Genomic DNA, 54,685 nt, shown 5'->3' on the forward strand with positions numbered 1-54,685 from the left:
TCAGCCTCGATGACATCAACACAGGCTTCGACCTCATGCACAAAGGCGAATCCATCAGATCCGTCGTCGTGTATTGACGTGGTACCATGACGTGGCCGGATTCCGACTCTGGGGTCCGGCGGTTTTCTCGAAGGGAGATTTCAGATGAGGACGAAAGCTCTTATTTCCGGGCTGGCCATTCTTGCAGGAACAATGGCCCAGGCCGAAGGCTGGACGGTCACCGATCTGGGGTCCGTCGATGAACGCGCCGAGTGCATGCGCCTGGCTGAAGCCACGATTGACGCCTATCGCGCCACCTATGGCGGGGACGGGTTCACCGGGCGCAGCGAATGGACCATTGGCGGCTATGATCTGCGCGGTGAGGTGGTGGATGCCCTGATCATCTGTCCGATCGAAGCGGGCCTCGTCGCGCCTTTCCTTATCGTGTTCAACACGGATTCCGACAATGATGCCCGCGAAACCGTGGCCGACCGGTTGAACGAGATCTGGGACCAGCAGGTTGCCGGAACCTACGCGCCTCCGACACCGGGCAAGTAGGCAAAGCGCCATTCCTGTTCAGACAAGGAGGATCTGTGATGGAACCCGAAGGTCTGGGATTTCTATCCGGGATTGTCACGGCCCTCGGCGGTCTGGCTGAAGGCACGGAAGGTAGCCTGCCGCCGCCGCCGATCATTCCCCAGCCTGGTGGTGCGGCGATTGAGCTGCGCTTATCCGGTGTGGAATATGCCATTGCTCCGGAAAGCATTCTCGCGGTCCTGTCAGGTCCGAATGAAATCACCGGTGTGCCACAGGTGGAACTGATTCTCGATGATCAGGCTGCCACCTTGTTCGGGCAGATCACCACCACCCACTTGGGTCAGGAAATGGACCTGATCGTTTGCAGCCGGATCTTGGTATCACCCGTGATCCGGGAGCCGATTACCGGCGGACGGATTATGATATCAGGCAATTTCACCCCGGATGAAACCGATCAGATCGCCCATCAGATCGCGGGCGGTGTCCCGTGCGACCCGCCATCTCAGTCCAAGTGATCAAGAGTCAGCTTGCAGATTGCGGGTCCTGCCCTCGACATCGCTCGCCTGGGGCGTCATCCTGAACGTATTGGGCCATCGCGGCCCGGACATAAAGGACCGCTCCGTGACCCAAACAAGAACCCCCTTGCTCGCCGTTCTGGTCGATGCGGACAATACCTCGCCCAAACACGCCAAGGCGATATTTGACGAAATTGCCCGGTTCGGAGAGGCCAGCGTGCGCCGCATCTATGGTGATTTCTCGTCTCAGCAAATGGCAGGCTGGAACCGGGTGCAGGCGGAACACGGGCTGGTGCCGTTCCATCAGCCGGCCAATACCGTAGGCAAGAACGCCAGCGACATTGCCCTGGTAATCGATGCGATGGACCTGCTGCACACAGCGCGGTTCGACGGGTTCGTGCTGGTCAGTTCCGACAGCGATTTTACACGGCTTGCCAGCCGTATCCGCGAACAGGGGCTGGAGGTTTACGGCATCGGTCAAAAGAAGACCCCCGACGCGTTTCGGCAAGCCTGCAAAAGATTCATCTTCATCGAGAATATCGAGGGGGAAACCGCCAAGCCAGCAGATGGAAAAACCAAACCGGTCGCCAAGCTGACCGAGGTCCGCGACCTGATTTATCGCGCAATGGATTCAATCGATCAGGACAGCGACTGGTTCAACCTCGGCACGCTCGGCCAACAGATTCAGGCAGCCAACCCCGATTTCGACACGCGAAGCTATGGCAAGAAGAAACTGTCGGATATCGTGGCGGATGTTAAAACGCTGGAAACCCGCAGGGCCGAAAACAACCAGCTGTTTGTGCGCCGTGTGGACTGATTAGCCGCGTCGATAGCGTGCAAGGAAGGTCGCGACGCTTTCCCGCGCAATGCGATCCATCTGCTCGGGTGAGCTATCGGTTTCAACATTGAGAATTTTGCGCAACAGCATGTCGGCCCGACACAGTTGAAGAAACTGGTCAGCGGCCATGTGCGGATCGTCGATTTCCAGCTCCTGCGCTACCTTTTCGCTCCCTAGATAGGCGGCAATCTGGTCCAGAACCTGCTTGGGGCCGCTGTCATAGAAGGCGCGCCCCAGCTCGGGGAAGCGGGTCGATTCGGCGACGCAGACCCGGAACACCTGGATCGAAAAGTCTGACATGAGGAAGTTCAGGAAAGACAGCGCAATGGAATAGAGCGCCTCGGGCACCGGGCGTTGCAGTATCTCGATCCCCATCGCCTGTTCCGACTGCATCTGGCATTGGGATGTCAGAACGGCCAAGAATAGAGCCTGTTTGTCAGGAAAATAGCTGTAAAGCGTTGCCTTTGACACGCCCGCATCGCGCGCGATCTGGTCGACGCTGGCGCCCTCGAATCCTTCGCGCAGAAACACCTCTCTCGCCCCGTCGATGACTTGATCGAATTTACGACCCTTCTTTAGCGGTGCGTTGATGTTCATGCTGCCTCCTGCTGACAAACACAGAATAAACGGATCAGTTTAGTTCATCAAGCAATGCGGGTGCTGGACAGGCTCAGAATGTTCCCCTAGCGATGCGTATATGATCGAGATTTTTCTCAAGACACTGCCATTCTTTGCGCTGATCGCACTCGGCTTTCAATCCGGGCGAACCGGCTTTTTCACGGCCGAGGCGACGGCCTATCTGACCAAGTTCGTGTTCTATTTCGCGCTTTCAGCGATGCTGTTCCGCTTTGCTGCCAACCTGTCCTTGTCAGAAATCTTCGACTGGTGGTTCGTGGCCGCGTATCTGTGGGGCTGTGGCGTGGTCTATCTGCTGGCTACAGCGGTGGCATTCTTTCGGGGCGTTGGCTTGCAAGAAGCCGCGGTCGAGGCGCAATGTTCGGTCATCGGGAATACCGGCTTTCTGGGCGTGCCAATGCTGGTTGTCCTTCTGGGCGAGGCTGCTGCCGGCCCGGTGCTGATGGTTCTGGCCATTGATCTCATCGTGTTTTCCAGCCTGATCACTATCCTGATCACCGGGTCGCGCGACGGGCGCATGTCATTTGCCGTTCTGGGAACAGTTGGCAAAGGGTTAGTGCGCAATCCAATGATCGTGTCCATCGCGCTCGGGCTGATTTGGTCAGCTGCTAACCTGCCCATTCCAGATGTTGTGAACGAGTTTCTGGGCATCCTCGGGGCTGCCGCGACCCCCGGCGCGCTTTTCGCCATCGGGGCTTCCCTGGCCGGTAAATCGGCGGAACGCATGTCGGTCGCTGCTTGGCTTAGCTTCTGCAAACTGGTGTTGCACCCCGGTGCCGTTGCCATCGCGGCGCTTTGGCTGTTTCCGGTGGCAGCGTTTGACGCGGCGGTCATGATTTCAGCTTCGGCTCTGCCGGTTGCTGGAAACGTCTATATCCTTGCGCAACATTACGGTGTTGCCCCGCAGCGGGTGTCGGCGGCGATCCTCTTCTCGACGGCCATTTCCATCGTAACGGTTTCGCTCGTCATCGCATGGGTCACCCCCCTGCTCTAGCGCTTGCCGCATGGCCCTGCCCGCGTTACGCCTTGGCAAAAGCAATTGCGGAGACTGACCCATGGAAACGATTTCGGAAAACAGGTGCTTTGGTGGCACCCAGGGCGTTTATCGCCACGCCTCCAGCGCTACGGGCACGGATATGACCTTTGGTCTGTTCCTGCCAGCAGAGGCAGAGGACGGCCCGGTTCCGGTTCTGTGGTATCTGTCCGGTCTGACATGCACCCATGAAAATGCGATGGTAAAAGCCGGGGCACAGCTTTGGGCCGCCGAGCAGGGCATCGCTCTGATCTTCCCCGACACCAGCCCGCGCGGTGAGGGAGTTCCGAACGATGACGCCTATGATCTGGGCCAGGGCGCAGGGTTCTATGTGAACGCAACGCAAGATCCGTGGGCAGAACATTTCCAGATGTGGGACTACGTGACCGAGGAATTGCCCGCACTCGTCTTCGATCGGTTTGCGCTGGATATCGACCGACAGGGAATCACCGGCCACTCCATGGGCGGCCATGGCGCGTTGACCATCGCCATGAGCTTTCCCGACCGTTTCGCCAGCGTTTCGGCTTTTTCCCCCATCTGTAACCCGATGGAAAGCGATTGGGGCCGCAAACAGCTTGGGGCCTATCTGGGTGACAACACCGCCCTGTGGGAAGCGCATGACGCCACCATGCTGATGCGCGCCAAGGGCTTCCCCGGCCCGATCCTGATCGACACGGGCACCGCGGATCAGTTCGGCGATCTTCTGAAGACCGAAGCGTTGGCCGAAGCTATGACCGCCCGCCGCCAGCCCGGAACGATCCGTATGCAGCCGGGCTATGACCATTCCTATTTCTTCGTCTCGACTTTCATCGAAGATCACATCAGCTTCCACGCCGAAGCGCTTTACGGCGTCAGTGCATGAGTGTTGAGGCGGTTGTTTTCGATATCGGAAACGTCCTGATCGAATGGGCACCGGAACGGCTCTATGACAGGCTTTTCGGTGAGGATCGGCGGCGAGAGCTTTTCGCCGCCGTCGATCTGGAGGGCATGAATCTCGGTGTCGACAAGGGCGATCCATTCCGGCAGTCTGTCTATGCGTTGGCGGATGAAAATCCCTTGTACAGAGACGAAATACGGCTCTGGCATGACCGATGGCTGGACATGGCCAGCCCCGCCATCCCCCATAGTGTGCATCTGCTTCGCAAGCTGCGCGCCAAGGGCATCCCCGTCTTTGCTCTGTCCAACTTCGGTCGGGAAACATTCGATGCCGCCTGTGCGGAGTATCAGTCCCTGACCAAGTTCGACCGGTCCTATATCTCGGCCCACCATGGGCTGATCAAACCGGACCCTGCATTTTACGCCGTGTTAGAGACTGATTCCGGTCTTTCCGGTGCGTCGCTTCTGTTTACCGACGACCGTACAGAGAATATCGACGCCGCCCATGCACGCGGCTGGCACACTCATCTGTTCGAAGGGCCGGAAGGATGGGCAAGGACGCTCGTCGCTCATGGCCTGCTGACCGAAGAGGAGACCCACCCATGAGCATTGACATCATCGGACCTGAGGCAGAGGCCCATCTAACATGGCATGGCCTGATGGATGCCCTGCGCGCCGGGCACCTGCTGCCCAAGGCCGAGATCGGGGATACGCTGCTCTATCGCGGGGAAGATACGCTTCTGTCCCGCGCCGCTTGGATCGACGGAGTGGGGTCGGCGGTAAAGACTGCCAATATCTTTCCGGGCAATCCCGGCAACGGCAAGCCGCTGATCCTTGGGGCCGTGAATGTCTATTCCGACCTCGATGGCTCCCTGCTCGCCCTGGTGGATTTCGAACTGGTCACTAAATGGAAAACGGCAGGCGGCAGCTTGCTTGGCGCTGCGCAGCTTGCCCGCAAGGATAGTGAGACGATCCTGATCGTAGGCGCCGGTGCAGTGGGTCATTCCCTGCGCGAAGCCTATGGCGCGCTCTTCCCCGATGCCCGTTTCCTGATTTGGAACCGGACCATCGCAAAGGCCGAGGCCTTCGCAGCCGCGTTTCCGGGAACCGAGGTCGCCCCTGATCTGGAAACTGCTGTGCGGGCGGCCGATATCGTCACGTCCGCCACAATGGTGACCGAGCCTGTCCTGAACGGCGACTGGTTCCAGCCCGGCCAGCATATCGACATCATCGGTGCCTATCGCCCGGATATGCGCGAAGTGAACGATGCAGCGATCCTGCGCAGTTCGATCCATGTGGACAGCCGCGATACGACCATTGGGCATATTGGCGAGATACAGGACCCGATTGACCGGGGGCTGATCACGGAGGAAGATATTCTCTCGGATTTCTACGATCTGGAGGCTGGCAAAATGACCCGTCGCAGCGACGGTGAGATCACGCTCTTCAAGAATGGTGGCGGCGCGCATCTTGATCTGATGACCAGTCGTTACATCCTCGACGCATGGCAATCCCGCTGATCGCAGGCGCAGCGGCGCTGGCCCTTGGTGGAAGCTATCTGGGCGCGAGGCTGAACCGGCGTCGGATCGAGGATCTGCGCAGCAACATGCCCGGGCGGCTGGTTTCCCTGTCTCAGGGACACACCCACGCGGAATGGCATGGGCCTCAGGATGGCCCGGTTCTGGTCTGCGTGCATGGCCTGTCCACGCCGTCCTTCGTGTGGGGGCCTTTGCTGCCGCACCTGACCGATCAGGGCTATCGTGTGCTGACCTATGACCTTTACGGGCGCGGCTATTCCGACCGCCCGCCCGGCCGGCAAGATGCGGGTTTCTTCCTGCGGCAGCTAAAGGATCTGCTGGATCAGGAGCGAGTCAGCAACCCATTCACCCTGATGGGATATTCCATGGGAGGCGCGATTTCAGGCGCGTTTGCGCAGGCTTACCCGGATCGTGTCTCTCGCCTGATCCTGCTGGCCCCGGCTGGGCTTGGGCTCCACCTCGGCCGGTTTTCGGAAATCGTGGCCAAAAGTCCCATCATCGGTGATTGGATGATGGAGGTTTTGGGCGCGCAAAGCCTGCGCGGCGGCTATGGCGAGGGTGACGGTGTCGACCCGGTGGCCGATGCGATCACCAATCGGGCGTTGGATGAGCTGGCCGTCGAGGGCACCCTGCGCGCCATCCTGTCCGCGCAGCGCGGTATCCTGTCGGATGATCAATCTTCACTGCATACCGAGATTTCTGCCTCGGATATCCCGGTTCTGGCAGTTTGGGGCGCACAGGATACGGTGATCCCGATCACATGTCGCAAGCGCCTGGAGACACTGAACCCCTCTGCGCGGCAGATCACCCTGACGGATGCTGATCACCGCCTGACCTATACCCATGCTGCGCAAGTGGCCGAGGCCATCGGCCCCGCCTAAGCCGCGGCAGCACGGTCGTTCAGTGGCTTTTCGTTGATCGGCAGGTGGACAATTGCCGACAACGCTCCGACGCCAACGCCGATCCACCACACCGCGCTGTAATCGCCGTAGATGTCATACATCCAGCCGCCCAGAAGTACGCCAAGGAAGCCACCCAACTGGTGGCTGAAGAAGACGATGCCATAAAGCGTTCCCATGTACCGCAGCCCGTAGAGATAGGCGATAAGACCACTGGTCAGCGGCACTGTCGCCAACCACAGTGACCCCATGGCGACTGAGAATACGACAACGGTTAAGGGCGTGATCGGCAGCAGGATGAACATCGCCGCAGCGATGGTACGGCCAAGATAGATCAGCGCCAGCAGGTATTTCTTGGGGAACCGATTGCCAAGCCAACCGGCCAGGATGGTTCCGCCGACATTCGCGATCCCAATCAGGGAAATCGCGATTGCCCCAAGGGTAGATGTCGAAGTGATCCCGATATTATGCAGCATCGAGCCTGGCACGATTGGCCCGCACATCTCGGTCACCAACGCGGGGAAATGCGCGGTCACGAAGCCAAGTTGATACCCGCAGGAAAAGAAGCCGACGAAGATCAGCGTGAACGAAGGATCACGGAACGCCTTTGTCAGGATCTGACCCATGCTTTCCTCGATCTCGGCCTTGCTGGCCATCGGAGGGGATTTCAGCAGGGGCAGAACCAGAAGCGACAGCATGATCACCACGGCGAAAATAACGAAGACCGATTGCCAGCTGGTGAAGCCCATCATGTATTCGGCAAATGGGGCCCCCAGGATCTGCCCTCCCGACCCCGCAGCAGAGACTATTCCAAGGGAAATCGACCTGTTTTCATCTGACGCGGCGCGCCCCACGATGGCCAGAACGACGCCCAGTCCGGTGCCCGCCACCCCGAACCCGACAAGGATTTCCAGCAGCTGGTGCTGAATGGGCAGCGTTGCGCCAGCAGACAGAACCAGCCCAAGCGCGTACATCAATGCGCCCAGGATCAGTGCCTTTCGATCCCCAAACCTTTCCGCAATGGCGCCAAAGATCGGCTGCCCAATGCCCCAAGCCAGGTTCTGAATCGCGATGGCCAGGCTGAAATCAGCGCGCGGCCAGCCGAACTCCTCGGCTATCGGAATCTGAAACACTCCGAAGCTGCCCCGAATGGCAAATGACAGAAGGATAATCACGCAACTGCCGATCAGGACAGGCGTGAAGACGGGTGATTTCTGGGGCATGACAGGGGTCCATGTTCGCGCTGTCGGACAGTCAGTCAGCAATGCTGCCCTGTCAAATCAGATTTCATGATCCGTTACGTCAGTTTTTGTGTGGATCACCGGCGCAGCTTCGCGCTACCAACCGGATATGTCTCAGCATCTGCAAGCCATTTACGATACGCGCGTAGCCGAGGGCCTGTTGCGCCCTGACCCCGCACAGCGAGAAGTTCTTCTACTGCTGGAGGAGCTGCGTGAGAAGCTGGAAGACCGGCCTGCCAAACCCTCTGGCATCCTTGGCCGGTTCTTCAAGCCTGCCGTGCCAGAGGGGACGCGCGGATTGTATCTCTGGGGCGGGGTTGGGCGGGGTAAGTCGATGTTGATGGACCTGTTTCATGCTTATGCCGGGATTCCCCGGAAACGCCGGGTGCATTTTCACGCCTTCATGCAAGAGATTCAGTCCGGCCTGCACGAAGCCCGTAAATCCGGGGCTGAAGACGCCCTGAAACCGGTGGCAGATGCGGTAATCCGTGACGTAGACCTGCTGTGCTTCGACGAAATGCAGATCACGGACATCGCCGACGCGATGATCGTCGGGCGTTTGTTCCAGATGTTGTTCGATGCTGGGGTCGTTGTTGTCACTACGTCGAACCGTCCACCGGAGGATCTGTACAAACATGGTCTCAACCGCCAGCTTTTCCTCCCCTTCATCGCCATTCTGAACGACAAGCTTGAGGTGCATGAGATTGCCAGCCTCACGGATTACCGCCAGCATCGACTGGAGGGGGAGCAGACCTTTTTTGTCCCGGCCAACGCAGAGTCGCGCCGGGCAATTGACGAGATCTGGCGCGATCTGACCGGCGGGAAAAGCGAGGAGCTGGTGCTGGAGGTCAAAGGCCGCGAAGTGCATTTGCCCCGGTACTGGGCTGGCATGGCACGGTGTGATTTCTGGGATCTTTGCGGGCAGCCGCTTGGCCCTGCAGATTACCTTGCACTTGCTGGCGCTGTGAAGCTGTTGGTTCTGGAAAACGTGCCGCGTCTGGACAGCTCCAAGTTCAATGAAGCCAAGCGGTTCGTGACTTTGATTGATGCACTCTATGAAGCGCGGACACGGGTGATCATTTCGGCCGAGGAAGAGCCGGAAAGGCTCTATCTCGAAGGATCTGGCAGTTTCGAGTTTGAGCGCACCGCGTCCAGGCTGCGCGAGATGCAAAGCGCGGATTGGGCTGCGGAATAGGGTTAAAACCCCTTTGTTAGAGCCTGATCACTGCCCATCCAGCGGTGTAGCCTGTTCACGGAGCACCCTCGCATGACCCTCAACCATCCTTAGGGCAATTTCCCGTCGGTCCTCATCAAACCGAGTGCTTAGCCCGGACACGGCAAGCGCACCAAGAAGCTGACCTTCAGGTGACAAAACCGGGCTCGCAACGGAAGAGATATTGGGGTTCCGACCGCACGCCAGGTTGACCGATCCCTCTGCCGTGAAGACAATATTGTTCGGAACCGGCTCACCAGCACAGCGCCGCAATACCATCGCAACTGATCCCCGATCCATTGGTAGCCGCATACCTTCCTCAAGATGATAACGGATCAGGTTGGGCGAGTTCTCGCGATAAAGGCACACCCGTTCCTCGCCCGCCCGCACATAGAAAGAGGCGGTTTCTCCTGTCTTTTCCACCAGGTCGCGCAAGACGGGCCTGATCGTGTCGCCATTCTGATAGTCCTGCCGAAATAGCAGTCCCAAACGCCACACAGACGCGCCAATGCCATATCGCCCGTCCGCATCGCGGGTCAGGAAGCCATAGAGCTGCATCGAATTGGCCTGCCGCAGGACCGTGCTTTTGTGAAGCCCGGTTTCCTCGGCCAGTTCCGCCAGGCTCATCCTGCGCCGCTGACTGGAAAAGGCGGACAGGATGGACATCGCCTTTTCTACCGATTCGATGCGTGTGTTGGTCATTCCCGCCCCTTATTCGGCTCGTTGGCCTAGGCTTGCCACGCAATTCAGGGCTGTCCAGCCGAAATCGGCCGGCAAAGATGCAAATGACTCGCAACTGCATTGACTTCTTGCAAATCATTCTCATTATTATTCTGAACTTCATAAAAAGGTGCAGCAATGCTGACCCGCGTAACCGCGACCCTCGCAGTTTTCCTGACCTCCGCCACGATGGCAGTGGCGCAACTCACCGTGGTTGCCACGACCGGCATGATCGCAGATACAGCCCGACAGATCGGCGGAGACCATGTTGACGTGCGCGCCCTGATGGGCCCCGGGGTGGACCCGCACGCCTATCGCCAGACCCGTAGTGACATCGTTGCGATGACCCGCGCCGATCTGGTGCTGTGGCACGGGCTCTATCTGGAAGCCCAGATGGAGGAGTTTTTTGAGGATCTGTCCCGCCGCCGGACCGTGGTAGCCGTGGCCGAAGATTTGCCGCGCACCCTGCTGCTGGCCCACGAAGACTACGACAACCGGTTCGACCCTCATGTGTGGATGGTTCCCGATCTTTGGCAGCACGTGGCCCAGAATGTATTGTCCACACTGATCGAAGCAGACCCTGAGAACGCAGAGATCTATTCCGCCAATGCAGAGACGTTTTTTGCCGAGTTAGAGACTCTTTCGACCTACTCGACCGAGGTTCTTGCCACTGTTCCGCAAGATCAGCGCGTGTTGCTGACCGCTCATGATGCCTTCAACTACTTCGGTGCGGGCTACGGGTTCGAGGTTCTGGGTATCCAGGGTATTTCGACCGAAAGCGAAGCGGGTCTTGCCAGGATCGCTGAACTTGTTGACCTGCTGGTTGATCGGAATGTGCAGGCGGTGTTCGTCGAAAGCTCGGTCTCTGATCGCAACATTCGGGCCCTGATCGAAGGGGCCGCTGCCCGCGGCCACGAGGTTCTTATCGGCGGAGAGCTGTTCTCGGATGCCATGGGTGAGTTCGGCAGCTACGAAGGCACCTATCTGGGCATGATCGACCACAACGTCACCACGATCGCCCGGTCTCTCGGGGGCACGGCCCCGGAACGCGGGATGACCGGGCAGCTTTCAGCGGGGATGTGATGACCAAGATCGCACTCGCCAGCAGCAACGGTTCCACGGCACCGACCGACGCCCCGGCCATGGCGCCAATGGCCATTCGCGGGATGACAGTCTCCTACGGGCAAAAGCCGGTGGTGTTTTCGGTCGACGCGACCTTTCCCGAAGGGTCCATGACCGCGATCATTGGACCGAACGGGGCGGGGAAATCGACCCTATTAAAGGCCACTTTGGGCATTCTGCGGCCTTTGTCGGGTGTGGTCACGATCTTTGGTCAACCCTTGAACAGCCAACGCCACCGCATCGCTTATGTTCCGCAACGCGCCAGTGTCGACTGGGACTTTCCGACAACTGTCCTGGATGTTGTTCTGATGGGCCTTTCGCGTGAACTGGGGTTGCTGCGCCTGGTTCGGCCGCGCCATCGTGATCGCGCGCTGCACTGCCTGACCCGCGTTGGGATGGCAGAATTCGCAGATCGGCAGATCGGTCAGCTTTCGGGCGGACAGCAACAGCGCGTGTTCCTAGCCCGTGCTTTGGCGCAGGGGGCAGACCTGTATCTTTTGGACGAGCCGTTTGCGGGCGTGGATGCGGCGACGGAGAAGGCGATCATCGCAGTCCTCAAAACGCTGAAAGCAGAGGCCAAGACGGTCGTTTCCGTTCATCACGACCTGTCCACAGTGACGGGCTATTTCGACCGAGTTTTGATCTTGAACACCAACAAGATTGCCGAAGGTTCGGTCGAGGACGCCTTTACCCAGACCAATCTGCAATCCGCCTATGGCGGTCGCTTGGCTACGGCCCAGGTCGCGGGCATTCCGGTCGCGGGGTAGAACATGCTGTGGCAGGCTCTGACGCTTCAGCTTGGCTACAACGCCACGCTTGTTGCCATTGGCGCAACTCTTCTGGGTTTCGCTGCTGGGGTGACGGGCACCTTCCTGTTCCTGCGTCGCCGGTCGCTTGTCTCCGACGCCATAAGTCACGCAACCCTGCCCGGTGTTGGGCTGGCCTTCATCGTGATGGTAGCACTCGGTGGGGATGGTCGGAACCTTGCGGGGCTGTTGGCAGGATCAGCCGTGACCGCCGCCTTGGGATTGCTGGCGGTTCAGTGGCTTACACGCCGCACGAGGCTTGCTGAAGACAGTGCCATCGGGGCGGTTCTATCGGTGTTCTTTGGGTTGGGAGTGGTCCTGCTGACGGTGATCCAGACGATGGAATCCGGTCGTCAGGCGGGGCTGGACGGGCTGTTGCTTGGATCTACCGCCGGAATGCTGCGGTCTGATGCCATGCTGATTGCTGCCGGTGGCGCGCTGACACTGATCCTGACGCTGATCTTGCGGCGGCCCATGATCATGGTGGCTTTCGATCAGGACTACGCCGCCGCGCGCGGGTTGAACATCCGGCAGGTCGATCTGGCCACGATGGGGCTGGTCATGGCGGTGACGGTCGTTGGGCTGAAAGTTGTTGGTCTGATCCTGATCGTAGCCCTATTGATCATCCCGCCGGTGACCGCGAGGTTCTGGACAGATCGAACGGAACGGGTCTGGCTATTGTCCGGGATCATAGGTGGAGTTTCGGGCTTTGTCGGCGCTGCGATATCGGCCTCGGCCCCGGCCTTGCCTACCGGCCCGATCATCGTGCTGACCGGATTTGCCGTCTTCGCGTTGTCATTGTTCCTTGCCCCCAACCGGGGTGTGCTGGCCGCGATACTGCGCCATGTCGCGTTTCAGCGCCGCGTGCATGTGCGGCAGGGGCTGTTGGCATTGGCTCAGGGGCAACCAATTTATGAACGATATACGATCCGGCTGCTGCACCGTGCGGGCCTGTCGCGGGCTGATGGGGTGGCAACGGATGCGGGACGTGCGCGGGCCTCAAAGGCGCTTCTCGATGAAAAACGGTGGGAGATCCTGCGCGCCATGCCCGATCAAGAGGCGGCAGCCGCGCTCTATGATGGGATTCGCCCGATTGATACCGTCGTGACACAAGACCAACTGGCCGAAATAGACACGCATCTGGCCGCCCCGCAGGAGGTTCCGGCATGAGCGGATCAGAGTTCGTCCCCCTCAGCCTGACACCGATCCTGATCGGTACCTTTGCCGCAATTGCCTGTGCGCTGCCCGGCAACTTCCTTGTTCTCAGACGGCAGGCGCTGATTGGGGATGCGATATCCCATGTGGTGCTGCCGGGAATCGTGGTGGCCTTTCTGATCACCGGTACCGTTGCGACCTGGCCCATGATGATCGGAGCCGCTGCTGCGGCACTTCTGGCCGTGCTGCTGATCGAGTCCATACGGCGCCTCGGTGGGATCGAGCCCGGCGCGGCCATGGGCGTGGTCTTTACAACCATGTTTGCCGGGGGTGTGTTGTTGTTGGAGCGGTCCGATACGTCCAGCGTGCATCTGGATGTGGAACACGCGTTGATGGGAAATCTGGAAAGCCTGATCTGGCTGGATGCCTATGGCTGGGAATCGCTGCTTGATCCCGTGGCTCTGGCCGGGTTGCCGCCAGAGCTGATCCGCATTTCTCTGACGCTGATCGCTGTGGTCTTCTTTGTTTGGCTTTTCTGGCGGCCATTGAAGATTTCCACGTTCGATGAAGGCTTTGCGCGTGTCATGGGGATGCCCACGAACGTGATCGGGATGGCGCTTGTCGGGGTTTCGGCGCTGGCGGCGGTGGCAGCGTTTGATGCGGTTGGGTCGATCATCGTGATCGCTATGTTCATTTGCCCACCTGCCGCTGCCCGGCTGATGACCAATCGCTTGGGTGCGCAGGTGGGGTGGAGCGTGGTTTTCGCCACATTGTCAGCCGTGCTTGGCTATGTGTTGGCAGGTTATGGCCCGCTTTGGCTGGGTGCGCAGGATTCTGTCAGCGCGGCGGGAATGATCGCCACGGTATCGGGGGTGATCCTTGTCGTGGCCGCGCTGTTAGGGCCCGAGCGGGGTGGTGCGCTGGCCTGAGGCTCAGATCTGGGATGGGCGCTGTGCCGGGCGATCGACGCGATGCCCGACAATCATGGCCCTGGGAAACGGGCCGTTGCCTATGGGACCATCGGTGAAGAACGCCGTAGCAAACTGGTTGAGATCGTCTGGGTCCGTATCCTCGGGAACCCCGCAAAAGACACGAAACCCCCTTTTACAGAGACTATACACAACACCGCAGCCTTGCCCGCAATCGCCATGCAACCTGCCATGGCCGGACATCTCGAAGTCGTCTGACAAAGCCCGATCCCCGGCGCTCAGTGCTGCAGAAAACTGCCGCGCGAGCGTTAGTCCGACGGCGCAGGGCTGGCCAGTTTTCGGGCAGGTGGTGCAGCTATAGGTATAGCCGTTTTCGGTCATGATCATCGCGCCCTCCGCGCTGGGGATCAGACGGGTCGGGAGGGCCGAAAACCCCCACGAAGGACACCCCGCCTTCAGGTTTCTACGATGATGGCAGGTCTCCTGACTCGCGGGTCATTGCGGTCCCCGGCCTTCCCGGCTCGTCCTTGAACCAGTGGCGCGGATGGGGGCGCTTTCCGCTTACAGTTGCGGGGGCAGTTGCGGCATTGGGGAGACCCCGCACCGCATTCCCTTTTCATCCCTTTGGCTCTGGGCCGCAGGGAACCATCGGGGTCACATTGCGCAGGATGGCGCGCGCGGTCAATGGGGGGAAAGCATGGGGTGCCGCGCGTGCGCCATGCGTACTCCCCCTGAACACCCCCTGCTCAGACAAAAGCTGGTTTCGCCGACTGCGTCGTCGACCCGTGAGCGGCCCTTCTCAACCCCCGGCTTGCGCCGGAGGCCTCAAAGAGCCGCGTTGCCACGGGATATCGGTGAAGGCGGTTTGCTGTAACAGCTGTCTGATCCACTTGAGGGGGCGGGATGCTTCCGGCGGGAGTATTGGAGCCAAGAAGAAGGGGTAGTCAGCCGTTCGTCTGAAGGATCACGCCCGCGAGGTAGAGGGAGCCGCAGATGAGCACGCGGGTGCCGGGAGACTCTGCAAGGATCGCCGAGAGGGCGGATTGCACGTCTTCGGCGGTTGCCGCGCGCAGCCCGGCGGCGCGGGCCTTGGCGACGGTGTCTTCGGCAGAGAGCGTCGCGGCCTGACCGGGGATGGATACCGCATGAAGGCCGCCCGCCACCCCGGCCAGCGGGCGCATGAAGCCGCCGACATCCTTGGTGTTCAGCATTCCGCAAATGAGATGCGTGGGTTTCGCCGGCAGGCGTGAAAGCGATTCGACGATGGCCAGCGCGGCGGCGGGGTTGTGGCCGCCATCGAGCCAGAGCTCGGACCCGGCGGCATTTGCCATATCCACAAGTGGGCCGGTCTTCAGGCGCTGCATCCGGGCGGGCCATTCGGCCCGGGTCACGGCGGCTTCGCAAATGGCTTCATCGAAGCCAAGGTGGCGAAGGGTTGCGAGGACCGCGCCAGCGTTCATCACCTGATGGGCCCCGACAAGATTGGGCAGAGGCAAATCGAGAAGCCCGGTTTCGTCCTGGAACACCAGCCGCCCACGTTCTTCCCACACATGCCAGTGCTGGCCATGGACCAACAGCGGTGCGCCATGGCGAGCGGCGCGGGCTTCGATCACTTCCAGCGCCTCATCCGGCTGCGGGCCGACGACGCAGGGTACGCCGCGTTTTATGATCCCGGCCTTTTCACCTGCGATCTCGGCAATCGTCTCACCAAGGTATTGCTGATGGTCAAGATCGACCGGCGTAATGATCGTCAGTCGGGGTTGGTCCACCACGTTCGTGGCATCGAGCCGCCCGCCAAGACCGGTTTCCAGCAAGGTCCAGTCAGCGTGCACCCGGGTGAAGGCCAGCAGCGCGGCGGCGGTCGTGATTTCGAAATAGGTGATAGAATCGGGGCCGTTGGCGGCGAGGCATTCGTCGAGAATGTCGCTGAGAAGGTCTTCGTCGATCAGATCCCCCGCCAGCCGGATACGCTCGTGAAACCGCGCAAGATGCGGCGAGGTATAGACATGGGCGGCTTGACCGGCGGCCTCGATCCCTGCGCGCAGCATGGCGAGGGTGGACCCTTTGCCATTGGTGCCTGCGACATGGATGACAGGGGGCAACTTCGCCTCGGGATGGCCGAGCGCGGCCAGAAGCCGGTGCATTCGGTCCAGCGTCAGGTCGATGATTTTCGGGTGCAGCGACATCATCCGGTCAAGGAGGATGTCGGAACGGGCCTCAGCCATTCTTGTCGGCAGCCTCTTGAGTCGGTGCTGCGGGCACCTGTGCGTCGCTTTCGGCCTGCGCTTCGGGTTCCGGTGCGGGAAGGTCGCCCTTCACGGCCGGGGGCTGGCCGGTCAACATGCGCAGGATGGTCACAAGCTCATCCTTCATGTTCTTGCGATGAGTCACGCGGTCCAGCATACCGTGATCCAGCAGGTATTCGGACCGCTGGAAGCCTTCGGGCAGCGTTTCGCGGATGGTCTGTTCAATGACGCGGGGACCGGCGAAGCAGATAAGCGCATTGGGCTCAGCGATCTGAACATCACCGAGCATGGCATAGGAGGCCGTGACCCCACCGGTGGTCGGATGGGTCAGCACGACGATGTAAGGCAGGCCGGCCTCTTTAAGCATCTGCACGGCGACGGTGGTACGCGGCATCTGGATAAGGCTTAGGATGCCTTCCTGCATGCGGGCGCCACCTGCGGCGGAAAAGAGGACCAGCGGCAGTTGCCGTTCCACAGCGCGTTCGGCGGCGGCGATGATCGCGTTGCCCACATACATGCCCATTGACCCGCCCATGAAGGTGAAGTCCTGCCCGGCGGCGACGATGCGGGTGCGGCCCACTTCGCCTTCTGCGACCAGCATCGCCTCGAACTCTCCGGTGCCCTTCTGGGCAGCCTTCATGCGGTCGGGGTATTTCTTCTGATCGCGGAAATGCAGCGGGTCGGGGACCGGGACGGGTATTTGCACCTCTGAGAACACGCCGCCGTCAAACAGCGCTTCGAACCGGGCGCGCGGGGTGATCGGCATATGGTGATCGCAGCCGGTGCAGACGTTCAGGTTATCAGACAGCTCCCGGTGGAACAGCATCGTCCCGCATTCGGCGCACTTGGTCCAAAGGTTCTCGGGCACCTCGCGGCGGGAAAAGAGCGAGTTGATCCGGGGGCGGACGTAATTGGTGATCCAGTTCATGAGCTGTCCGTTTCTGCGACCGTCTGCGACCAGATATGACGCGCGGACGGGAAATGCAATTGCAGCGTGGCCTAAAGGCCCGTCTTTGCAAGCGCAAAGCGGATGGCGGCCCAGATGACGACCGTGGTGGCCATGTCGCGCAGCAGCAAGGGCACAAGCGTCTCTGTGTCGGCAGGGCCGAAAGGCGTGACGTAAAGCGCAAGGCCCGACAGCGTGCCGCTGAGTGATACGATCAGTATCGCGGCAACGTTGTTGGCAAAGTGAAATCCCCAGGCCGCGCCGATATTGCCGGTGCGTGCCGTCAGGTCGGCAGCGCAAAGACCAAAGAGGCCAGTCGCCGCCACAACCAGCCAAGCCAGGATTGGGCCGTTGGACAGGTCCAGATGCGCGAGACCGAAGAGGATCGAGGGCAGTCCCATCCAGACCAGCGGCGTGTTGAACCGGGCGGCCAGCTGTTGTTGCAGGTATCCGCGAAAAAACAGCTCCTCGGCGCCGGTCTGACCGAGAATGACCAAAAGCGAGAGGGGAAGGAAGTTCAGCCAGAGGGGCAGGTCCAACCCGGGAACGGGATCATAGCCGAAGGGAAAGACGGCAGAGGCCGCCAGCACGGCCAGACAGACCAGCGTGGCAATCGTGAAATGCCGCCGCATCCGCCGCCAGGGACCGAACAATGTCCAGGCGCTGCGGCGGTGGATCAGCGGGGTCACGGCCATGACACCGAAGGCCAGCCCCCAAAGTGTAGCGATGACCAAGAGGGTCGAGGTCGGTGTATCGGCCCGAGCCATTCGGTCGATCCATGCCTGTCCGCCCTCGACGCCCGCGGTCAGGAACACGGTTCCAAAGAGAGCAATCATCCAAAGAACGCAGATCGCGCAGGCCAGAACGAAGCCAAGCAAAAGCCAGCCAAGCCCCGGCCGCAAACGGGCGGGTGCCACATAGGCTGCGTGTGCTTTGTAGATCATTGCTCGGACTGCCTGCCATTTTTTGCTGGATACTAGCCTGAGAGCCAACCAGCGGCAATCGCGCTTGTGTGAGAGAGTCGCGCGCACTATTCCTGATGGAAAGCGCTTTGGTAAGGGGAAGATAAGCATGGCCACGGGTCCGAACGACAAGTCTCATCTGCCAAGCCGGCACACAACCATCGGCCCTGCACGCGCGCCGCACCGGTCGTTTCTCTATGCCATGGGGCTAAGCGAGGAAGAGGTGAACCAGCCCTTCGTCGGCGTGGCCACCTGCTGGAACGAAGCCGCGCCGTGCAATATCGCGCTGTCGCGGCAGGCACAGGCGGTGAAGATGGGTGTGAAACACGCAGGCGGCACCCCGCGTGAGTTTACCACCATCACCGTGACCGATGGCATCGCCATGGGGCATGAAGGGATGCGTGCCTCACTCGCCAGCCGGGATGCGATCACCGACACGGTGGAACTGACGATGCGCGGCCATTGCTATGACGCGCTTGTCGGGCTTGCGGGCTGTGACAAATCCCTGCCGGGAATGATGATGGCAATGGTTCGGCTAAACGTGCCGTCCGTGTTCATCTATGGCGGGTCGATCCTGCCGGGCCGCTACAAGGGCAAGGACGTCACTATTCAGGATGTGTTCGAGGCTGTTGGCCGCCATCAGGCAGGCGCGAATTCGGACGAGGAGTTGCGGGCGCTAGAGAAGATCGCCTGCCCCTCATCCGGGGCCTGCGGCGGGCAGTTCACAGCCAACACGATGGCTTGCGTGTCAGAGGCGATCGGGCTCGCTTTGATGAATTCCTCGGGTGCACCCGCGCCTTACGAAAGCCGTGATGCCTATGGTACGGCATCGGGCGATGCGGTGATGAACTTGCTGGAAAAGAACATCCGCGCGCGGGATATCGTAACGCTGAAATCTTTGCAGAACGCGGCGCGGGTCGTGGCTTGCACCGGCGGCAGCACCAATGCGGGGCTGCACCTGCCCGCGATTGCGCATGAGGCTGGAATTGATTTCAACCTGCAAGATGTGTGCGAAATTTTCCACGACACGCCCTATTTCGTGAACCTGAAACCGGGCGGCGAGTATGTGGCCAAAGACCTCTATGAGGTTGGCGGCGTGCCGGTGGTGATGAAGGAGTTGCGCAAGGCGGGTCTGCTGCACGAGGATTGCATGACCGCCAGCGGACGCAGCATCGGTGAGGAACTGGACCTGATCGAGCGTGAGGCTGACGGCAAGGTCATCCACCCGATTGAGACGCCGCTGACGGAAACCGGTGGTGTGGTCGGGCTGCAAGGCAACCTCGCCCCCGATGGGGCAATCGTCAAAGTCGCGGGGATGAGCGCCGAGGAACAGGTGTTCACCGGGCCCGCGCGGGTCTTTGAATGCGAGGAAGATGCGTTCGAAGCGGTCAAGGCGCGTACCTACAAGGAAGGCGACGTGATCGTCATTCGCAACGAAGGCCCCGCTGGCGGGCCGGGAATGCGGGAAATGCTGGCCACAACCGCCGCGCTGTCGGGCCAGGGCATGGGCAAAGCCGTAGCGCTGATCACCGACGGGCGGTTCTCCGGTGCAACACGCGGATTTTGCGTTGGCCATGTGGGGCCGGAAGCGGCGCATGGTGGGCCGATTGCGCTGTTGGAAGACGGCGACATGATCACCATCAACGCAGTGACCGGTGAGTTGTCGGTTGCCCTGACGGACGAACAGCTGGCCGCGCGCAAAGCGGCTTGGGCAGGCCCGCGCGAAACGATCTATGCCTCTGGTGCGCTGTGGAAATACGCCCGCCTGGTGGGGTCGGCCAAATATGGTGCGGTTACTCATCCCGGCGGAAAAGAGGAACGGCATGTCTACATGGACCTCTAGGGCGCTTATCCTGACATTGGTACTGGTCACGGCCTGCGGGCGGATGGGTGTTGGGCCGTCCGGCACGCCCCCGGTGCGCGCCGTTTCAGTGACATCCGATTTGGTGACGATAGCGGGGCCGGATGGTTTCTGCGTCGATCCGGACTCGACCCGCGATAGCGGCGATACCGCTTTTGTGCTCTTGGGCAATTGTGCAGTGATTTCCGACCGCCGCAGCGCCGGGCAGCCGTCGGTTCAAGCGATCCTGACCGCGTCCCTGTCCGAAGCGGATGCCAGCCAGACCCTGCGCGGTGCGATCCCCGATCTTGGTCCCTTTTTTAACTCGGAAGAAGGCCGCCAACTGCTCAGCCGCGCAGGTGAGGCAGATACGGTAGAGGTGCTGGACAGCTTCCATCAGGGCGATGTGTTCTTCCTGCGTGCCCGCGACAGCAGCGCCAGCGAAATCCAGAACGTCTCGGCTGATTACTGGCGGTCTTATCTGGATGTGGGCGACCGGATCGCAACCCTGACTGTACTGGGCCGCGATGACAGCCCGATCCCGTCCGATACGGGATTACAGACTTTGCGGGAATTCACCCAGGCCGTTCAGATCGCCAACGCGACGGGCGCGGTTCCGGCCGCTCCGCTTGCTGTGCCGGCCGCGCCTGCCCCGGCGGTGGTTAATCCCCGCCCCGCTCAGCCGCGTGGAACGCTCTGGAATGTTGGACTGTTTCGGAGAATAATGGGTGATTAACCGACCAGGGGCTATACCCTTGGCATTGCGTGGAACGAGTGGGAGCGGCAGACAGCTGACATGAGCGGTTTTCTGGAAAAGCGAATGCTGAGAAAGTCGGCCGAGAAATGGGTCGCCCTGGCGGATCGCACCGATTCCATGCCCGCGGAAGAGCTGGAACATCTGCAACGCACCGCCCGGCGCCTGCGCCGTAAGCTGGATCTGTTTGTCGCCGCTTCTGAGGCGAGCCTGATCCCCGATGGGCAATCCGAGATTCTGCGACCAAATCAATTTGACTGGGCCTGGCGGCCGGATCCCTGGACCGCCCCCCGCGCGCCCCGGGGCGTGGTCGAGGTGCCGTCGCCCCACAAGCTGACGGATCATGTGACCCTGTTTCATGATTGCGCCCGGTCCGAAATTGTCCTGCGCCAGACCCGCAACACCGACCCGTCGGTGTGTTGTGCCTTTGGGCTGCTGCTGGATGTCTATCGCTTCGACGGTTCGTTTCTGTCGCTGGTCCTGTCCCTGCCCGATGGTGCGACGAAGAACATTAGCCGCAACCACTATTTCAGCCTGCGCGCCCGCGTGGTCAGCGAACATCCGATCGAGATTTATGCCCGCCTGAATGTTCAGCACGGGCCAAATACCGAACAGATGGTGCGGCAACTGGATCTGAGCGGTGACGTGGGGCTGGCAGAGTTCGACCTGGCCTATTCCAACATCAACGAAAAGCGGGTCGAAAAAGCCTGGATCGACCTGATTTTCGACAACCCGGCGATGAATCAGGTTCACCTTACCGACCTGACGCTGACCCGCGCGCCGCGCGCCGATTTGTGAAGGAACCTCGCGAATGTCCGAATCGAGCCTGGTCAAGACACGCCTGAAAGCGGGCCGCTACGAGGGGCTGCTGAACTCCTCCTCCTCCGCGCCGGTGGTGGAGGCTGTCCACCATGACCGCGTCATCGGCCTGCCCGAGATCGTCCCGATGGAAGGGCATCCGGGGCATTTCCTGCTCGGCTTCGACATCCCGGCAGAGGTTCTGTGCGACGGGGTTCAAACCATCCAGCTGCGCAGCTCTGAGGATGGCGAAGTGCTGGATCGCATCACCATCCTGACCGGCGAACCGCTGGAAGACGACATTCGCGCCGAGGTGGAATTCCTCCGCGAAGAGCTCGACCTTCTGAAACGCAGCTTCCGCCGCCATTGCGTGGAAACCGGGGCGGATTGATTCAAGTGTCCTGCGACGCCCGGCGTCACGATTGAGCACTGCTTGAAAGACACGTGTCCGACAGCGTGCGGAAGTTGCCCCGGATCAGGTCCGCATCGGTGACGTGTGACTTGAAGGCTGGCTGGCATTGACACGCCGTTGATGCGGTCAGCCTGCGCTACCGCCAGATCTACCCCAAAGTGATCTTGTTCGAACCATCGGCCCCTGTGGATTGGGGGATCGACCCCATTGCGTGAAAGGCGTGCTGAGGGCAATTTCGGGTCATTGGAAACGAAAAACACTTCATCGGACACGCCGCTCCGAACGGGCGGCACCCAACCAAAGGAAAAGACTTATGACGACCGTATCCAACCCCTCCCGCCGCACCCACCCCGGTGCGGCGGACTATTTTGCTGTGCCCGCACCCGTGCCATCCCCTTTCGAACCCGGATGCCGCACCTGCCCAAGTGACGCGGCGTAGAGGGTGACAGTCTTCCCGCCTTGGGTCATCTTTGCGCATCGGAGGACTCTATCATGACCCATGCGCTTTACCCTCATCTTCTGGCCCCACTGGACCTTGGCTTTACCACGCTAAAGAACCGAGTTCTGATGGGATCAATGCATACCGGGCTGGAGGAAACAAAGGACTGGCCGCGGGTGGCAGAGTTCTATGCGGAACGGGCCCGTGGTGGCGCTGCGCTGATCGTGACAGGGGGCATGGCGCCCAACAAGGAAGGTGGGGTTTTCCCCGGCGCTGCGGGGTTGTTCACCGAACAGGACATTGCCAATCACCGAGTGGTGACGGATGCGGTTCATGCAGCAGATGGCAAGATCGCCATGCAGATCCTCCATGCTGGCCGGTATGCCTATTCGCCCGATTGTGTCTCCGCCTCTCCTATCAAATCCCCGATCTCCCCCTTCCCGCCAAAGGAGCTGGATGAAGAGGGGATCGAAAAGCAGATAAGCGATATCGTCACCGCCGCTGTGCGGGCACGCGAGGCCGGGTATGATGGCGTCGAGGTGATGGGGTCAGAGGGGTATTTCCTCAACCAGTTCATCGTCAAGCACACCAACAAGCGCACCGACCGGTGGGGCGGGTCGTATGAGAACCGCATTCGTCTGCCGATTGAGGTCGTGCGGCGCGTGCGCGAGGCCGTGGGTGCGGATTTCATTATCATCTACCGCCTGTCGATGATTGACCTGGTGCCCGATGGGTCAACCTTCGACGAGGTGATCCAGCTGGCGCAGAAAATCGAGGCGGCCGGTGCGACCATCATCAACACCGGAATCGGCTGGCACGAGGCGCGAATTCCGACGATTGCCACCAGCGTTCCGCGCAAGGCTTTCGCCTGGGTGACGAAGAAACTGATGGGCAAGGTTGGAATTCCGGTCATCACCTCGAACCGGATCAATATGCCCGATGTGGGTGAAGAGGTGTTGGCGGAAGGGTGCGCCGACATGGTGTCGATGGCGCGCCCCTTCCTTGCAGACGCGCATTTCGTGGTTAAGGCGGCTGAGGGACGTGCCAATGAAATTGCGCCCTGCATCGCTTGTAACCAAGCCTGTCTGGACCACACATTCAGCGGCAAGCTGACCTCTTGCCTCGTGAACCCGCGCGCCTGTCATGAGACAGAGCTGCGCTATGATCCGACCGATGCCCCCAAGAAAGTGGCGATTGTGGGTGCGGGTGCGGCTGGTGTGATGACGGCGGTGATCGCCGCCGGGCGCGGGCATTCCGTGACGCTGTTCGAAAAGGCCGACAAGGTGGGCGGGCAGTTGAACATGGCCAAGCAGATCCCCGGAAAAGAGGAATTCTTTGGGCTGGTGGATTGGTTCGAAACGATGCTGGACACTTCGGGCGTGGATCTGCGGTTGGGAGTTGAGGCAGGGCCGGATCAGCTGAACGGGTTTGACGAGGTGGTGATCTGCACCGGCATCGTGCCGCGCGATCCGGGCATTCCTGGTCAGGACGGGCCGAACGTGCTGTCCTATATAGATGTGCTGGCGCGAAAGGCCCCGGTTGGCGAAAAGGTGGCCATTATCGGCGCAGGCGGCATCGGCTTCGACGTGGCGGAATACCTGGTGCATGAGGGCGAGAGCCCGACTGAGGATCTGGAGCTGTGGAAGCGCGAATGGGGGGTGGGTGACCCTGCCACCGACCGCGGCGGCCTGGCCCCTGTTGGGCCCCGTCCCGAAGCGCCGGCACGCAAGGTCACGCTCTTGCAGCGCAAGAACGAACGGTTGGGCAAGCGGTTGGGGAAGACCACCGGCTGGATCCATCGTGCAGCGTTGAAGATGAAGGCAGTCGAGATGGTGGGCGGCGTGAACTACGAACGCATCGACGCGGACGGCTTGCATGTAAGTTTTGGCGAGGCGCGGGAAAACCCGACGCTGATCGAGGCGGATACCATTGTGCTGTGTGCCGGGCAGCTTTCGGAGCGCACACTTGCAGACCGGTTGGAGGCCGCGGGCATGTCCGTTCATGTGATTGGCGGCGCCGATGTGGCGGCAGAGCTTGATGCTAAGCGGGCCATCAACCAGGGTGCACGGTTGGCCGCAAGCCTGTGATCTTGGGTGTTTCGACGACTTCGTCGCCGACCTGCGGGGGGATCCTCCCCCCGCACCCCCCTGGAGTATTTTTACCAAGAAGAAGGAGAAAAGGCTGACGTCATCCCTTCCCAATACCGGGATGGATTGTGTCATGTTTTGTTTCTTCGCCCTTAACGATCCCCGGTAATACCCGGCTTTGGCCCGTAGTGCTCCGCAATCGCGCCGTATTTGGAAACGATACCAGTATGCGAAACGAAAAGAGCACAGGTGACCCAATGGACCGTCTTACGGAAATGGAAGCCTTCGCCACAGTCGTGGACCAGGGAGGGTTCACGGATGCGGCCAAGAAAATGGGGATCTCGAAATCTGCTGTATCCAAGCATGTTTCGAGCCTTGAAACCCGCCTTGGGGCGCGGCTGCTGAACCGGACAACCCGGCGCGTCAGCCCGACCGAGATCGGACTGGCCTATTACGACCGCGCCCGGCGTGTGTTGAACGACGCAGGCGAGGCGGATGCGCTGGTGACGGCGATGCAATCGGCGCCTTCGGGGATGCTCCGAGTGTCTGTTGCGACAGATTTCGGGGTCAACCACCTGTCGCCCATTCTTGGCGACTTCCTGCATTCCTTCCCCGACATCACCGTCAACATGGTGCTGAACAACCGCTATGTGGAGCTGATCTCCGAAGGGTTTGATATGGCCATTCGGGTGGGTGAACTGGAAGACAGTTCCCTGCGCGCCCGAAAGCTGACCGAGACCACGAAGCGGATGATCGCGAGCCCGGACTATTTCAAGAAATTCGGACGCCCCGAGCGGATCGACGATCTGAATGACCACAAGCTGCTGCATTACTCCAACCAGGCTGCGGGCAACGTGTGGAAGATCACTGCGCCCTCTGGTGAAGTGCGCCAGGTCAGAACGGCGGGATCCCTGACGGTGAATGACGGCCAATCCCTGCTGAATGCAGCGATCGGCGGACTTGGCATCGCCTACCTGCCCAGCTTCCTCTACGCCGAGCCCATGCGGCAAGGCCTGCTGGTCGATGCGATCCCGGATCTGCCCGAAGAAACCCAAGGCATCTACGCTATCTATCCGCCGGGCCGCTACACACAGCCCAAGGTGCGCGCCTTTATCGACTTCCTTGTCGATCAGTTCCGCGACAAGGGCCCTGGCGACTGGTGATTATCTGAGAATTTACGGTTCATGCCGACCCCGCCAACCCCGGCGGGGCAACTCAGCGGGTTGAAGTCACGACGACTTCGACCCGCCTATTTTGTTGGCGGCCCGCGTCGCTGGCATTGTTGGCGCGCGGGGCCAGATATCCGACGCCCTCAGCTCTCAATTGCGCAGAATCGACCCCAAGCGACTGGACGAGGAAGGTACGCACAGCCTCGGCGCGAGATCGTGACAGGGCGATATTGCCTTCGAGCGAGCCCTCTGCATCGGTATGGCCCACGAGAACCACGCGGGTATCGGGGTTGTCGATCAGGAAGGCGGCCAAATCCATCAGCGAAGGATATTCCCCTTCGGCGAGCGTCGAGGAGCCGGTGGCAAAGCTGAGATCCGTCAGAGTGGCGGTTCCCTGAACCGTCAGGCTTTCGCGCAGGTCCATGATCTCATCGCCATCGGGCGACCGGGTAGAGACACCGACCGAGACCGGCGTCATGTCGGCGGGGCTGATGCGGACCATGTGAATATAGCCACGAGTCCCGCCACGAGAGGTCAAGAGGCCCACAAATTCAGAGCCACTTTCGCCTGCCATTTCAGCGACAAGGTAGGAATAATCACCCAGGTCCACGTGCATCGCCGGTTCCGGCGTCACATCCATGGCGAAGCGGAAGTCAAACCCGCCGCACAGCGTGGCATCGCAGGCGAAGACGGGTGAATAGCCTTGGCTTTCCAGCTGCATCCGCAGCGCGGCCATCAGTTGCGCGCTGTTGCCACTGTAATCCACGACCTGCCAGACGGACCGGGCCAGCGCACCCTCGACAGTCATCATCTCGGCCCCGGTCCCCAGCCAGGGGCTGACCGGCAGGCTGTAGTAGGTGGCGCTCTCGGTTTCCTCGTGTGACAGCTCGGACACGCCCGGCAGCTCCAGCTCCAATGCGTGGGCGGGCAGGGCAGCAGCAAGTGCCAAAAGGGATATGAGAGCGCCCCTGATCACCGGTTCATGCCATGGTATTCATCATTCGGGCGCATATCGACGGCAGAGGCCATGCGGTTGGTCATGTTGAAGAAGCTGGCGACCGATGCGATGTCGAAAATATCGCGATCGGAAAAGCCCACGTCGCGCAGCGCCTCGCGGTCGTCTTCTCCGATCTCATAGCTGGCTTCTGTCATCAGGACCGCGAAATCCAACATGGCGCGTTGGCGCGGGTCCAGATCCGCAACGCGGTAGTTCATGACCAGCATCTCGCCCAGCTTCGGATCGCCCGAAAGCGCCCGCACCGCCTGCCCATGGGCGGTCAGGCAATAGAAACAGCGATTCACGGCGGACACCACGACCGCGATCATCTCGCGCTCCAGCTTGGTCAGGTTGCTCTGGCCCAGCATCAGATCGTTATACATCGCGGTGAAGGCATTCAGCTTGTCCACATCGAACGCATAGGCCGCGAGTACATTGGGGATCATCCCCAGCTTCTCGTCGCAGATGTCAAAGTACTTCTGCGTTGCCTCTGGCAGCGGGTCCAGAGGCGGCAGGTTCAGCGCGGTTGCCTTCGGGTTGGGTTTCGCCACGGATCAGCCTTTCTTGATACGGTAATGATAAGCACCGGCAGAGGTCATTCCCAGTCCAGCGTAGAGAGTTTGGGCGGGTTTGTTGGCCTTGACAACCAAAACGGCAAGATCCCGCGCATGATGCCGCTTGGCCCAGTTGGCTGCGCCCTGCATCATGGTTTTCCCAATCCCCATGCGGCGCGCGTCTTTCGAGACTTCCAGGGCGTGCAGCATGGCGGTGCCATTATGGATGGCGACGAAGGCGGTCGCGACGGGGTGATCGTTGTGACGGCCCAAAAGCGCTGTCTTGGGGCCTTGCACACGGTCCATGACGGCAAGCCGCGCGGGGCCAATGCCACCTTCGGCCCAAATCTCGGTCTGCACGGCCAGAGGGGGCCAGCATGGGATTGCGGCAAGGCGATGAAGATCGGCGGTGAGTGTCCCAACCGGGGCGACAAGGAAATCGACCGGGTCGATGACATCATAGCCCATATCGGCCAAAACAGTGTCTAACTTAGCGTCTTCGGGTCTGATCTGAAACAACAGGTCTTGTCCCAGATCGCGGCACGCCTGTTCGGCTTGGGAAATGTCAGCAGGTGACCATTCCCCTTTGGCGGTCACTGAAGACACGCGCTTGCCCGCGCCTTGCCCATCACGCACCAGCCAGGGGCCGATGCGGGTGTAGGATGCCGCGGGCCAGGTGGCCTCGCACGTGTCAAAAAGAGCAGTGTTAGAGACTGTCATGTGGATTCCGGGAAGAGACGCACAAGCGCCGAAATGACCTTGTCGATATGCGGTCCATTAGTGCCGCGCACAACGATGTTCGATCCATAGACCCCGTTTTGAATATAGGGGTACGACCCGATCGAGACTTCGGGATTCTGCTCTGCCAGCGTCGTCAGCGGTCCGGCGATCTCTCCTTCGCCACGTTCAATGCGGATGTTCTGCGATAGCAACGGCGCGCCGCCGGTTAGCGTCGGCAGGATCGAGGCGACCATGGCTTGAAAGACCGACGGCACCCCCGCCATCACATGGACATTTTGCAGGGTGAAGCCGGGCGCGGTGGACACCGGGTTCTCGATCAGGGTCGCGCCATCGGGAATGCGGGCCATGCGCAGGCGCGCCTCGTTCAGATCTTGCCCGGACCGGTCGTAATGAGCCTGCAACAGCGCTCGGGCATCGTCGCGGATGCTGATCGGCGTATCGAAGGCGGCGGCGACCGCCTCGGCGGTGATATCGTCATGGGTGGGCCCGATGCCGCCAGAGGTAAAGACATGGTCATAGGTGGCAGACAACGCGCGAATGGCGGCAATGATACCATCGTGCGTATCGGCCACAACGCGCACCTCTGTCAGGTCGATTCCGTGGTTGCTTAGCTGCTGCGCCAGATGGTGCATGTTCGAATCGCGGGTGCGGCCCGAGAGGATCTCGTCGCCGATCACCAGCATCGCGGCGGTTGGGTTGGGCATATGCGTGTTCCTTGCCTCGTGTTGCGCTCAGGTATAGGGCCGGGTCATGCGCTTTCAAACCCCTCTCATCCCCGCCCGGCTGATCCGCCGCTACAAACGCTTCCTGGCCGATTGTCGGTTGGCAGATGGGCAAGAGATTACCGCCCATTGCGCCAATCCCGGCAGCATGATGGGGCTGGCGGAACCGGGCAGCCTTGTGTGGCTGGAACCCAATGACGACCCCAAGAAGAAGCTGAAATTCGGCTGGCGCCTGGTCGATCATGAAAATGGCCATTTCACCGGGGTTGATACCAGCCTGCCCAACCGAATGCTGCGCGGGGCGTTGGAAGCGGGAGAGGTTGCGGGGCTGGAGGGATATGAAACCGTTCGGGCGGAAGTGAAATACGGTGAAGCCAGCCGGATTGACTTCCTGCTGCAAGGCGCGGGCCGCCCCGATACCTATGTTGAGGTCAAGTCGGTGACGCTGTCCCGTCAACCCGGTCTGGCGGAGTTCCCCGACAGCAAGACCGCACGCGGCGCGAAACATCTGGCGGAGCTTTCTGCGATGGTCGCGCAAGGGCATCGTGCCGTGATGCTCTACCTGATCCAGCGCACCGATTGCGATGTGTTCACATTGGCAAGCGATATCGACCCCGCCTATGCAGCGGCTTATGCCGGGGCGCGCAATGCGGGGGTGGAAACGCTCTGCTTCGATTGCCGGATCACGCCCGATGGTGTGTGGCTAGGAGCAATAAGAGACATAAGAATCCCCTGAATAGAGACTGATTGTCCTGATTCCCATCACGACAGGCAGTCCGCTACATGATCAAAGACAAGGCGAATTCGGCGGCTTGTGCGAAGCTCCCGATGGGTGACCAGCCAGGTCGGGATGGTGAACGGGTCAATCTCGGATAAAACAGGCTCTAACTCAGGGAATTTTGCCATTACTCTGTCGGGCAGCATCACCAATCCCAGCCCGCTTCGTGCCATCTCTGCCGCCACGATCTGAGAGGTGGTGCCAAGCCGGAAATTCGCCTTGGTCAGCGTCAGCCCAGTGGGCAAGAGATAGCCCAACATACGATCCACCTCGACGAAGCTGATGATCTGATGATTGGCCAAGTTTTCGACAGTTGGCACGCCATAAGCCTCTTGGTAGGGGCGAGAGGCATAGAACCGCATCGTTTCGTCGCGTAGCCTACGAGAGATCAGATTCGGTTGATCGGGCCGGGAATGTCGGATTGCGATGTCAGCCTCCCGACGAGCGAGATCCCGTAGATCATTGTCGGATACGATGTCGATCTCCAGCAGCGGCGCCACCGGCGCGAGCTTCGCCAAGATAGGGGGCAGGACGAAGGCTGAGATAAGCTCTGACCCTGTGATCCGAACAAGCCCCTCGATAGTCTGCGACTGACCGGACGCCGACAGCGAAACCATGTTTGCTCCGCTCGCCATCGTTTGGACGTGCTCCAATAGCTCAAATCCCGCCTCGGTAAGCATGACCGACCGACCCGTTCGTTCAAAAAGCGTGACGGCAAGAACCTCCTCCAGGCTGGCGATCTGGCGACTGACGGTTGGTTGCGTTTGTCCAAGGGCGCGGGCGGCAGCGGAAAGGGACCCCTCCTCGACAACAGTCAGGAAGGTCCGGGCGTGGTTCCAGTCGAATGAAGGTGATCGTCGAGTCATATATTTTCGTATACCAAGACTGCATATTTTGGCAATTCATAGTCTAATTTTGTATGTGTTAGGGCCTGCACATTCCCTGGACCTTCGGGTCCTGGCCCAAGCGCAGGACATTGCCATGAAACTCGTCATTCTCGGTGCCAATGGGCGCACCGGTTCTCTTGTGATCCGCCACGCAATCAACAAGGGGGCCATGGTAACCGCAGTCGTCCGGTCAGACGCAAAGCGTCCTCAGTTGCGACACGAACGGCTGAGTGTTGTCATCGGAGACCCGTGCGATCCCGCGTTTCTGACTGGCGTGTTCCGAGGACAGGATGCCGTGATCTCTACGCTCGGGGGGCGTATGCCAACCAAGCACGCCACCGCAATTTACCCAAGATCGGCGGAGTCGATTGTTCATGCCGCGTGGGAAACCGGTTTGAAACGTGTCGTGGTGACGTCTACCGCGCTTCTCTTCCCGTCCCGTTGGTGGGGCGAGGCCCTGCTTGCGACCCTGGTCAGGAATGTCGTGACGCGCGCCCGAAGGATGGAACAGATCTTTGCCGCTTCCAGTTTAGACGTGACTGTTGCGCGCTGTGGGTTCCTGACAGATGCCGATGAGACCGCCTATCGCGCGCTGGAAGGTGCCTTGCCAATGCATGGATCATCAATAGCCCGCAATAGTCTTGCGATCTTCTTGCTGGATTGCGCGATGTCTCCGCAGAGCGGGTTTCAGGTCATGGGCGCGTCCAGACCGCTTTCTTAAGGGGCCTGATATGCGCGCCTCACTCTTTTCAGGCCCCCGGAATGGTCCAATCCCCTTACTCAGAGACTTGAATCAACGTCTGTGTCGGGAACGGGATGTCGATGCCAGCCTTATCCAGCGCTTCTTTCACCTGGCGCTTCATATCGGCCTCGAATGCGAACTTGTCTGACGACGCACACCAGACCCGAACGAGGAAATCGACGGAACTGTCGCCGAGATTGTTCACCTGGCAGAAAGGTTCCGGGTCTTTCAGGGCGCGGGGATCTGACAGGATGGTGTCGCGGATGACCTTTTCGGCAGTCGCTAGGTTCGAGCCGTAGGACACGCCGAAGGTCCACTCTGCACGGCGGGTGTCATAGACCGAATAGTTGGTGATCACGCTGCCCCACACACTCGCGTTTGGCACGATCACTTGCACATTATCCAAAGTCGCAAGTTCCGTCGTGTTCAGCGAAATGTCCTTAACATTGCCGGAAACCCCTGCAACAGAGACGAAATCACCCAGTTTGATGGGCCGGAACAGGATGATCATAACCCCCGCCGCGACGTTCGACAGGGTGCCCTGCAACGCCAGGCCAATGGCAAGACCGGCAGCACCGATGGCCGCGACAAGCGAGGTGGTTTGCACCCCGAACGTGTTCAGCACGACCACAAGCGCCAGGATCAGCACCGCATAGCGCGCAAGGTTGCCGAGGAAAGTGAACAGCGTGTCGTCCAGTTCCTCTCGCGCCAGCGCAATCTTGACGATCTTGCGCCGGACCCATCCACCGATGATGAAGGCAGCAAACAGCAGCAGGATGGCGGCGACGACACTGCCAACCATCTGCGCGAGAAAATCCAGTGTCATGACATCGCCAAGCGTTTGTCCTCCCCCGATATCCAGTGTCATCAGATTGCTCAGCGCTTCCATCTTTCATGCTCCTGTTGCCTGTCGCTTTCGCCATGGCTAACGCAAAGCTGCGCGGGCGGCAAATCGCTCCGCCCTCTGGCATCCGGGCGCGTCCTGCCCTAGGTTGCAGCCCGAAAAGGCCAAGGAGCGCTACGTTGGACAAGTTCGAAGGCCGTCTGACCCGGGACGGTATCCGCATTCACAACCCCGATGATTTCGCCGGTATGCATAAGGCTGGCGCTCTGGCTGCGCGTATCCTCGATGATATCGCAGCCATGGTGGAACCGGGCGTGACGACCGAGGCGCTGGATGCAGAAATCGAGCGGATGGTGAACGACGCGGGCGCGACCTCGGCGACGATCGGTTACAAAGGCTACCAACACGCCAGCTGCATTTCTATTAACCACGTGGTTTGCCATGGCATTCCTGGGCCGAAGACGCTCAAGAACGGCGATATCCTGAATATCGACGTCACGGTGATCGTCGATGGCTGGTTTGGCGATACCAGCCGGATGTATGTGGCGGGCAGCCTCAGCCGCAAGGCCGAAAGACTGGTTCAGGTCACACATGATGCGCTTTTCAAGGGGATCGAGGCTGTGAAGCCCGGCAATACCTTCGGCGATATCGGCTACGCCATTCAAAGCTATGTCGAAGGGCACCGCATGTCAGTGGTACGCGATTTTTGTGGGCATGGTCTTGGGCAGGTGTTCCACGCGCCGCCCAATGTGCTGCATTATGGACGCCCCGGAACCGGCCCGGTTCTGGAAGAAGGCATGTTCTTCACGATCGAGCCTATGGTGAACCTAGGTCGCCCGGAAACGAAGGTTCTGGCCGATGACTGGACAGCAGTGACCCGCGACAAGTCGCTGAGCGCGCAGTTTGAACATTCCATCGGTGTGACGGCCGACGGGTTCGACATTTTCACGCTATCGCCGGGCGGCAAGTTCCACCCGACCTGGGGTTAAGCGCCGGTTTGACCGAGGGATCCGACCTGCCTAGGGTAGCTTACCCATCACGAAAGGTGTGACATGCGGATCATTCTGGCGTTCATTCTGGCGATAGCTGGCCTGACCGGCGGCGCCACGGCGCAAGTTTCGGGCAGCGTGGACTTCAACCTGTTCGAGCTTGAGGGCCTGACCACCAGCCGCGTCTTCCTGTTCGACGAAGGCTATTCGCAGCAATATGGCATCCCGGTGCCGGTTCCCTTTACGGTATCCGTCCCCAACCGGGATGAGATCACGCTGATCGCGGATGGCCAGCCCGATGGCGGCGCCTTCGTCAAGTTCACCTTCGCCACCGGTGAACCGCGCCAGTTTGTCGAGAATATCCAGGTGGTGACTGCAACTATCCCGATGGCTGAAGACGCCGATGATCCGCAGATGGCACGGTTGCAGATGGCGGTGTCCTTGCTGCAGGACAGGGTCTTTCCCGTGGCGGTACAGGGCTTCGACAACGCAGTGGTTCTGGCTATCGAGATCTTTGAGTTCGAGGGCTATATGGGCGTCCACCTGATCGGCCGCTATTCGGACCCCGCGATTGGCCCGATGCTGCTGCGCCTGACAGCGCATCCCAATCCGGGCCGCCCAGAAAGCTATCTGACCGTGGCGAATATCAACCTGGCGCTTGTTCCGGTCACAGACGGAGAAACGCTGCGACGTAGCCTGTCCAGTCAGGTGGCCAACGGCCTGACCTATCTGCCGGAGTAACCGGGTATTAACCATTCATGGAGAATCCTCGGGGAATGACAAATCGCCCTGTCCGATTCGATGAACAGCGCTTGCCCGGTTTCGAATTCGATCCGGGGGCCGGTGCCGCGCCCTCAGGCTCTCGGCTGGACGATCTGGTTGAAGATCATCGCAAATTTCACCGCCAGCGCCTGCGCCAGCGGTTTACCGACGGCGGCGCGGCGGCCGTGCCGGATTATGAACTGCTGGAGATGCTGCTTTTCCGTGCCAACCGACGCGGTGATACCAAGCCGCTGGCAAAGCGGCTGCTCAAGACCTTTGGCGATTTAAACCACGTCCTTGCCGCTCCACCTGCGCGCCTGCGCGAGGTGAAAGGCGTCGGAGATGCCGTGGTGTTCGAGCTGAAGCTGATGGAATCCATCGGTCACCGAATGGCGCGCGCCAAGGTGATCAACAAACCGCTTCTGTCGTGATGGGACGCGCTCTTGGATTACTGTCAAACAGCCATGGCGCATCGCGATCTGGAACAGTTTCGCATCCTGTTTCTGGACCGTAAAAACGTGCTGATCGCGGATGAGGCGCAGCAAACCGGCACGGTGGATCATGTGCCGGTTTACCCGAGAGAGGTTGTAAAGCGCGCGCTGGAACTGAACGCCTCGGCGCTGATCCTTGTTCACAACCATCCCTCTGGAGATCCGAACCCAAGCAAGGCGGATATAGACATGACCTACGCCATACGCGACGCGGCAGAGGTGCTGAACATCACGATCCACGATCATCTGATCATCGGCAAAGCAGCGACCCTCAGCTTCCGCTCTGAAGGCTATCTCTGACGCCTACCCTTCGTTCATCGACCAGAACAAACCAGAACGCGCCCGTTTTCACCCCATCTCTCGTGGATCGCCAGTGGCCCAGGCAACCCCGTCGCCCCGATCCAGCGTGGCCAGCACCGTCATATCCTCGGATGAAATTTCAAACCCGAACAGATCAAGGTTCGCCCGCATACGATCCGCGTTCATGCTTTTCGGCAGCACGGGGAACCCGTTTTGAACGCCCCAACGAAGCAACAGTTGCGCCTCTGACACTTGGTAGCGGGCGGCCATTTCCCTGAACGGCGACTCGGCGTTCTGGCTATCGGCCTTCATCTCTTCCGTCTTGGCAGAGCTCTGCCCCGGCTCCGCACGCCAGGTCGATAGCGGCACGAGCGAGCTATAGGCGATTGGCAAGATGCCCTCGGCCCGCAGAAATCCCACCAGAGCCGGCTTTTGTGACCAAGGATGGAGCTCGATCTGATTGGCCTCTGGCATCGGCAGCCCGGCATCGCGGATCTCTCCGATATGGGACTCGGTGTAGTTGCTGACACCGATGGCGCGCACGCAGCCCTCTGCCTTCAGGTCACATAGCGCCCGCCATTGTTCCACCCGCTTATCCGCACCGGACGGCGCGTGAATGAGATAGAGGTCGATCACATCGAGACCAAGCGCCTTGCGGCTGGCTTCAAACGCGGCGCGCGTTTCGTCGTAGCCCTTGGGCGGATCGCCCCATGCGGCATTGCCAGGCCAAAGTTTGGTTGTCACGAAAACCTCGTCACGGGTGATCCCGGCACGGGCAATGCCATCCGCGATACCCGCGCCGACACCAGCTTCGTTGTGATAGCCCGCCGCGGTATCGATATGGCGATAGCCGTTGACAATCGCCTCGGCCACAACGCGCGCGGCATCATCGTCCGCAATCAGGTAGGTGCCGAAACCGACCGCGGGGATCTTGGTATTTCCAAGCTGAAACTGTTCCTGAAGATTGGTCATGTCAGGTCTCCTCGATCAATGGCCTGATCCTATTGGATGCCGCGTCGCGCCGCTTGTCAGATGCTACGAACAACTTGTCCGATCCTGCATTAGGCGGAATATCATTCCCCCTTTGCCGAATTCTCTACCATAGTCGGTGTCAGGAGGATGAATCATGATCGGAGAAGGGTCTATTTCCCATATTCAGAGACTGATTGATGGAGAATCCGCTGGATTCTCCGCCGGTATCTTCGCGTTGAAGGAGTCTGAAGAAAGGCTGATCGAGGCAAGTGTTTACGACCCTGTGATTTGCCTGATCCTTCAAGGATCAAAGGAAACGACAAGTCACAAGGGCACGGTTCACCTTGCGAAAGGGGATATGCTCGTCGTTTCACATGACACCCCGGTCACCGCGCGGATCACCCAAGTGCCGTACCTGGCGCTGATCTTACCGATCGACCTTGCCCGCATTCGGTCCCTTGCGGACAGCATTCCAGACAACCCTGCCCCCGAACAGACCGACGTGATGCGCGCAACCGTGGCGGATACGGACCTGTTGCAGACGCTGTCTCGGCTGCTTTCGCTGGAACCCGGCACAACCGATGACCGGGTGCTGACGCCCCTTCTGCTCACTGAACTGCACTATCGTTTGCTGACCTCCCCGGCCGGTGGCATGTTGCGGCGGTTGCTGTCACCGACCAGCCAGGAAAGCCGGATTGCCCGCGTCGCGTCACTGATCCGGCGTGATCACGCGCGGCCCTTGCGTCTGGCGGATCTGGCGAGAGAGGCCGGGATGGGGCAATCCGCCTTTCATCAGCACTTCAAGGCCCTGACCGGAACCACGCCCTTGCAGTTTCAAAAGGATGTGCGCCTGTCTGAAGCGTTGCGGCTGCTGGAACACGGCGCTCAATCGGTGACGGAGATCGGCTTTGCGGTTGGCTATGAAAGCCCTGCCCAGTTCAGCCGAGAGTTTTCTCGCCGGTTCGGCAGGCCCCCGCGACAGGTTTTGCAACAACAGGGGATTGCGGCCCAATAGGGCTCATCGCAGCCAAACCTCAACACGCCGATTGACGGCGCGCCCTGCCTCGCTGTCATCGCAGGCCATGGGCAGCGCTTCACCAAATCCATCCACGCGCAGTCTGACACGGTTCAGATCACCCTCCTCTGCCGCCGCGATGACGGCAAGCCGGGCAGATTCTGCCCGCCCGAGTGACAGGCGCAGATTGGCCTCAGCCCCGCCCTGTCCGTCGGAAAAACCCACGAAAACCAGCTCACGCCCGTCAAATGCGCCCCTCTCGATGGCGCGGGCAAGGCGCGAGACGGCGGACAGTGATTGGGGATCAAGCTCGGTCGTGCCTTCCTCGAATCGCAGGGTGGTCGACAGGCGTTCGGCCCCCGTCATGGCGGCGACAAGGCCCTGTAAATCCTCCAGCGAAATCTCCTCGCCCGCAGCTGCCACAGCATTGGCCAGCCGTTCACCTTGCGTGGCCAGCGGTTGCAGGGTGATCCCCTGATTGACGAATCCAAGGCGACGGATCACCCGGTCGGCATCCTGGCTTTCGAAAAACCGCATGAAGTCGCGCACAAGCTGGGGCATCCGCCGCACCGGCAGATACATCAGAAGTGGTGCGGTTAGTGGGTAATCCTCTGATTTGAGGCTACTGGCGGTTGCGTGCTGTACAAACCCGCAAGCCCCGCGCAGGGGGACCGGACGGGCGTTCCCAGGGCGAGAGAAGCGCCCGATTCCGATGGCATAGGGATCGCGCGCGACGGCATCAGCCAAATCGGTTGCATCGGTGTGAATGATGGCGCTCGTGCTGAGATCCAGATCGAAAGGCCCCATGATCCGGGTCGCAATGTCCTGTGCATGCCCGCTGGCCGGGTCCATCGCATGAAGCGCAATCGGTGCATCCGGCCCGTCCAGATCCTGCCAATTGGTGATTTCGCCGGCAAAGACACGGGCCAGATCCTCTAGCGACAGCGCGTCAACGGGATTGGTCGGCGCAACCAGCGGCACCAGTGCATCGAGCGCCAAGACCCGACTGCGAGCCACCATCGACAGATCTCCCTGATCAGCGGCCTCGGCGGCATCCGTTTCCGAGCTGTCGGGTTGGCGCAAAGCCAGCGCAACGTCGGTATCCCGGTCCAGCAACGCTTGCAGTCCTGCATCGGTCGTGGTGGCGGTCACGTAGAACCGGGCGGCTAGGGCTTCGTCCTCACCCCGCATCAAAGCAAAGAGTGAGCGGTTCTCAGCCAGAATTTGACGCCGCACCGTCAGCCCGCGCGCAGCGGCGAAACGTTCGATCAAGGCCGGGAACAGTTGCTCTGCGATCACCGGCGCGCCCATGAACCGTATCTCGGCCACGTAGTTTTGCAGATCGGGGCAGCCGGGGCCACGGCAGGTGACGCCCTGAGCGTTGACCGTCAGTGGTCCGAAGATCGAGTCGATCCGGTAATATTCCCCGTCGAAACCGATGATCGTGCCCGACAGTTCCACCGATCCATCAAGCGAGCGAAGCTCCACATCCTGTGCGGAGGCGAAGCAGGTCGTCATCAAAATGGAAAGAGCGGCCAAAACGGCCGCCCTGACATGAACAATCATAAAGCGTGGTGCCGGTGAAGATCAGTTTGATGCGACTCTCAGGTCATGCAGCAGATTTTGCAACACAAGATAGTCACCCACAGCGTCACAGTCCGGCAGCGTGAAGGTCAGTTCGATGACAGAGACACGCCCGTCTTCCTCCAGCTCCAATGTGCGGGCCAGTGTATCCTGACCGCAATTCGCTTCTGTCACCGGGGCTTCTATGGACATGCGGACGTTGCCTGCCCCGTCCAGCGTGTCGCGCGGGAAGGAATAGATTTGCGCCAGCATCGGGTTCTCGACCTCTGTGTCGCCCACTTGCATGACAAAGCCGCCTTCGCCCGATACGGCACGGTCAATGCTGCCCGCATTATCCAGCCAGATATGACCAGGATCGCCATAGGTGGCGCCAAACTCCATCGCGTGCAGTTCAAGCGACCTGTTTTCGTTCCACTGCAGGCCGACGCGGTAATAGCTGTCCAGATCCGGCACAATGGCGAGCGAGGAGTCGCTGGCGCCATCAGGCATTCGCACGGTGAAGAAAGCAGGGTTTTCAAAGACCGGCACATCCATGGTCAGAAGGCCCATGACATCGGTGCGCCCGGTCAGGTTCAGGCCGGAATGTTCGATGACAACTCGGGAATGGGGTTGGCACGGGTCCATGATGTCCAGGGCCACCATCGCACCTTCGCTGGCCGTGGTGCTGATGGACAGGCCACAGGGCAGGCCAAAGGGGCTAAGGGGTTGGTCGGTCATGGTGGTTGTAGCTTCTGCCGCCTGAGCAAGCCTTTGGGGCTGTGGCAGCGCAGGTGCTGCTGGTGCGTCGGATGGCAAGGCCAGTTCAATTTCAGAAGCCTCGATCACGGGGGCCTGACCCGTAGATCCGGTGCTGGCAGAGACCAAGACAGTCTCAACAGGCGGTGCGCTTGCATCGCTTTGGATCATTGCCCGCATGGTTTCGACATTCAGTGGACGGATGTTGGCTGACCGGGCCTCGGACATCAGGGTGCCAAAGGTTATTGCCCCCACTCCAATGGTTGCGATGGCGATGATACGAGGCGAAATATTCATAACGGTCTCCGGGCTCACTACCTGGAAACAATCCCTCTCAATTGGGGCGATATTGCGGAAATGCGGGGGAATTGCGGGGGAATCAGACCGCGCGGTTGCCGAGGCTTCCCAGATAGGCGGCAAAGCTGAACTTGCTGGTCACATGGGCGGAAAACGCGTCGAACACCGCTTGCGGATCGAATGCGGTATCCGAGCCGAGCAGGTGGTAGTGCACCCTGGGCTCGAACCCCGGATCAAGCAGTTCCGATATCACCGGTTTGCCGCAGACATAGGCGCTCAGCAGGCGGGGGGCTTCGGTGTAGACCCCCGCCTCGAAATGGATGTTCAGAACAGCACGGTGATCGCGGATCATCCGATCGAGCGCGTCATAGAAAGTGCCGTCTGCGACAAGCGTAACCTCAACGCCTTCGATTCCCTGAAGCACGCTTTTGCGCCGCTTGCCGCCGGTCCACCCAAAGAACAGGATCCCATCTTTCGTCGGGGGTGTGTAGGGCAGGGGGGTATCGGGAAAAATATGCGGCCCGAAGCTAAGCTTCTGGCGGTTCTTTGGAAGGCCAAGTTCAGCGTCATAGAACGCAGCGTTGCAGGCCGACAGGTCCAGCACCCGATGCGACCGGCGCACGGCCTTGAGTATGCGTTGCAGGTTGGACCGCTTGCGGGACGGCCAGAGCGCGGCACCGCCCGCCTCATATAGCTGTTCGGTCTGGATTGCGATGCGAAAGCCGGGCCGCGACCAGGCATCACCGAACTCCTGATGAACCCCGCAATAGACAGTGGTGGGTGGCCCGTCGCAGGCGGCATCAGGCAACCCGCCAAGAATGTCGCGCGCCATCTGGTCCAGAACCGGATGGACCGATAGAAAGGTCAGGTTGCCACGGGTCCGTTCAAGCAGCTCTGACATCTCAGAGCGCCCGAACGCGGCCTGTGTCTGCCGCGGTCACAGACGACCGTGGCAATGTTTGAACTTCTTGCCCGACCCGCAGGGGCAGGCATCGTTGCGGCCGGGGTTGCCCCAGGTGTCCGGGTTGTTTTCGTCAAAACCGGGCGCGGCATTGGAATCCGGGTCCGGGCCAGCCGCAGCGGCAGCGGCAGCATCGGCAGCGCCCAAAGCGGCGGCTTGGGACGCAGCTTGACGTTCCTGCATCTGGCGCATGATCTCCTGCTGCTGTTCAGGTGACAGCGGCTGGATGCGAGACAGCTTTTCCGTGACGTCTGCGCGCAGGCCATCCAGCATCATCTCGAACAGCTGGAAACCTTCGGTCTTGTATTCGTTCAGCGGATCACGCTGTGCATAGCCCCGGAAGCCAACGACAGACCGCAGATGTTCCAGCGTCAGAAGATGTTCGCGCCACTTGGTGTCGATGGTCTGCAACAGCAGCTGCTTTTCGATCTGACGCATGTTTTCAGGGCCGAAATCCACGGCCTTCTTGGCCATCTGTTCGTCCGACGCCCTGGCAATGCGTTCGCGCATCACATCATCATCGACGCCTTCTTCATCGCCCCAAGCCTGCACCGGCAAATCCAACGCAAGTGCTTTCTTGATCGCCTCATGCAGACCGTCGGTATCCCACTGGTCGGCATAGGACCGCGGCGGCATGTAGGTTTCGATGATGTCGTCGATCACCTGATGGCGCATGTCCTGAGTGATTTCGCTGATATCCTCGGCGGCCATGATTTCCAGACGCTGACCAAAGATGGCCTTCCGCTGGTCGTTCATCACATCGTCGAACTTCAGCAGCTGCTTACGGATGTCGAAGTTGCGCCCCTCGACCTTGGCCTGTGCGCGCTCCAACGATTTGTTTACCCAGGGGTGAACGATGGCCTCGCCTTCTTGAAGACCGAGCGTGGACAGCATCTTGTCCAGACGTTCAGACCCGAAGATGCGCATCAGATCATCCTCAAGCGACAGGAAGAAGCTGGATCGGCCAGGGTCCCCCTGACGACCCGAGCGACCGCGCAGCTGGTTGTCGATACGGCGGCTTTCGTGGCGTTCGGTTGCCAGAACATAAAGCCCGCCGGCATCCTTAACCGCCTGCTCGTCGGCCAGGTGCGCCTCTTCAATGCGGGCGCGTATTTCATCGGGATGACCTTCGGGATCGGCGGCGATGGCCTCCATGATCTTGAACTCGACATTGCCGCCCAGTTTGATGTCCGTCCCGCGGCCTGCCATGTTCGTGGCGATGGTCACTGCACCAAGCTTGCCCGCATCGGCAACGATCTGTGCCTCCTGCTCGTGCTGACGCGCGTTCAGGATGTTGTGGGGCAATTTGGCTTCGGTCAGCATCTGACCCAGCATTTCCGACTTTTCGATCGAGGTGGTGCCGACAAGAACCGGCTGGCCCTTTTCATGGGCGGCGCGGATTTCCTCGACGATGGCTTCGTATTTCTCACGCCCCGTGCGGTAGACTTTGTCGTCTTCGTCGATCCGGGCAATCGGGCGGTTGGTGGGAACTTCAACCACGCCAAGCCCGTAGATCGACATGAATTCCTCGGCCTCGGTCGCGGCGGTGCCCGTCATGCCACCGAGCTTGTCATAGAGACGGAAGTAATTCTGGAACGTCACGCTGGCGAGCGTCACGTTTTCCGGCTGGATGCTGACACCTTCCTTGGCCTCAATCGCCTGGTGCAGACCGTCGGACAGGCGGCGGCCAGCCATCATGCGGCCGGTGAACTCGTCGATCAGCACGACCTCTCCGCCGCGGACGATATATTCCTTGTCCTTGGTAAAGGTCTTGTGGGCACGCAGCGCGTTGGTTGCGTGGTGCACGATGGTGGTTGATTCAGGATCATAAAGGCTCTGACCTTCGGGCAGGATGCCGACCTCCAGCAGTTTTTCTTCAAGGAAGTCGTTGCCCTCGTCGGTATAGGTCACCTGACGGGTCTTTTCGTCGTGGGTAAAGTGTTCATCCTGAATGAACGGCATAACCTCGTTCATCTTGGTATAGAGATCCGACCGGTCATCAGACGGGCCGGAAATGATCAGCGGCGTCCGCGCTTCGTCGATCAGGATCGAGTCCACCTCGTCGACAATCGCAAAATTGTGACCACGCTGCGCCATGTCAGACAGGTTGGCGCGCATATTGTCGCGCAGGTAGTCAAACCCAAGCTCGTTATTGGTCGCGTAGGTGATATCGGCCTTGTAGGCCTTGCGCTTTTCGGCATCGGGCTGGCGCGGATAGACAACACCGGTGGACATGCCAAGCGCGGTGTAGACCTTGCTCATCCATTCGGCGTCGCGTTTGGCGAGGTAGTCGTTGACGGTGACGATATGAACGCCCTTGCCGGTCAGCGCATTCAGGTAGGCCGGGAACGTGGCGACGAGGGTCTTACCTTCGCCGGTCTTCATCTCGGAAATATTGCCCTGATGCAGGAAAAGACCGCCCATAAGCTGCACGTCAAAAGCCCGCAGGCCAAGGGCACGGCGGGCGGCTTCACGGCAGTTTGCGAAGGCTTCGGGCAGCAGATCGTCCAGAGCTTCGCCGTTCTGAGCGCGATTTCGCAGCTCGGCGGTTTTTTCGACGATGCCGGTATCGGTCAGCTTCTCGAATTCCGGCTCCAGCGCGTTGATCTTTTCGATGACGGGGCGCGAGGCTTTGACCTTGCGGTCGTTTGGCGAGCCGAAGACCTTCTTCGCGAGTGTTCCAAGACCTAGCATATTTATTTTCGCCTTCCGCACCGTCGCGCTGCGAATTGCAGCCGCAATCTGTCAAACCTGAGGGCATCGGGTTGTTCGGCTCCTTGCAGGCGTCTAAAACAACCCCAAGTCAGGTTGGGCCCCGATGCCAAACCAGAGAGGGACATAAGGGGCCGCCGGAAATGTGTCAACGCGGCCGGGGGTCTTCCCGGCCATCCAACATGGGAAACTCTTCTATGACGAAACGAATTCTTGCCGGCGTGGCGTTGTCCGCGCTTATGATGAGCCCTGCCGCCGCGCAGGACGCCAGCACTGTTCTGGCCACCGTGAATGGCCAGGACATCACGCTTGGCCATATCATCGTGGCGCATTCGCAGCTGCCCGAGCAATATCAGGCTCTTCCCGAGGATGTATTGTTGACCGGAATCCTGGAGCAGCTTGTGCAGCAGGAAATCGTTGCGACCTCTGTGCGCGATGACCTGTCCCCCACGATGCGCCTTGGTCTGGAGAACGAGGAACGCGCCTATGTCGCTGCCCTGACCCTGGATGACATCGCAATGGCAGAGATTTCGGCAGAAGATCTGCAAGCCGCCTATGACGCTGAGTTCGGCGAAATGGAGGCCGTGACCGAATACAACGCCTCGCATATCCTGGTGGAAACCCAGGAAGAGGCGCAGGCGCTTGTCGAGGAACTGGAAGGCGGCGCAGATTTCGCGGAACTCGCACGCGAACATTCCACCGGCCCCTCCGGCCCCAATGGCGGGCAGCTTGGCTGGTTTACCGCCGGCATGATGGTGCCAACCTTTGAGGAAGCCGTGTTCGGATTGGACGTGGGCGAAGTATCTGCCCCGGTTGAAACCCGTTTCGGCTGGCACGTCGTCATCCTGAACGACAGCCGCGAACAGGCCGCCCCGACGCTGGAAGAGGTGCGCGAGCAACTGGAAGAGGGCCTGCGTCAGTCCCGCGTCGATGCGCATATCGAATCCTTGACGGCAGCAGCCGAAATCGACCGTCCGGAGCTTGACATTGACCCGGCTCTGATCCGCAATCTCGATCTGTTGGACAACTGATTTGCCACAAGGGACGGGCATGGCCAAGAAAGACAAGAAGGCGAAAGACGGGAAGGCAACCGGAGAGGTGGCCGAGCTGAAACGCAAGCTGAACAAACTGCGCAAGAAGCTCAAAGGAGAGCGAGAGGGCGCAGAGGCCAGCCCACCCACGAAAACCCCGGCGCCTGCGGTATCCCCGCTGGCGCCCAAAGACGGGTTCCCGTCGATTCCGCCGATTGAGGGCCTGCGCCTGTCGGCGGTCGCGGCCGGGGTGAAGTACAGGAACCGCAAGGATGTGATGCTGGCCGAACTTGCGCCGGGCAGCACGATTGCGGGCGTCTTTACCAGGTCTTCGACAAGGTCCGCCCCGGTGCTGGATTGCGAAGCCAAGCTTGCCGCTCTGAAACCCGGTGCGGCCAAGGGCTTTGCCTTTATCGTGAATGCTGGCAATTCCAACGCTTTCACCGGCCATGCAGGTCAGCAGACGGTGGACGAGGTGACGGGGTCATTGGCGCAGTTGATGAACCTGCCCAAGGGACATGTGTTTTCATCCTCTACCGGCGTGATCGGGCAGCCTCTGCCGCCAGAAAAGATCACCCATGCGCTGACGGATCTGCGTGACGGTTTGGCCGAGGGCAACTGGGAAGACGCCGCGCGCGCCATCATGACGACAGACACCTTCCCCAAGGGCGCGGTGCGCCAGGTGGAGCTTGATGGCCAGACCGTGACGATTGCAGGTTTCGCCAAGGGATCAGGCATGATCGCGCCGGATATGGCGACGATGTTGGGCTATGTCTTTACCGATGCCGCCGTGACGCAACCTGCGCTTCAGGCAATGCTGAAATCCGGCACGAATGTCAGCTTTAACGCCGTCACAGTCGACAGTGACACGTCCACCTCTGACACGGTTCTGGTGGCCGCCACTGGCATGGCCGGGAACAGCCCCATTACGTCTGCCCGAACCGAGGCAGGACGTGCTTTCGCGGCTGGTCTGACCGAGGTTTTGCAGGATCTCGCATTGCAGATCGTGCGCGATGGCGAAGGTGCCACGAAGCTGGTCGAGGTTCGCGTGACCGGTGCAAAATCGGCCCGGGACGCTGACAAGGTTGCCTGCGCGATTGCCAATTCACCGCTGGTGAAAACGGCTATTGCGGGTGAAGACCCGAACTGGGGCCGAATTGTCATGGCGGTCGGAAAATCGGGCGCTGCGGCGGACCGTGATCTTCTGAACATCCGATTTGGCGATATCCTTGTCGCCGAAAAAGGATGGGTTGCGGAAAGCTATACCGAAGAGGCGGGCGCGGCTTACATGAAGCAAGAGGAGCTGGTTGTCGCCGTGGACATGGGCCTGGGTAACGGTGAAGCCACGGTCTGGACCTGCGACCTGACGCATCAATACATTACCATCAACGCGGATTACCGGTCGTGAAAACGGTTCTGGTTTCTGCCGTCGCGCTGATTGACCCAGAGGGGCGTGTGCTGTTGGCGCAGCGCCCTGAGGGCAAGTCAATGGCGGGCCTGTGGGAGTTTCCGGGCGGCAAAGTGGAACCCGGTGAAACGCCCGAGGCCGCGTTGGTTCGTGAATTGCAGGAAGAACTAGGGATCGACACCTGGGAAAGCTGCTTGGCCCCGCTGACCTTCGCCAGCCACACCTATGAAAGCTTCCACCTGCTGATGCCACTCTTTGCCTGCAGGAAGTGGCAAGGCATCGTAGCCGCGCGGGAAGGCCAACAACTTGCATGGGTTCGTGCAAACCAGCTGCGGGACTATCCGATGCCGCCAGCTGACATTCCCCTCATCCCGATCTTGCGAGATTGGCTCTAAATAGCCCTTTTCCCACGCAAACCTATCCAAAGAGATAGGCGCAACCCTAGTGACTTCCTCAGAGAATCGCATAGGATCACGGCTTCATTTGGCTTCGGGGGGGGCCCATGATCAAAACCATCGTCATTGGATCCTGCGTATCTGTGCAGGGTACGTTTGTGAAAAAGCTCGCGAATGGGCTTATCGTCGTGCGGGTCGGCCAGACCGAATTTGCCGGCCGCCCGGTCGCGGCGGCCTAGATCCAGCCAGACAGATTAACGTCGATCACATCCGCCAGGGCAGAGATGTGGGCCGCTTCGTCGTTGAGGCACGGGATATAGGTAAAGTCTTCACCGCCCGCCTCTTCGAAGCTTTCCTTGATCTCTTCGTTGATCTCTTCCAGCGTTTCGATGCAGTCGGCGCTGAACGCGGGCGCGATGACAGCGATCCGCTTCTTACCGGATTCCGCCAGCCGCGCGACCTCTTCCACCGTGTAGGGCTTTAGCCATTCCTCGGGGCCGAATTTCGACTGGAAGGTTGTGACGATCTGGCTTTTGTCCCAGCCAAGCCGTTCGCGCAACAGGCGCGTCGTCTTCTGGCACTGGCAGTGATAGGGATCGCCCTGCATCAGGTAGCGTTCCGGCATTCCGTGGTAGGATGCAACCAGGATGTCGGGCTTGGTTTCCATCGCGGCATAGGCCCGTTCCACGGACCCGGCCAGCGCATCCACGTAGGATGGATGATTGAAATAAGCGGGCAGGGTGCGGACCGAGGGCTGCCAGGTTTCTTCCATCAGGGCGCGGAAGAACTGGTCATTCGCGGTGGCCGATGTCGCGCCCGCATATTGCGGATATAGCGGCACAAACAGGATCTTGTCACATCCCGCCTCGACCATCGCGCGGACCTTGGACTTGGTCGAGGGGTTGCCATAGCGCATACAGAAATCCACCATGATCTTGTCGCCGTGACGTTCCTGCATCTCGGCGGCCATCTTGGCGGTCTGGTCTTTGGTGATGGTCATCAGCGGGCTTTCGCCCTTGTCATGGTTCCAGATCGACTTGTAGGCCGCGCCCGAGCTGAACGGCCGCTTGGTCAGGATGATCGCCTGCAGGATCGGCTGCCATTTCCACGCCGGGTAGTCGATGACCCGTTGATCCGACAGAAACTCGTTCAGATAGCGGCGCATCGGCCAATAGGTGTAATCGTCGGGCGTGCCGAGATTGGCAAGCAGGACACCGATTTTCCCGAATTTTACCGGGGGGTGATCGGCGGGGGCGTGCGGCAAAGCTTGGGTCATTCCTGGCCTCTTTTGGTCGGCGCCGGCACGGGGCGGGCGGTTTCGTCGAATTCGGTTGTCTCAAGCGCCTCGGCCAGCCGCGCAGCGGCGGATCCGGGGCGAAGCGGTTTCTGCTGGCTATCATGGGGGCACCAGCCTGTCAGAAAGACCAGCTCAAAGGTGGCGGCGATGCGGCCATCTTCGGCAGGGAAGCTTTCTGCGTAGATCTGCGCAGCGCGAGCAAAGAGCGCGCGGGGCGGTATCGCCTTGTGACGCGCGGCCATGGCGTTGGTTTCCCCCATGTCACGCAGATCGCGGATCAGGTGGAACAGCGTCTGGTAGGTCACCCGCTGTGGCAGGCGGTCGGCCACGGGCAGCGACAGGCCGGCCCGGCCAAGCAACCCCCCAAGGTCACGGATTTCCCCCATCGGGGCGATGCGGGGCGACAGCCCACCCATGACCTCGCTTTCGGCCTGCGCCAGGGCTGCGCGCATCTCGTGCAGGGTCTCGCCCCCCAGCATCGCCACCATCAGCAGACCATCGGGCCGCAGCGCACGGCGGCATTGCACCAGTTGCCCTACCGGGTCTTCGGCCCAATGCAGGCCCATCACGTGAATCACAAGATCATGCGCGCCGGGCTCCAGCGCCAACAGGTCGGAGTCAGGCACGACGACCGCACCGTGCAGAAAACTGTCCCACTGGTCTGGAAAAGGCGTCACAATCGCAGGCGATGTAAACGTCCTGTTAACGTCGAGCAGTCTTTCCTGAAGTTCGAACCGCGCTTCGTCATGCAGAAAACCGGCCCGATCCAGCCGTGCGCGGGCACGGTGGCGGGTCAAGGCCCCTTGATCAAACAGCTTGGGCCGGGTCATGTCAGTCTTGGCGGTCATGTCGCAGCAACCTAGGGGGCCGGGATGAAATTGCAAACGGCTGTGAATGCGGTGTTTCCGCCCGATTGCGTCTGTTGCGGTGCGCCGGTTGAAACGGAATTCGGCCTGTGCGCGACTTGTTGGAGCGATACGCCCTTCATTACCGGCCCTTCCTGTGACCAATGCGGTGCGCCCTTGCCCGGATCAGACCCGGAACCAGGCCTGCGATGCGATGACTGCATGACCATCGCCCGACCTTGGGACAAGGGGCGCGCTGTCTTCACATATTCTGGCAACGGGCGAAAGATGGTTCTGGCGTTGAAACATGGCGACCAGCCCGCGATTGCGCGGGCCGCGGGCAAGTGGATGGCGGCAAGGGGCGGGCCGTTGATCACGGAGAATACCGTGATCGTGCCCATTCCGTTGCATTGGTGGCGTCTGTTCCGGCGTCGCGTGAATCAATCCGCACTGCTGGCGCAGGCATTGGCCAACGAAACCCATGGGTTCTTCGCCCCCGACGCGTTGAAACGCATTCGAAAGACCGCGACGCAGGACGGAAAGGACCGGGATCAGAGGTTTTCCAACCTACAAGGCGCGATTGAGCCCCACCCGAAGCGAGGCCATATTCTGACTGGTCGGGATATTCTGCTGGTAGATGACGTCATGACCTCGGGCGCCACATTCTCCGCCGCAGCGCAAGCCTGCCATGACGCTGGCGCAGAGAACGTTCGCGTGATGGCACTGGCGCGCGTGGCAAAGGATGCCTAACTAGGGGACCGAACAGGAAGAATTTTCGGGACCAGATCTATGCAGACTGTGGAAATCTACACCTCGCCCTTTTGCGGCTATTGCCACGCGGCCAAAAGGCTGCTGACCGATAAGGGCATCAGCTATTCCGAGTACGACGTGGCACGCGCCCCGGAAAAGCGGCAGGAAATGCTGGCCCGCTCCAATGGCCGCCATACCGTTCCGCAGATTTTCGTAGGCCAAACCCATGTTGGCGGCTACGATGACATGGCCGCACTGGACCGTGCGGGAAAGCTGGATCCACTATTGCAGGGCTGAATGCGCGCCGCGATCCTTCAGATGTGTTCCTCGGACGATCCGGGGGAGAACCTGACAACGGTTTTGGCGGCACTGGCCGATGCCAGATCCGCCGGGGCCGATATTCTGATGACGCCAGAGGTCACGAACTGCGTCTCGCAAAGCCGCAGCCATCAGGCGGCAGTTCTGCATCCGCAACAGACCGACCCTACCCTAGCAGCCATCCGCAAGGCCGCGCGCGAAGCAGGGATCTGGGTACTGCTCGGCTCTATCGGGGTGCAATCGGGTGACCCGGATGGGCGCTTCGCAAATCGATCCTTCCTGATTTCCGATCAGGGCGAGATCGCCGGGTGGTACGACAAGATCCACATGTTCGACGTGAACGTGACGGAGACCGAGACCTTCCGCGAATCCGATGGCTACCGGCCCGGTGATCGCGCTGTGATGGTGGACACGCCATGGGCGCGGTTTGGCCTGGCAATTTGCTACGATATGCGCTTCGCGTATCTTTTCCGCGATCTGGCGAAGGCAGGCGCGCAGGTGCTGACGGTGCCCGCCGCCTTTTCCCCCGTCACCGGCAAGGCCCATTGGGAAACGCTGCTGCGCGCACGGGCGATTGAAACGGGGTGCTTCGTCATCGCGCCTGCGCAAACGGGCGACCACAAGGTAAGCACCGGCAAACCCCGCCAGACCCACGGACACAGCCTTGTGGTGGCGCCTTGGGGAGAGGTTCTGCTCGATGCGGGCACCGAACCGGGGCTGCACATCATTGACGTGGACGTCAAAGAGGTGGACAACGCACGGGGGCGTGTGCCCTCGATCCGACATGACCGGCCCTATACCTTGGTGACATGAGCTCTAACGACGATCCCCTAGCCATTGCCCTGTTCTCTGAACTGTTCATGGCCGACCAGCTGGCCCGTGCGCTTCTGACCAAGGCGCTGCCCAAGGGGATGGAGCTAAGCCATTTTTCCGTGCTGAACCACCTGGCAAGATCGAACGAGGAACGCAGCCCGGCGCAACTGGCGCGGCTGTTCCACGTCACACGCGGGGCGATGACCAATACGCTCAACCGGCTGGAAATCGCGGGCCATGTTCACATCCGCCCCGACTGGGACGACGCCCGCCGCAAATTCGTGGCGATCAGCCCCTCAGGCCGCGCCGCAAGGGACGCCGCCCTGCAAAACATCGCCCCCATCCTCAGCCGCACCGTTCAGGAAGTCGGCGCCGACCGCGTGAGAGCCGCCCTGCCGGTGATCCGTGAAATGCGGATCGAACTGGAAGTGGCGCAGAAGGATTGAGGGGGTGGGCCCCACATCAGTTGACAGGTTTTGAAGTTCAGAATGCTGGATGGCCTGACACATGAGGCTTCCAGAAATGTAGTGTAGGAGTATCGAGATGTTGCAGCCTGACGCCGACCTTCCAAGAATCTGGTACACGAAAATGCTCTCTGGGACCGATGGAATAGTTTCGTTCAAGATGCATTGTGCTGGAGGCCGAGATGCCTATATCCGCTACCAAATGGCTCACAAAGGCATGCGCCCGGTCGATGCGGCGGATGTGCCTGAATTCTTCTACTATCTCTACGACCGCAAGATAAATCCGGCTCGCGCGGATATATTCCTGAGCGCCGATGGGTTGATGGTCGTCTCGCCGCGCATACGCGATCTGCTGATGCAATTCGACCTGGGCAAGACGCAGCTCTACGAGATGCCGATCTACAAAAGCGAGAAGCAAGAGCCGACGCCCTACCCCCCGCATTATCTGCTGCATGTGCTGGAGCGTAAGGACACGTTTCTGCCCGAAGAGTCTGAAAACGTGAAACAATTCGTGGTTGCGCCAGAGCCTGAGCCAAGGCCGGGCGCGTATTGGACCAGTGTCTACGACACTGACGAGCTTGCGGTTCGGGCCTCCTCTGCGGACGGGGCCGACATCTGGTCCTATCCGAATATCGCGTATCGCGTGTTCTTCAGCGACCGGCTGAAGCGGGCCATCGATGCGGCGAAGATCAAATCAACCGCGTTGAAATTCTTCGAGGCCAAGGTGGTTGGGTAGAAACCACAGGAGCACGCGCCGTCCCCGCCTGCAGAATGCGGATCGAACTGGAAGTGGCGCATAAGGATTGAGGGGGTGGGCGGGTTGTGCGGTCAATAGCCGCTTTGAGCCCAACCTTGACGTTGCCGACGCGGAATCAAGGCCGAAGGCCGCCGCGCATCGCCGACGCGCCCCAACGCGGAGGCGATTTGGCTGATGCAGGTGCGCTGCAGTGAAGTTGCTCGGATTTGGCTGACATAAACTGCCTGCTTCCAAGTCCGGATCGCCCCCGGCGCGCGACGTCGATGCGCGGCTTATCTCCGGACCGGCACCGATGTAGTCGTCCGTACTGCGGACGCCGGCTGGCATCCGCATGATCTCTCGTGGCCGGTGCCGATCACGCCTCCACCGGTGACACGGCCCGCCGATAGAGATGCCAGGTGGTGTGACCAAGGATCGGCAGGGTGAAGATCAGCCCCAGAAACGCGGGAACCAGCGACAGCACAATAGTTACCGAAATGATCGCGGCCCAGGTGAGCATGGTGACCGGATTTTCCGTGACGACACGGACCGACGTGATCATGGCGGTCACGAAATCAAGCTCTCGGTCCAGCAGCATGGGCATGGCAATGACCGTCACGGAAAACAGGCCCGCCGACAGGCCCGCACCGACAACCGTTCCAATGGCAAGGAAGGTCCAGCCCTCTGGCGTGAAAAACACCGTGTTCAGGAACCCGTCGAAATCCGAGAAAGAGGCATCCTGCAGGATGAGCGCCAGCCAAAGCCGGATCTGGTAAACCCACACCCAGAAGATGAACAGGGTGGTGAAGGCCATCCAGCCCAGTTCCCGTTTCCGCTGATTGGCCATGACAGTCAGGATGTCAGACCAGCCGAAGCTTTCCCCCGCCTGCATCCGGCGGGACATTTCATAGAGTCCGGCGGCGGCGAAGGGGGCGACCAGTGGAAAGCCGACAGCGGCGGGAATGACCATCCAGATTTTGCCGAGCCAGACGAGCGCCCAGATGAAGAGAATCCCGAACAAAGCGTAGAAAAGGCCGAAAAAGCCGCTCATGACCGGTCGCGCCAGAAAGTCGGAAAACCCAGCTTTTAGGGACGCGGTGATATCTTCCTTGGTCACCTTGTTGACTGCGAGCGTGGCCGGTTGGCGTGGGGCCTCTGTGGTCTTGGATGGCATGGCATACTCCTCCCAAAGCATGGCGCCGGGATGATCTCTTGACCAACGGATCTGGTGATGGTGGAGACATCCCCCCTCTGCCGGAAAGTCTGCAACAGGTGGGGCATTTGGGCAAGGCGTGTGAATTGCCACCACTTTTCTCGTCGGTGGTATCGCTTTGGCGCTAGGTTTTAGTCAGACTGGTCCACATGCTCTGACGCTGGAAGCCCCGATCGGGGAGCGGGACCTACCGCTTCACGCTCGCCGTCACGTAGTTCACGCTCAGGTCGCGGTCTGAGATGGACCAGCGCCAGCTGATGGGGTTGAAGACGAAGCCCTTGCGGTCGACCGGGTCCAGCCCCGCCGTTTCGATCAGGGCAAACAGCTCCTCCGGCGTGATGAATTTCTGCCACTCATGCGTGCCTTTAGGCAGCCAGCGCATCACGTATTCCGCCCCGACGATGGCCAGTGCAAAGCTTTTCGGGTTCCGGTTGATCGTAGAACAGATCATGATCCCGCCCGGTTTCAGTAGCTGCTGGCAGGCGGTCAGGTAGGCCTGCGGGTCGGCGACATGTTCGACCACTTCCATGTTCAGGACCACGTCAAACTGTTCTCCCGCCTCTGCCAGCGCCTCGGCGGTCGTGTGGCGATAGTCGATCTCCAGCCCCGATTGTTCTGCATGAACGCGCGCCACGGGAATGTTCCGCTCCGCCGCATCGGCCCCCACCACAGTGGCCCCAAGCCGCGCCATGGGTTCCGACAACAACCCGCCGCCGCAGCCGATATCCAGAAGGCGCAGACCGTAGAACGGCTTTTCATCGCGCAGGTCACGGCCGAATTCAGCGGCAATTTGGGTGGTGATATAGTCCAGCCGGATCGGGTTCATCATATGCAGGGGTGCGAACTTGCCCTTCGGATCCCACCATTCCGCCGCCATAGCCTCGAACTTGGCGATTTCGGCGTCATCAACAGTATTCGCAGCGCTGTTCATGGACATCCCCTTCCGTTCTTGTCATCGTGGCAGGCATAGCGGACCCGCCCCATCGATCTATATAGGGGATACATGGATAAATTCTCCGGCCAAAAGCGCGCAGGCGCCTATCTGCACCCGCCGATCGACCCGTTCGATCAACGGATGCTGGATGTGGGCGACGGGCACCAGATCTATGTCGAACAATGCGGCAACCCCGAGGGTGCGCCGGTTGTGGTGCTGCATGGTGGCCCCGGTGGCGGATGCAGCCCTGCGATGCGCCGCTATTTCGACCCAGAGGTGTTTCGCGTCATCCTGTTCGATCAGCGCGGCTGTGGCCGGTCGCGGCCCCATGCCTCGACCCAAGACAACACAACATGGCATCTGGTGGCCGATATCGAGCGGATCCGGGCGACGCTTGGCATCGACAGATGGGCCGTCTTTGGCGGTAGCTGGGGTGCCACTTTGGCCCTGGTCTATGCGGAAACCCGTCCTGAACGGGCGGCCTTTCTGGCGTTGCGGGGGGTCTTTTTGTCGACGCAGCGGGAATTGGACTGGTTCTATGGCGGCGGTGCGGGGCAGTTCTGGCCGGAACAATGGGCGCGGTTTTCGGCCCTGATCCCCGAGGATGAGCGCGGCGACATGATCGCGGCCTATAACCGGCGGCTCTTTTCCGGCGATCTGATGGTCGAGACCCGCCATGCCCGCGCCTGGTCGGCCTGGGAAAACGCGCTGGCCTCGGTTGAAAGCGATGGCAACCCCGGAGAGGCCCCGGCAGATTACGCCCGCGCCTTTGCCCGGTTGGAGAACCACTATTTCGTCAACAAGGGCTTCTTGCAGGAAGATGGCCAGATCCTGCGCGACCTGCCGAAGATCGCCCATATCCCCGGTGTGATCGTTCAGGGTCGCTATGACATGATCTGCCCGCCCCGGTCCGCCCATGATCTGGCGCAGGGCTGGCGGTCGGGTCGGCTGCACATGGTCCGCGCGGCGGGTCATGCCCTATCGGAACCAGGTATCAGTTTCGAGCTGGTGCGGGTGATGAAGCAGGTTGGCCAGAACCGCGGGAAATATGGGCTGTAGGGCCGTGTGATGGCCTCTCGCGATCACTACCGGTCTATTGCTAGGGCCAATTCAGAGGCGTTTGACCTTGGTCTATACGAGGCCGTGGACGGCACGATTGTCGATATTGCCGAAACCCTCAAGACGGCAGCGAGACGCACGCAACTGGTTGACCGACCGCCCCTGCTGCCAGACCCGCTTCCGCAATACACAACACGCATGACCCTGTCGGTTGAGGATACGCTGTCCGGTCTGGAGTGTGTCACAGCAGAGATTGCATCGCCGGTCTGCGGTCTTAACTTTGCGTCGGCGCGTAGCCCGGGCGGGGGGTATCTGCGGGGCGGCAGCGCGCAGGAGGAATCGCTGTGCCGGGCAACCACGCTTTATCCGGCGATTGCAGCGCAAGAGGGCTTCTACAAGGCGAACAAAGCCTGGCCCAATGCGATCTATTCCGATGCGATGCTTTATTCACCTGACGTGCTGGTCATCCGCGACCGCCATGAACTGCTGCGCCCGGACCCATTTCCGGTTGGGATCGTGACCGCTGCGGCGCCAAACAAGAAGGCGCTGATCGAGGCGGGGATGGAGGCGAAGCTGGGACAGGAGGTGGACCTGGCGCTGTCGCGCCGGGTGGACTGCATTCTTCGGATTGCCCTGGCGCAAGGCCACA

57 protein-coding genes, 1 pseudogene and 1 riboswitch (1 of these 59 cut by a window edge) are annotated in these 54,685 nt (G+C 60.5%); of the genes and pseudogenes, 36 read left to right on the top strand and 22 right to left on the bottom strand.

The window, feature by feature from the left end:
* Positions 1 to 144 precede the first annotated feature (144 nt).
* From ACROHD_RS09055 to ACROHD_RS09065, 3 genes are all read left to right on the top strand, one after another.
* The gene (locus ACROHD_RS09055) at positions 145 to 537 is read left to right on the top strand and encodes a hypothetical protein (RefSeq protein ID WP_432677340.1); all 393 of its coding nucleotides are present in this window, start codon (positions 145 to 147) and stop codon (positions 535 to 537) included.
* Between the two features lie 38 nt (positions 538 to 575).
* Positions 576 to 1,031: a SecDF P1 head subdomain-containing protein gene (locus ACROHD_RS09060; protein ID WP_432677341.1), complete on the top strand. Its 456-nt coding sequence runs from the start codon at positions 576 to 578 to the stop codon at positions 1,029 to 1,031.
* A 106-nt stretch (positions 1,032 to 1,137) separates the two neighbouring features.
* Positions 1,138 to 1,848 carry an NYN domain-containing protein gene (locus ACROHD_RS09065; RefSeq protein WP_432677343.1) on the top strand — a complete coding sequence of 237 codons (711 nt, stop codon included), beginning with the start codon at positions 1,138 to 1,140 and terminating at the stop codon, positions 1,846 to 1,848.
* Here ACROHD_RS09065 and ACROHD_RS09070 read toward each other — a convergent pair whose 3' ends face one another.
* A complete protein-coding gene (locus ACROHD_RS09070) occupies positions 1,849 to 2,466 on the bottom strand; it encodes a TetR/AcrR family transcriptional regulator (protein ID WP_432677344.1) in 618 nt (205 codons plus the stop codon).
* 100 nt (positions 2,467 to 2,566) lie between these two features.
* On the opposite strand from ACROHD_RS09070, the gene ACROHD_RS09075 reads away from it, so the two are divergent.
* The 5 genes from ACROHD_RS09075 to ACROHD_RS09095 all read left to right on the top strand — a co-directional run bounded on the left by ACROHD_RS09075 (position 2,567) and on the right by ACROHD_RS09095 (position 6,833).
* Positions 2,567 to 3,499, top strand: coding sequence for an AEC family transporter (locus ACROHD_RS09075; RefSeq protein WP_432677346.1), 933 nt, complete (start codon positions 2,567 to 2,569; stop codon positions 3,497 to 3,499).
* Positions 3,500 to 3,560: 61 nt separating this feature from the next.
* A complete protein-coding gene (gene fghA, locus ACROHD_RS09080) occupies positions 3,561 to 4,400 on the top strand; it encodes an S-formylglutathione hydrolase (RefSeq protein ID WP_432677348.1) in 840 nt (279 codons plus the stop codon).
* Positions 4,397 to 5,020: an HAD family hydrolase gene (locus tag ACROHD_RS09085; RefSeq protein ID WP_432677349.1), complete on the top strand. Its 624-nt coding sequence runs from the start codon at positions 4,397 to 4,399 to the stop codon at positions 5,018 to 5,020. The genes fghA and ACROHD_RS09085 overlap by 4 nt, the downstream gene beginning before the upstream one ends.
* The gene (locus ACROHD_RS09090; protein ID WP_432677350.1) at positions 5,017 to 5,934 is read left to right on the top strand and encodes an ornithine cyclodeaminase family protein; all 918 of its coding nucleotides are present in this window, start codon (positions 5,017 to 5,019) and stop codon (positions 5,932 to 5,934) included. The genes ACROHD_RS09085 and ACROHD_RS09090 overlap by 4 nt, the downstream gene beginning before the upstream one ends.
* Positions 5,919 to 6,833: an alpha/beta fold hydrolase gene (locus tag ACROHD_RS09095; protein WP_432677351.1), complete on the top strand. Its 915-nt coding sequence runs from the start codon at positions 5,919 to 5,921 to the stop codon at positions 6,831 to 6,833. Before ACROHD_RS09090 ends, ACROHD_RS09095 begins: the two co-directional genes overlap by 16 nt.
* On the opposite strand, the gene ACROHD_RS09100 is transcribed toward ACROHD_RS09095, so the two are convergent.
* Positions 6,830 to 8,074, bottom strand: coding sequence for an MFS transporter (locus ACROHD_RS09100; protein ID WP_432677353.1), 1,245 nt, complete (start codon positions 8,072 to 8,074; stop codon positions 6,830 to 6,832). The genes ACROHD_RS09095 and ACROHD_RS09100 overlap by 4 nt on opposite strands.
* 127 nt (positions 8,075 to 8,201) lie before the next feature.
* Between ACROHD_RS09100 and zapE the strand changes: the two genes are divergently transcribed.
* Positions 8,202 to 9,287 (top strand): cell division protein ZapE, encoded by a 1,086-nt coding sequence (gene zapE / locus ACROHD_RS09105; protein ID WP_432677354.1) that lies wholly within the window; start codon positions 8,202 to 8,204, stop codon positions 9,285 to 9,287.
* 27 nt (positions 9,288 to 9,314) lie between these two features.
* Here zapE and ACROHD_RS09110 read toward each other — a convergent pair whose 3' ends face one another.
* Entirely contained in the window at positions 9,315 to 10,007 is a 693-nt protein-coding gene (locus tag ACROHD_RS09110) for an IclR family transcriptional regulator (RefSeq protein WP_432677356.1), read from the bottom strand.
* 156 nt (positions 10,008 to 10,163) lie between these two features.
* Between ACROHD_RS09110 and ACROHD_RS09115 the strand changes: the two genes are divergently transcribed.
* Genes ACROHD_RS09115 through ACROHD_RS09130 form a run of 4 tightly spaced genes read left to right on the top strand, consistent with a single transcriptional unit; the run spans position 10,164 to position 14,037 of the window.
* A complete protein-coding gene (locus tag ACROHD_RS09115; RefSeq protein ID WP_432677357.1) occupies positions 10,164 to 11,108 on the top strand; it encodes a metal ABC transporter solute-binding protein, Zn/Mn family in 945 nt (314 codons plus the stop codon).
* Entirely contained in the window at positions 11,108 to 11,914 is an 807-nt protein-coding gene (locus tag ACROHD_RS09120; RefSeq protein WP_432677359.1) for a metal ABC transporter ATP-binding protein, read from the top strand. The genes ACROHD_RS09115 and ACROHD_RS09120 overlap by 1 nt, the downstream gene beginning before the upstream one ends.
* A gap of 3 nt (positions 11,915 to 11,917) precedes the next feature.
* On the top strand, positions 11,918 to 13,123 hold the full coding sequence (locus ACROHD_RS09125; protein WP_432677361.1) for a metal ABC transporter permease: 1,206 nt from the start codon (positions 11,918 to 11,920) through the stop codon (positions 13,121 to 13,123).
* Complete coding sequence (locus ACROHD_RS09130) at positions 13,120 to 14,037, top strand: metal ABC transporter permease (protein WP_432677363.1); 918 nt, start codon at positions 13,120 to 13,122, stop codon at positions 14,035 to 14,037. Before ACROHD_RS09125 ends, ACROHD_RS09130 begins: the two co-directional genes overlap by 4 nt.
* Before the next feature lie 3 nt (positions 14,038 to 14,040).
* Here the strand turns inward: ACROHD_RS09130 and ACROHD_RS09135 are convergent, their stop codons facing one another.
* The 4 genes from ACROHD_RS09135 to ACROHD_RS09150 all read right to left on the bottom strand — a co-directional run bounded on the left by ACROHD_RS09135 (position 14,041) and on the right by ACROHD_RS09150 (position 18,173).
* Positions 14,041 to 14,424, bottom strand: coding sequence for a hypothetical protein (locus ACROHD_RS09135; RefSeq protein WP_432677365.1), 384 nt, complete (start codon positions 14,422 to 14,424; stop codon positions 14,041 to 14,043).
* Between the two features lie 69 nt (positions 14,425 to 14,493).
* A riboswitch (cobalamin riboswitch) is annotated at positions 14,494 to 14,702 on the bottom strand.
* A 279-nt stretch (positions 14,703 to 14,981) separates the two neighbouring features.
* Positions 14,982 to 16,262, bottom strand: a complete 1,281-nt coding sequence (locus tag ACROHD_RS09140) for a bifunctional folylpolyglutamate synthase/dihydrofolate synthase (protein WP_432677366.1) — start codon at positions 16,260 to 16,262, stop codon at positions 14,982 to 14,984.
* The gene (gene accD, locus ACROHD_RS09145) at positions 16,255 to 17,211 is read right to left on the bottom strand and encodes an acetyl-CoA carboxylase, carboxyltransferase subunit beta (RefSeq protein WP_432677367.1); all 957 of its coding nucleotides are present in this window, start codon (positions 17,209 to 17,211) and stop codon (positions 16,255 to 16,257) included. Before accD ends, ACROHD_RS09140 begins: the two co-directional genes overlap by 8 nt.
* A 71-nt stretch (positions 17,212 to 17,282) precedes the next feature.
* Complete coding sequence (locus ACROHD_RS09150; RefSeq protein WP_432677368.1) at positions 17,283 to 18,173, bottom strand: CPBP family intramembrane glutamic endopeptidase; 891 nt, start codon at positions 18,171 to 18,173, stop codon at positions 17,283 to 17,285.
* Between the two features lie 127 nt (positions 18,174 to 18,300).
* On the opposite strand from ACROHD_RS09150, the gene ilvD reads away from it, so the two are divergent.
* From ilvD to ACROHD_RS09180, 6 genes are all read left to right on the top strand, one after another.
* Positions 18,301 to 20,034 (top strand): dihydroxy-acid dehydratase, encoded by a 1,734-nt coding sequence (gene ilvD, locus ACROHD_RS09155; RefSeq protein ID WP_432677369.1) that lies wholly within the window; start codon positions 18,301 to 18,303, stop codon positions 20,032 to 20,034.
* On the top strand, positions 20,015 to 20,767 hold the full coding sequence (locus ACROHD_RS09160) for a hypothetical protein (protein WP_432677370.1): 753 nt from the start codon (positions 20,015 to 20,017) through the stop codon (positions 20,765 to 20,767). Before ilvD ends, ACROHD_RS09160 begins: the two co-directional genes overlap by 20 nt.
* A gap of 60 nt (positions 20,768 to 20,827) precedes the next feature.
* Positions 20,828 to 21,583 carry a DUF6478 family protein gene (locus ACROHD_RS09165; protein ID WP_432677371.1) on the top strand — a complete coding sequence of 252 codons (756 nt, stop codon included), beginning with the start codon at positions 20,828 to 20,830 and terminating at the stop codon, positions 21,581 to 21,583.
* A 13-nt stretch (positions 21,584 to 21,596) separates the two neighbouring features.
* Positions 21,597 to 21,974, top strand: coding sequence for a hypothetical protein (locus ACROHD_RS09170; protein WP_432677372.1), 378 nt, complete (start codon positions 21,597 to 21,599; stop codon positions 21,972 to 21,974).
* 513 nt (positions 21,975 to 22,487) lie between these two features.
* Positions 22,488 to 24,521, top strand: coding sequence for a 2,4-dienoyl-CoA reductase FMN-binding domain-containing protein (locus tag ACROHD_RS09175; protein ID WP_432677373.1), 2,034 nt, complete (start codon positions 22,488 to 22,490; stop codon positions 24,519 to 24,521).
* Between the two features lie 257 nt (positions 24,522 to 24,778).
* Positions 24,779 to 25,684: a LysR family transcriptional regulator gene (locus ACROHD_RS09180; RefSeq protein ID WP_420396352.1), complete on the top strand. Its 906-nt coding sequence runs from the start codon at positions 24,779 to 24,781 to the stop codon at positions 25,682 to 25,684.
* A gap of 52 nt (positions 25,685 to 25,736) precedes the next feature.
* Here ACROHD_RS09180 and ACROHD_RS09185 read toward each other — a convergent pair whose 3' ends face one another.
* The 4 genes from ACROHD_RS09185 to ACROHD_RS09200 are packed head-to-tail and all read right to left on the bottom strand — an operon-like array spanning position 25,737 to position 28,686.
* Entirely contained in the window at positions 25,737 to 26,639 is a 903-nt protein-coding gene (locus ACROHD_RS09185; protein ID WP_432677374.1) for an OmpA family protein, read from the bottom strand.
* Positions 26,640 to 26,662: 23 nt separating this feature from the next.
* Positions 26,663 to 27,238, bottom strand: a complete 576-nt coding sequence (locus ACROHD_RS09190; protein WP_432677375.1) for a peroxidase-related enzyme — start codon at positions 27,236 to 27,238, stop codon at positions 26,663 to 26,665.
* Positions 27,239 to 27,241: 3 nt separating this feature from the next.
* Complete coding sequence (locus ACROHD_RS09195; protein ID WP_432677376.1) at positions 27,242 to 27,961, bottom strand: GNAT family N-acetyltransferase; 720 nt, start codon at positions 27,959 to 27,961, stop codon at positions 27,242 to 27,244.
* Positions 27,958 to 28,686: a competence/damage-inducible protein A gene (locus ACROHD_RS09200; protein ID WP_432677377.1), complete on the bottom strand. Its 729-nt coding sequence runs from the start codon at positions 28,684 to 28,686 to the stop codon at positions 27,958 to 27,960. Before ACROHD_RS09200 ends, ACROHD_RS09195 begins: the two co-directional genes overlap by 4 nt.
* A gap of 46 nt (positions 28,687 to 28,732) precedes the next feature.
* Here ACROHD_RS09200 and sfsA point away from each other — a divergent pair, with 46 nt between their 5' ends.
* Positions 28,733 to 29,440, top strand: a complete 708-nt coding sequence (sfsA, locus tag ACROHD_RS09205; RefSeq protein WP_432677378.1) for a DNA/RNA nuclease SfsA — start codon at positions 28,733 to 28,735, stop codon at positions 29,438 to 29,440.
* Positions 29,441 to 29,466: 26 nt separating this feature from the next.
* Here sfsA and ACROHD_RS09210 read toward each other — a convergent pair whose 3' ends face one another.
* Positions 29,467 to 30,348, bottom strand: coding sequence for a LysR family transcriptional regulator (locus ACROHD_RS09210; RefSeq protein WP_432677379.1), 882 nt, complete (start codon positions 30,346 to 30,348; stop codon positions 29,467 to 29,469).
* 115 nt (positions 30,349 to 30,463) lie between these two features.
* On the opposite strand from ACROHD_RS09210, the gene ACROHD_RS09215 reads away from it, so the two are divergent.
* Positions 30,464 to 31,090 (top strand): NAD(P)-dependent oxidoreductase, encoded by a 627-nt coding sequence (locus ACROHD_RS09215; RefSeq protein ID WP_432677380.1) that lies wholly within the window; start codon positions 30,464 to 30,466, stop codon positions 31,088 to 31,090.
* Positions 31,091 to 31,145: 55 nt separating this feature from the next.
* Here ACROHD_RS09215 and ACROHD_RS09220 read toward each other — a convergent pair whose 3' ends face one another.
* Positions 31,146 to 32,000: a mechanosensitive ion channel family protein gene (locus ACROHD_RS09220; RefSeq protein ID WP_432677381.1), complete on the bottom strand. Its 855-nt coding sequence runs from the start codon at positions 31,998 to 32,000 to the stop codon at positions 31,146 to 31,148.
* A 134-nt stretch (positions 32,001 to 32,134) separates the two neighbouring features.
* On the opposite strand from ACROHD_RS09220, the gene map reads away from it, so the two are divergent.
* The 3 genes and pseudogenes from map to radC all read left to right on the top strand — a co-directional run bounded on the left by map (position 32,135) and on the right by radC (position 34,497).
* Positions 32,135 to 32,944, top strand: a complete 810-nt coding sequence (gene map, locus ACROHD_RS09225) for a type I methionyl aminopeptidase (RefSeq protein ID WP_432677382.1) — start codon at positions 32,135 to 32,137, stop codon at positions 32,942 to 32,944.
* Positions 32,945 to 33,007: 63 nt separating this feature from the next.
* A complete protein-coding gene (locus tag ACROHD_RS09230) occupies positions 33,008 to 33,685 on the top strand; it encodes a hypothetical protein (protein ID WP_432677384.1) in 678 nt (225 codons plus the stop codon).
* A gap of 35 nt (positions 33,686 to 33,720) precedes the next feature.
* Positions 33,721 to 34,497: pseudogene (gene radC, locus ACROHD_RS09235) on the top strand (RadC family protein).
* A 48-nt stretch (positions 34,498 to 34,545) separates the two neighbouring features.
* Here the strand turns inward: radC and ACROHD_RS09240 are convergent.
* Positions 34,546 to 35,469: an aldo/keto reductase gene (locus ACROHD_RS09240; protein WP_432677386.1), complete on the bottom strand. Its 924-nt coding sequence runs from the start codon at positions 35,467 to 35,469 to the stop codon at positions 34,546 to 34,548.
* A gap of 154 nt (positions 35,470 to 35,623) precedes the next feature.
* On the opposite strand from ACROHD_RS09240, the gene ACROHD_RS09245 reads away from it, so the two are divergent.
* Positions 35,624 to 36,484, top strand: a complete 861-nt coding sequence (locus ACROHD_RS09245; protein WP_432677388.1) for an AraC family transcriptional regulator — start codon at positions 35,624 to 35,626, stop codon at positions 36,482 to 36,484.
* A gap of 3 nt (positions 36,485 to 36,487) precedes the next feature.
* Here the strand turns inward: ACROHD_RS09245 and ACROHD_RS09250 are convergent, their stop codons facing one another.
* From ACROHD_RS09250 to secA, 4 genes are all read right to left on the bottom strand, one after another.
* Positions 36,488 to 38,002: a phosphate ABC transporter substrate-binding/OmpA family protein gene (locus tag ACROHD_RS09250; protein ID WP_432677390.1), complete on the bottom strand. Its 1,515-nt coding sequence runs from the start codon at positions 38,000 to 38,002 to the stop codon at positions 36,488 to 36,490.
* Positions 38,003 to 38,071: 69 nt separating this feature from the next.
* Complete coding sequence (locus ACROHD_RS09255; protein ID WP_432677392.1) at positions 38,072 to 39,100, bottom strand: hypothetical protein; 1,029 nt, start codon at positions 39,098 to 39,100, stop codon at positions 38,072 to 38,074.
* 82 nt (positions 39,101 to 39,182) lie between these two features.
* Positions 39,183 to 40,001: a hypothetical protein gene (locus tag ACROHD_RS09260; RefSeq protein WP_432677394.1), complete on the bottom strand. Its 819-nt coding sequence runs from the start codon at positions 39,999 to 40,001 to the stop codon at positions 39,183 to 39,185.
* 36 nt (positions 40,002 to 40,037) lie between these two features.
* Positions 40,038 to 42,755 (bottom strand): preprotein translocase subunit SecA, encoded by a 2,718-nt coding sequence (secA, locus tag ACROHD_RS09265; protein ID WP_432677397.1) that lies wholly within the window; start codon positions 42,753 to 42,755, stop codon positions 40,038 to 40,040.
* 215 nt (positions 42,756 to 42,970) lie between these two features.
* Here secA and ACROHD_RS09270 point away from each other — a divergent pair, with 215 nt between their 5' ends.
* From ACROHD_RS09270 to ACROHD_RS09285, 4 genes are all read left to right on the top strand, one after another.
* The gene (locus tag ACROHD_RS09270; protein ID WP_432677399.1) at positions 42,971 to 43,804 is read left to right on the top strand and encodes a peptidylprolyl isomerase; all 834 of its coding nucleotides are present in this window, start codon (positions 42,971 to 42,973) and stop codon (positions 43,802 to 43,804) included.
* Between the two features lie 19 nt (positions 43,805 to 43,823).
* On the top strand, positions 43,824 to 45,212 hold the full coding sequence (argJ, locus tag ACROHD_RS09275) for a bifunctional glutamate N-acetyltransferase/amino-acid acetyltransferase ArgJ (protein WP_432677401.1): 1,389 nt from the start codon (positions 43,824 to 43,826) through the stop codon (positions 45,210 to 45,212).
* Complete coding sequence (gene mutT, locus ACROHD_RS09280; protein WP_432677403.1) at positions 45,209 to 45,607, top strand: 8-oxo-dGTP diphosphatase MutT; 399 nt, start codon at positions 45,209 to 45,211, stop codon at positions 45,605 to 45,607. Before argJ ends, mutT begins: the two co-directional genes overlap by 4 nt.
* Before the next feature lie 107 nt (positions 45,608 to 45,714).
* The gene (locus ACROHD_RS09285; protein WP_432677405.1) at positions 45,715 to 45,846 is read left to right on the top strand and encodes a hypothetical protein; all 132 of its coding nucleotides are present in this window, start codon (positions 45,715 to 45,717) and stop codon (positions 45,844 to 45,846) included.
* On the opposite strand, the gene hemH is transcribed toward ACROHD_RS09285, so the two are convergent.
* Both hemH and ACROHD_RS09295 read right to left on the bottom strand, forming a co-directional pair.
* Positions 45,843 to 46,883 carry a ferrochelatase gene (gene hemH / locus ACROHD_RS09290; RefSeq protein ID WP_432677407.1) on the bottom strand — a complete coding sequence of 347 codons (1,041 nt, stop codon included), beginning with the start codon at positions 46,881 to 46,883 and terminating at the stop codon, positions 45,843 to 45,845. The genes ACROHD_RS09285 and hemH overlap by 4 nt on opposite strands.
* Positions 46,880 to 47,752: a methyltransferase domain-containing protein gene (locus tag ACROHD_RS09295; protein WP_432677409.1), complete on the bottom strand. Its 873-nt coding sequence runs from the start codon at positions 47,750 to 47,752 to the stop codon at positions 46,880 to 46,882. Before ACROHD_RS09295 ends, hemH begins: the two co-directional genes overlap by 4 nt.
* Positions 47,753 to 47,776: 24 nt before the next feature.
* On the opposite strand from ACROHD_RS09295, the gene ACROHD_RS09300 reads away from it, so the two are divergent.
* From ACROHD_RS09300 to ACROHD_RS09320, 5 genes are all read left to right on the top strand, one after another.
* Positions 47,777 to 48,499: a double zinc ribbon domain-containing protein gene (locus tag ACROHD_RS09300; protein ID WP_432677411.1), complete on the top strand. Its 723-nt coding sequence runs from the start codon at positions 47,777 to 47,779 to the stop codon at positions 48,497 to 48,499.
* 39 nt (positions 48,500 to 48,538) lie between these two features.
* The gene (grxC, locus tag ACROHD_RS09305; protein ID WP_432677413.1) at positions 48,539 to 48,796 is read left to right on the top strand and encodes a glutaredoxin 3; all 258 of its coding nucleotides are present in this window, start codon (positions 48,539 to 48,541) and stop codon (positions 48,794 to 48,796) included.
* Positions 48,797 to 49,630, top strand: coding sequence for a carbon-nitrogen hydrolase family protein (locus ACROHD_RS09310; RefSeq protein WP_432677414.1), 834 nt, complete (start codon positions 48,797 to 48,799; stop codon positions 49,628 to 49,630). It abuts the gene before it with no gap.
* The gene (locus ACROHD_RS09315; protein WP_432677415.1) at positions 49,627 to 50,076 is read left to right on the top strand and encodes a MarR family winged helix-turn-helix transcriptional regulator; all 450 of its coding nucleotides are present in this window, start codon (positions 49,627 to 49,629) and stop codon (positions 50,074 to 50,076) included. Before ACROHD_RS09310 ends, ACROHD_RS09315 begins: the two co-directional genes overlap by 4 nt.
* 220 nt (positions 50,077 to 50,296) lie before the next feature.
* A complete protein-coding gene (locus ACROHD_RS09320; RefSeq protein WP_432677416.1) occupies positions 50,297 to 50,830 on the top strand; it encodes an imm11 family protein in 534 nt (177 codons plus the stop codon).
* A gap of 376 nt (positions 50,831 to 51,206) precedes the next feature.
* Here ACROHD_RS09320 and ACROHD_RS09325 read toward each other — a convergent pair whose 3' ends face one another.
* The gene (locus tag ACROHD_RS09325; RefSeq protein WP_432677417.1) at positions 51,207 to 52,004 is read right to left on the bottom strand and encodes a DUF2189 domain-containing protein; all 798 of its coding nucleotides are present in this window, start codon (positions 52,002 to 52,004) and stop codon (positions 51,207 to 51,209) included.
* Between the two features lie 226 nt (positions 52,005 to 52,230).
* Complete coding sequence (gene ubiG / locus ACROHD_RS09330) at positions 52,231 to 52,974, bottom strand: bifunctional 2-polyprenyl-6-hydroxyphenol methylase/3-demethylubiquinol 3-O-methyltransferase UbiG (protein ID WP_432677418.1); 744 nt, start codon at positions 52,972 to 52,974, stop codon at positions 52,231 to 52,233.
* A gap of 72 nt (positions 52,975 to 53,046) precedes the next feature.
* On the opposite strand from ubiG, the gene pip reads away from it, so the two are divergent.
* Positions 53,047 to 54,036, top strand: a complete 990-nt coding sequence (gene pip, locus ACROHD_RS09335; protein WP_432677419.1) for a prolyl aminopeptidase — start codon at positions 53,047 to 53,049, stop codon at positions 54,034 to 54,036.
* A gap of 9 nt (positions 54,037 to 54,045) precedes the next feature.
* On the top strand, positions 54,046 to 54,685 hold the 5' portion of the coding sequence (locus ACROHD_RS09340) for a TIGR02452 family protein (protein WP_432677420.1). 188 nt of this gene lie beyond the right edge of the window; only the first 640 of its 828 coding nucleotides appear in the window; it begins with the start codon at positions 54,046 to 54,048; its stop codon lies off the right edge, out of view.

It is taken from the genome of Nioella aestuarii (assembly GCF_050896395.1).
GTDB lineage: Bacteria > Pseudomonadota > Alphaproteobacteria > Rhodobacterales > Rhodobacteraceae > Nioella > Nioella aestuarii.

Bases quoted from the DNA above. Each gene is read 5' to 3' on its own strand.
- ACROHD_RS09100 (WP_432677353.1), bottom strand. From the start codon at position 8,074: ATGCCCCAGAAATCACCCGTCTTCACGCCTGTCCTGATCGGCAGTTGC.
- ACROHD_RS09295 (WP_432677409.1), bottom strand. From the start codon at position 47,752: ATGACCGCCAAGACTGACATGACCCGGCCCAAGCTGTTTGATCAAGGG.
- ACROHD_RS09070 (WP_432677344.1), bottom strand. From the start codon at position 2,466: ATGAACATCAACGCACCGCTAAAGAAGGGTCGTAAATTCGATCAAGTC.
- ACROHD_RS09175 (WP_432677373.1), top strand. From the start codon at position 22,488: ATGACCCATGCGCTTTACCCTCATCTTCTGGCCCCACTGGACCTTGGC.
- accD (WP_432677367.1), bottom strand. From the start codon at position 17,211: ATGAACTGGATCACCAATTACGTCCGCCCCCGGATCAACTCGCTCTTT.
- ACROHD_RS09300 (WP_432677411.1), top strand. From the start codon at position 47,777: ATGAAATTGCAAACGGCTGTGAATGCGGTGTTTCCGCCCGATTGCGTC.
- secA (WP_432677397.1), bottom strand. From the start codon at position 42,755: ATGCTAGGTCTTGGAACACTCGCGAAGAAGGTCTTCGGCTCGCCAAAC.
- ACROHD_RS09270 (WP_432677399.1), top strand. From the start codon at position 42,971: ATGACGAAACGAATTCTTGCCGGCGTGGCGTTGTCCGCGCTTATGATG.
- ACROHD_RS09215 (WP_432677380.1), top strand. From the start codon at position 30,464: ATGAAACTCGTCATTCTCGGTGCCAATGGGCGCACCGGTTCTCTTGTG.
- ACROHD_RS09245 (WP_432677388.1), top strand. From the start codon at position 35,624: ATGATCGGAGAAGGGTCTATTTCCCATATTCAGAGACTGATTGATGGA.
- ACROHD_RS09315 (WP_432677415.1), top strand. From the start codon at position 49,627: ATGAGCTCTAACGACGATCCCCTAGCCATTGCCCTGTTCTCTGAACTG.
- grxC (WP_432677413.1), top strand. From the start codon at position 48,539: ATGCAGACTGTGGAAATCTACACCTCGCCCTTTTGCGGCTATTGCCAC.
- ACROHD_RS09120 (WP_432677359.1), top strand. From the start codon at position 11,108: ATGACCAAGATCGCACTCGCCAGCAGCAACGGTTCCACGGCACCGACC.
- ACROHD_RS09325 (WP_432677417.1), bottom strand. From the start codon at position 52,004: ATGCCATCCAAGACCACAGAGGCCCCACGCCAACCGGCCACGCTCGCA.
- ACROHD_RS09310 (WP_432677414.1), top strand. From the start codon at position 48,797: ATGCGCGCCGCGATCCTTCAGATGTGTTCCTCGGACGATCCGGGGGAG.
- ubiG (WP_432677418.1), bottom strand. From the start codon at position 52,974: ATGAACAGCGCTGCGAATACTGTTGATGACGCCGAAATCGCCAAGTTC.
- zapE (WP_432677354.1), top strand. From the start codon at position 8,202: ATGTCTCAGCATCTGCAAGCCATTTACGATACGCGCGTAGCCGAGGGC.
- pip (WP_432677419.1), top strand. From the start codon at position 53,047: ATGGATAAATTCTCCGGCCAAAAGCGCGCAGGCGCCTATCTGCACCCG.
- ACROHD_RS09125 (WP_432677361.1), top strand. From the start codon at position 11,918: ATGCTGTGGCAGGCTCTGACGCTTCAGCTTGGCTACAACGCCACGCTT.
- ACROHD_RS09085 (WP_432677349.1), top strand. From the start codon at position 4,397: ATGAGTGTTGAGGCGGTTGTTTTCGATATCGGAAACGTCCTGATCGAA.
- ACROHD_RS09195 (WP_432677376.1), bottom strand. From the start codon at position 27,961: ATGACAGTCTCTAACACTGCTCTTTTTGACACGTGCGAGGCCACCTGG.
- ACROHD_RS09165 (WP_432677371.1), top strand. From the start codon at position 20,828: ATGAGCGGTTTTCTGGAAAAGCGAATGCTGAGAAAGTCGGCCGAGAAA.
- ACROHD_RS09240 (WP_432677386.1), bottom strand. From the start codon at position 35,469: ATGACCAATCTTCAGGAACAGTTTCAGCTTGGAAATACCAAGATCCCC.
- ACROHD_RS09160 (WP_432677370.1), top strand. From the start codon at position 20,015: ATGTCTACATGGACCTCTAGGGCGCTTATCCTGACATTGGTACTGGTC.
- ACROHD_RS09135 (WP_432677365.1), bottom strand. From the start codon at position 14,424: ATGATCATGACCGAAAACGGCTATACCTATAGCTGCACCACCTGCCCG.
- ACROHD_RS09250 (WP_432677390.1), bottom strand. From the start codon at position 38,002: ATGACGACCTGCTTCGCCTCCGCACAGGATGTGGAGCTTCGCTCGCTT.
- ACROHD_RS09055 (WP_432677340.1), top strand. From the start codon at position 145: ATGAGGACGAAAGCTCTTATTTCCGGGCTGGCCATTCTTGCAGGAACA.
- ACROHD_RS09210 (WP_432677379.1), bottom strand. From the start codon at position 30,348: ATGACTCGACGATCACCTTCATTCGACTGGAACCACGCCCGGACCTTC.
- fghA (WP_432677348.1), top strand. From the start codon at position 3,561: ATGGAAACGATTTCGGAAAACAGGTGCTTTGGTGGCACCCAGGGCGTT.
- ilvD (WP_432677369.1), top strand. From the start codon at position 18,301: ATGGCCACGGGTCCGAACGACAAGTCTCATCTGCCAAGCCGGCACACA.
- ACROHD_RS09075 (WP_432677346.1), top strand. From the start codon at position 2,567: ATGATCGAGATTTTTCTCAAGACACTGCCATTCTTTGCGCTGATCGCA.
- argJ (WP_432677401.1), top strand. From the start codon at position 43,824: ATGGCCAAGAAAGACAAGAAGGCGAAAGACGGGAAGGCAACCGGAGAG.
- sfsA (WP_432677378.1), top strand. From the start codon at position 28,733: ATGCGCTTTCAAACCCCTCTCATCCCCGCCCGGCTGATCCGCCGCTAC.
- ACROHD_RS09180 (WP_420396352.1), top strand. From the start codon at position 24,779: ATGGACCGTCTTACGGAAATGGAAGCCTTCGCCACAGTCGTGGACCAG.
- ACROHD_RS09220 (WP_432677381.1), bottom strand. From the start codon at position 32,000: ATGGAAGCGCTGAGCAATCTGATGACACTGGATATCGGGGGAGGACAA.
- ACROHD_RS09115 (WP_432677357.1), top strand. From the start codon at position 10,164: ATGCTGACCCGCGTAACCGCGACCCTCGCAGTTTTCCTGACCTCCGCC.
- ACROHD_RS09200 (WP_432677377.1), bottom strand. From the start codon at position 28,686: ATGCCCAACCCAACCGCCGCGATGCTGGTGATCGGCGACGAGATCCTC.
- ACROHD_RS09260 (WP_432677394.1), bottom strand. From the start codon at position 40,001: ATGTCAGAGCTGCTTGAACGGACCCGTGGCAACCTGACCTTTCTATCG.
- ACROHD_RS09060 (WP_432677341.1), top strand. From the start codon at position 576: ATGGAACCCGAAGGTCTGGGATTTCTATCCGGGATTGTCACGGCCCTC.
- ACROHD_RS09140 (WP_432677366.1), bottom strand. From the start codon at position 16,262: ATGGCTGAGGCCCGTTCCGACATCCTCCTTGACCGGATGATGTCGCTG.
- ACROHD_RS09110 (WP_432677356.1), bottom strand. From the start codon at position 10,007: ATGACCAACACACGCATCGAATCGGTAGAAAAGGCGATGTCCATCCTG.
- ACROHD_RS09150 (WP_432677368.1), bottom strand. From the start codon at position 18,173: ATGATCTACAAAGCACACGCAGCCTATGTGGCACCCGCCCGTTTGCGG.
- ACROHD_RS09170 (WP_432677372.1), top strand. From the start codon at position 21,597: ATGTCCGAATCGAGCCTGGTCAAGACACGCCTGAAAGCGGGCCGCTAC.
- ACROHD_RS09130 (WP_432677363.1), top strand. From the start codon at position 13,120: ATGAGCGGATCAGAGTTCGTCCCCCTCAGCCTGACACCGATCCTGATC.
- hemH (WP_432677407.1), bottom strand. From the start codon at position 46,883: ATGACCCAAGCTTTGCCGCACGCCCCCGCCGATCACCCCCCGGTAAAA.
- ACROHD_RS09285 (WP_432677405.1), top strand. From the start codon at position 45,715: ATGATCAAAACCATCGTCATTGGATCCTGCGTATCTGTGCAGGGTACG.
- ACROHD_RS09090 (WP_432677350.1), top strand. From the start codon at position 5,017: ATGAGCATTGACATCATCGGACCTGAGGCAGAGGCCCATCTAACATGG.
- ACROHD_RS09230 (WP_432677384.1), top strand. From the start codon at position 33,008: ATGCGGATCATTCTGGCGTTCATTCTGGCGATAGCTGGCCTGACCGGC.
- ACROHD_RS09320 (WP_432677416.1), top strand. From the start codon at position 50,297: ATGGCTCACAAAGGCATGCGCCCGGTCGATGCGGCGGATGTGCCTGAA.
- ACROHD_RS09255 (WP_432677392.1), bottom strand. From the start codon at position 39,100: ATGAATATTTCGCCTCGTATCATCGCCATCGCAACCATTGGAGTGGGG.
- ACROHD_RS09095 (WP_432677351.1), top strand. From the start codon at position 5,919: ATGGCAATCCCGCTGATCGCAGGCGCAGCGGCGCTGGCCCTTGGTGGA.